54 protein-coding genes and 2 riboswitches (1 of these 56 cut by a window edge) are annotated in these 55,033 nt (G+C 63.4%); of the genes, 28 read left to right on the top strand and 26 right to left on the bottom strand.

Annotated elements, in window-relative coordinates:
- The 6 genes from PVV74_RS20250 to PVV74_RS22930 form a co-directional block, all read left to right on the top strand.
- Nucleotides 1-154, top strand: the 3' portion of a protein-coding gene (locus PVV74_RS20250; protein ID WP_103761989.1) for a (R)-mandelonitrile lyase. 242 nt of this gene lie to the left of the window's left edge; 154 of the gene's 396 nt are visible here — the last part of the coding sequence; its start codon lies off the left edge, out of view; its stop codon occupies nt 152-154.
- A 354-nt stretch (nt 155-508) separates the two neighbouring features.
- Nucleotides 509-1,156, top strand: coding sequence for an aldehyde dehydrogenase iron-sulfur subunit PaoA (gene paoA / locus PVV74_RS20245; protein ID WP_274594444.1), 648 nt, complete (start codon nt 509-511; stop codon nt 1,154-1,156).
- Complete coding sequence (locus PVV74_RS20240; RefSeq protein ID WP_274594443.1) at nt 1,153-2,100, top strand: FAD binding domain-containing protein; 948 nt, start codon at nt 1,153-1,155, stop codon at nt 2,098-2,100. The genes paoA and PVV74_RS20240 overlap by 4 nt, the downstream gene beginning before the upstream one ends.
- 4 nt (nt 2,101-2,104) lie before the next feature.
- Complete coding sequence (locus PVV74_RS20235) at nt 2,105-4,285, top strand: xanthine dehydrogenase family protein molybdopterin-binding subunit (protein ID WP_274594442.1); 2,181 nt, start codon at nt 2,105-2,107, stop codon at nt 4,283-4,285.
- A 384-nt stretch (nt 4,286-4,669) separates the two neighbouring features.
- The gene (locus tag PVV74_RS20230) at nt 4,670-5,038 is read left to right on the top strand and encodes a class I SAM-dependent methyltransferase (protein ID WP_274594441.1); all 369 of its coding nucleotides are present in this window, start codon (nt 4,670-4,672) and stop codon (nt 5,036-5,038) included.
- Between the two features lie 180 nt (nt 5,039-5,218).
- Nucleotides 5,219-5,578 (top strand): IS3 family transposase, encoded by a 360-nt coding sequence (locus PVV74_RS22930; protein ID WP_443217237.1) that lies wholly within the window; start codon nt 5,219-5,221, stop codon nt 5,576-5,578.
- A gap of 193 nt (nt 5,579-5,771) precedes the next feature.
- On the opposite strand, the gene PVV74_RS20220 is transcribed toward PVV74_RS22930, so the two are convergent.
- Together PVV74_RS20220 and PVV74_RS20215 are read right to left on the bottom strand one after the other, a co-directional pair.
- Nucleotides 5,772-6,692: a response regulator gene (locus tag PVV74_RS20220; RefSeq protein ID WP_274594440.1), complete on the bottom strand. Its 921-nt coding sequence runs from the start codon at nt 6,690-6,692 to the stop codon at nt 5,772-5,774.
- On the bottom strand, nt 6,682-10,029 hold the full coding sequence (locus PVV74_RS20215) for a hybrid sensor histidine kinase/response regulator (RefSeq protein WP_274594439.1): 3,348 nt from the start codon (nt 10,027-10,029) through the stop codon (nt 6,682-6,684). The genes PVV74_RS20220 and PVV74_RS20215 overlap by 11 nt, the downstream gene beginning before the upstream one ends.
- 269 nt (nt 10,030-10,298) lie before the next feature.
- Between PVV74_RS20215 and urtA the strand changes: the two genes are divergently transcribed.
- The 9 genes from urtA to PVV74_RS20170 all read left to right on the top strand — a co-directional run bounded on the left by urtA (nt 10,299) and on the right by PVV74_RS20170 (nt 20,092).
- Nucleotides 10,299-11,570, top strand: a complete 1,272-nt coding sequence (gene urtA, locus PVV74_RS20210) for an urea ABC transporter substrate-binding protein (RefSeq protein ID WP_274594438.1) — start codon at nt 10,299-10,301, stop codon at nt 11,568-11,570.
- Nucleotides 11,571-11,727: 157 nt separating this feature from the next.
- Nucleotides 11,728-12,636, top strand: coding sequence for an urea ABC transporter permease subunit UrtB (urtB, locus tag PVV74_RS20205; RefSeq protein WP_245890407.1), 909 nt, complete (start codon nt 11,728-11,730; stop codon nt 12,634-12,636).
- Between the two features lie 13 nt (nt 12,637-12,649).
- Nucleotides 12,650-13,804: an urea ABC transporter permease subunit UrtC gene (gene urtC, locus PVV74_RS20200; RefSeq protein ID WP_274594437.1), complete on the top strand. Its 1,155-nt coding sequence runs from the start codon at nt 12,650-12,652 to the stop codon at nt 13,802-13,804.
- 8 nt (nt 13,805-13,812) lie between these two features.
- A complete protein-coding gene (gene urtD / locus PVV74_RS20195) occupies nt 13,813-14,565 on the top strand; it encodes an urea ABC transporter ATP-binding protein UrtD (RefSeq protein ID WP_274594436.1) in 753 nt (250 codons plus the stop codon).
- Nucleotides 14,566-14,576: 11 nt separating this feature from the next.
- Nucleotides 14,577-15,266: an urea ABC transporter ATP-binding subunit UrtE gene (gene urtE / locus PVV74_RS20190; protein ID WP_274594435.1), complete on the top strand. Its 690-nt coding sequence runs from the start codon at nt 14,577-14,579 to the stop codon at nt 15,264-15,266.
- A gap of 22 nt (nt 15,267-15,288) precedes the next feature.
- Nucleotides 15,289-16,518 (top strand): formamidase, encoded by a 1,230-nt coding sequence (gene fmdA / locus PVV74_RS20185; RefSeq protein ID WP_103762000.1) that lies wholly within the window; start codon nt 15,289-15,291, stop codon nt 16,516-16,518.
- Between the two features lie 60 nt (nt 16,519-16,578).
- On the top strand, nt 16,579-16,914 hold the full coding sequence (locus PVV74_RS20180; RefSeq protein ID WP_274594434.1) for an FmdB family zinc ribbon protein: 336 nt from the start codon (nt 16,579-16,581) through the stop codon (nt 16,912-16,914).
- Between the two features lie 754 nt (nt 16,915-17,668).
- Nucleotides 17,669-18,313 (top strand): GNAT family N-acetyltransferase, encoded by a 645-nt coding sequence (locus PVV74_RS20175; RefSeq protein WP_103762002.1) that lies wholly within the window; start codon nt 17,669-17,671, stop codon nt 18,311-18,313.
- A gap of 60 nt (nt 18,314-18,373) precedes the next feature.
- Nucleotides 18,374-20,092 (top strand): tetratricopeptide repeat protein, encoded by a 1,719-nt coding sequence (locus PVV74_RS20170; RefSeq protein WP_274594433.1) that lies wholly within the window; start codon nt 18,374-18,376, stop codon nt 20,090-20,092.
- A 36-nt stretch (nt 20,093-20,128) separates the two neighbouring features.
- Here the strand turns inward: PVV74_RS20170 and PVV74_RS20165 are convergent, their stop codons facing one another.
- The 4 genes from PVV74_RS20165 to PVV74_RS20150 all read right to left on the bottom strand — a co-directional run bounded on the left by PVV74_RS20165 (nt 20,129) and on the right by PVV74_RS20150 (nt 24,644).
- Entirely contained in the window at nt 20,129-20,701 is a 573-nt protein-coding gene (locus PVV74_RS20165) for a hypothetical protein (protein WP_103762003.1), read from the bottom strand.
- Between the two features lie 73 nt (nt 20,702-20,774).
- Nucleotides 20,775-22,076: a hypothetical protein gene (locus PVV74_RS20160; protein WP_274594432.1), complete on the bottom strand. Its 1,302-nt coding sequence runs from the start codon at nt 22,074-22,076 to the stop codon at nt 20,775-20,777.
- A 43-nt stretch (nt 22,077-22,119) separates the two neighbouring features.
- Nucleotides 22,120-23,448, bottom strand: a complete 1,329-nt coding sequence (locus PVV74_RS20155) for a TfuA-like protein (RefSeq protein WP_274594431.1) — start codon at nt 23,446-23,448, stop codon at nt 22,120-22,122.
- Nucleotides 23,445-24,644 carry a YcaO-like family protein gene (locus PVV74_RS20150; protein ID WP_274594430.1) on the bottom strand — a complete coding sequence of 400 codons (1,200 nt, stop codon included), beginning with the start codon at nt 24,642-24,644 and terminating at the stop codon, nt 23,445-23,447. Before PVV74_RS20150 ends, PVV74_RS20155 begins: the two co-directional genes overlap by 4 nt.
- A 202-nt stretch (nt 24,645-24,846) precedes the next feature.
- Here PVV74_RS20150 and PVV74_RS20145 point away from each other — a divergent pair, with 202 nt between their 5' ends.
- The 3 genes from PVV74_RS20145 to PVV74_RS20135 are packed head-to-tail and all read left to right on the top strand — an operon-like array spanning nt 24,847 to nt 26,669.
- A complete protein-coding gene (locus PVV74_RS20145; protein ID WP_274594429.1) occupies nt 24,847-25,554 on the top strand; it encodes a cyclic nucleotide-binding domain-containing protein in 708 nt (235 codons plus the stop codon).
- Complete coding sequence (locus tag PVV74_RS20140) at nt 25,551-25,925, top strand: DUF3307 domain-containing protein (RefSeq protein ID WP_274594428.1); 375 nt, start codon at nt 25,551-25,553, stop codon at nt 25,923-25,925. Before PVV74_RS20145 ends, PVV74_RS20140 begins: the two co-directional genes overlap by 4 nt.
- A 42-nt stretch (nt 25,926-25,967) precedes the next feature.
- Nucleotides 25,968-26,669 (top strand): Crp/Fnr family transcriptional regulator, encoded by a 702-nt coding sequence (locus PVV74_RS20135; protein ID WP_274594427.1) that lies wholly within the window; start codon nt 25,968-25,970, stop codon nt 26,667-26,669.
- A gap of 1,758 nt (nt 26,670-28,427) precedes the next feature.
- Here PVV74_RS20135 and cobF read toward each other — a convergent pair.
- The 6 genes from cobF to cbiE all read right to left on the bottom strand — a co-directional run bounded on the left by cobF (nt 28,428) and on the right by cbiE (nt 33,593).
- Nucleotides 28,428-29,165 carry a precorrin-6A synthase (deacetylating) gene (gene cobF, locus PVV74_RS20130; RefSeq protein WP_274594426.1) on the bottom strand — a complete coding sequence of 246 codons (738 nt, stop codon included), beginning with the start codon at nt 29,163-29,165 and terminating at the stop codon, nt 28,428-28,430.
- Nucleotides 29,166-29,232: 67 nt separating this feature from the next.
- Nucleotides 29,233-29,952, bottom strand: coding sequence for a uroporphyrinogen-III C-methyltransferase (gene cobA, locus PVV74_RS20125; protein WP_274594425.1), 720 nt, complete (start codon nt 29,950-29,952; stop codon nt 29,233-29,235).
- Nucleotides 29,952-31,259: a cobyrinate a,c-diamide synthase gene (locus PVV74_RS20120; RefSeq protein ID WP_274594424.1), complete on the bottom strand. Its 1,308-nt coding sequence runs from the start codon at nt 31,257-31,259 to the stop codon at nt 29,952-29,954. Before PVV74_RS20120 ends, cobA begins: the two co-directional genes overlap by 1 nt.
- Nucleotides 31,256-32,059: a precorrin-4 C(11)-methyltransferase gene (cobM, locus tag PVV74_RS20115; RefSeq protein ID WP_274594423.1), complete on the bottom strand. Its 804-nt coding sequence runs from the start codon at nt 32,057-32,059 to the stop codon at nt 31,256-31,258. Before cobM ends, PVV74_RS20120 begins: the two co-directional genes overlap by 4 nt.
- Complete coding sequence (locus PVV74_RS20110) at nt 32,056-32,412, bottom strand: cobalamin biosynthesis protein (protein ID WP_274594422.1); 357 nt, start codon at nt 32,410-32,412, stop codon at nt 32,056-32,058. Before PVV74_RS20110 ends, cobM begins: the two co-directional genes overlap by 4 nt.
- Complete coding sequence (gene cbiE, locus PVV74_RS20105; RefSeq protein ID WP_274594421.1) at nt 32,409-33,593, bottom strand: precorrin-6y C5,15-methyltransferase (decarboxylating) subunit CbiE; 1,185 nt, start codon at nt 33,591-33,593, stop codon at nt 32,409-32,411. Before cbiE ends, PVV74_RS20110 begins: the two co-directional genes overlap by 4 nt.
- Between cbiE and PVV74_RS20100 the strand changes: the two genes are divergently transcribed.
- The gene (locus PVV74_RS20100; RefSeq protein WP_274594420.1) at nt 33,592-34,341 is read left to right on the top strand and encodes a cobalt-precorrin-6A reductase; all 750 of its coding nucleotides are present in this window, start codon (nt 33,592-33,594) and stop codon (nt 34,339-34,341) included. The two genes, cbiE and PVV74_RS20100, sit on opposite strands and share 2 nt — an antisense overlap.
- On the opposite strand, the gene cobJ is transcribed toward PVV74_RS20100, so the two are convergent.
- From cobJ to PVV74_RS20065, 7 genes are read right to left on the bottom strand one after another with little or no spacing between them, the layout of a single operon-like run.
- Nucleotides 34,314-35,066: a precorrin-3B C(17)-methyltransferase gene (cobJ, locus tag PVV74_RS20095; RefSeq protein WP_274594419.1), complete on the bottom strand. Its 753-nt coding sequence runs from the start codon at nt 35,064-35,066 to the stop codon at nt 34,314-34,316. The genes PVV74_RS20100 and cobJ overlap by 28 nt on opposite strands.
- Complete coding sequence (locus tag PVV74_RS20090; RefSeq protein ID WP_274594418.1) at nt 35,063-35,794, bottom strand: precorrin-2 C(20)-methyltransferase; 732 nt, start codon at nt 35,792-35,794, stop codon at nt 35,063-35,065. The genes cobJ and PVV74_RS20090 overlap by 4 nt, the downstream gene beginning before the upstream one ends.
- Nucleotides 35,791-36,420 carry a precorrin-8X methylmutase gene (locus tag PVV74_RS20085; protein ID WP_274594417.1) on the bottom strand — a complete coding sequence of 210 codons (630 nt, stop codon included), beginning with the start codon at nt 36,418-36,420 and terminating at the stop codon, nt 35,791-35,793. The genes PVV74_RS20090 and PVV74_RS20085 overlap by 4 nt, the downstream gene beginning before the upstream one ends.
- Entirely contained in the window at nt 36,420-37,550 is a 1,131-nt protein-coding gene (locus tag PVV74_RS20080; protein ID WP_274594416.1) for a cobalamin biosynthesis protein CobG, read from the bottom strand. The genes PVV74_RS20085 and PVV74_RS20080 overlap by 1 nt, the downstream gene beginning before the upstream one ends.
- The gene (cobN, locus tag PVV74_RS20075) at nt 37,547-40,822 is read right to left on the bottom strand and encodes a cobaltochelatase subunit CobN (protein ID WP_274594415.1); all 3,276 of its coding nucleotides are present in this window, start codon (nt 40,820-40,822) and stop codon (nt 37,547-37,549) included. The genes PVV74_RS20080 and cobN overlap by 4 nt, the downstream gene beginning before the upstream one ends.
- A gap of 3 nt (nt 40,823-40,825) precedes the next feature.
- On the bottom strand, nt 40,826-41,878 hold the full coding sequence (gene cobW / locus PVV74_RS20070) for a cobalamin biosynthesis protein CobW (RefSeq protein WP_274594414.1): 1,053 nt from the start codon (nt 41,876-41,878) through the stop codon (nt 40,826-40,828).
- On the bottom strand, nt 41,875-42,252 hold the full coding sequence (locus PVV74_RS20065; RefSeq protein WP_274594413.1) for a DUF1636 domain-containing protein: 378 nt from the start codon (nt 42,250-42,252) through the stop codon (nt 41,875-41,877). The genes cobW and PVV74_RS20065 overlap by 4 nt, the downstream gene beginning before the upstream one ends.
- A gap of 77 nt (nt 42,253-42,329) precedes the next feature.
- Nucleotides 42,330-42,529, bottom strand: a riboswitch (cobalamin riboswitch).
- 33 nt (nt 42,530-42,562) lie between these two features.
- On the opposite strand from PVV74_RS20065, the gene cobO reads away from it, so the two are divergent.
- Nucleotides 42,563-43,186: a cob(I)yrinic acid a,c-diamide adenosyltransferase gene (cobO, locus tag PVV74_RS20060; protein WP_274594412.1), complete on the top strand. Its 624-nt coding sequence runs from the start codon at nt 42,563-42,565 to the stop codon at nt 43,184-43,186.
- A 64-nt stretch (nt 43,187-43,250) separates the two neighbouring features.
- Nucleotides 43,251-44,696 carry a cobyric acid synthase gene (locus PVV74_RS20055; protein ID WP_274594411.1) on the top strand — a complete coding sequence of 482 codons (1,446 nt, stop codon included), beginning with the start codon at nt 43,251-43,253 and terminating at the stop codon, nt 44,694-44,696.
- A gap of 2 nt (nt 44,697-44,698) precedes the next feature.
- Here the strand turns inward: PVV74_RS20055 and cobD are convergent, their stop codons facing one another.
- From cobD to PVV74_RS20035, 4 genes are read right to left on the bottom strand one after another with little or no spacing between them, the layout of a single operon-like run.
- The gene (gene cobD / locus PVV74_RS20050; protein ID WP_274594410.1) at nt 44,699-45,673 is read right to left on the bottom strand and encodes a threonine-phosphate decarboxylase CobD; all 975 of its coding nucleotides are present in this window, start codon (nt 45,671-45,673) and stop codon (nt 44,699-44,701) included.
- A 7-nt stretch (nt 45,674-45,680) separates the two neighbouring features.
- On the bottom strand, nt 45,681-46,616 hold the full coding sequence (gene cbiB, locus PVV74_RS20045) for an adenosylcobinamide-phosphate synthase CbiB (RefSeq protein ID WP_274594409.1): 936 nt from the start codon (nt 46,614-46,616) through the stop codon (nt 45,681-45,683).
- Nucleotides 46,613-47,386, bottom strand: a complete 774-nt coding sequence (locus tag PVV74_RS20040; protein WP_274594408.1) for a hypothetical protein — start codon at nt 47,384-47,386, stop codon at nt 46,613-46,615. Before PVV74_RS20040 ends, cbiB begins: the two co-directional genes overlap by 4 nt.
- Nucleotides 47,383-47,961: a histidine phosphatase family protein gene (locus PVV74_RS20035; RefSeq protein WP_274594407.1), complete on the bottom strand. Its 579-nt coding sequence runs from the start codon at nt 47,959-47,961 to the stop codon at nt 47,383-47,385. Before PVV74_RS20035 ends, PVV74_RS20040 begins: the two co-directional genes overlap by 4 nt.
- A 53-nt stretch (nt 47,962-48,014) precedes the next feature.
- On the opposite strand from PVV74_RS20035, the gene cobU reads away from it, so the two are divergent.
- The 3 genes from cobU to PVV74_RS20020 are packed head-to-tail and all read left to right on the top strand — an operon-like array spanning nt 48,015 to nt 50,267.
- Nucleotides 48,015-48,545: a bifunctional adenosylcobinamide kinase/adenosylcobinamide-phosphate guanylyltransferase gene (cobU, locus tag PVV74_RS20030; RefSeq protein ID WP_103762030.1), complete on the top strand. Its 531-nt coding sequence runs from the start codon at nt 48,015-48,017 to the stop codon at nt 48,543-48,545.
- Nucleotides 48,529-49,545 (top strand): nicotinate-nucleotide--dimethylbenzimidazole phosphoribosyltransferase, encoded by a 1,017-nt coding sequence (gene cobT / locus PVV74_RS20025; protein WP_274594406.1) that lies wholly within the window; start codon nt 48,529-48,531, stop codon nt 49,543-49,545. The genes cobU and cobT overlap by 17 nt, the downstream gene beginning before the upstream one ends.
- Nucleotides 49,542-50,267, top strand: coding sequence for an adenosylcobinamide-GDP ribazoletransferase (locus PVV74_RS20020; RefSeq protein ID WP_274594405.1), 726 nt, complete (start codon nt 49,542-49,544; stop codon nt 50,265-50,267). The genes cobT and PVV74_RS20020 overlap by 4 nt, the downstream gene beginning before the upstream one ends.
- A gap of 19 nt (nt 50,268-50,286) precedes the next feature.
- On the opposite strand, the gene bluB is transcribed toward PVV74_RS20020, so the two are convergent.
- Nucleotides 50,287-50,961, bottom strand: coding sequence for a 5,6-dimethylbenzimidazole synthase (gene bluB / locus PVV74_RS20015; RefSeq protein WP_274594404.1), 675 nt, complete (start codon nt 50,959-50,961; stop codon nt 50,287-50,289).
- Nucleotides 50,962-51,224: 263 nt separating this feature from the next.
- A riboswitch (cobalamin riboswitch) is annotated at nt 51,225-51,430 on the top strand.
- 36 nt (nt 51,431-51,466) lie between these two features.
- Between bluB and PVV74_RS20010 the strand changes: the two genes are divergently transcribed.
- The 3 genes from PVV74_RS20010 to PVV74_RS20000 all read left to right on the top strand — a co-directional run bounded on the left by PVV74_RS20010 (nt 51,467) and on the right by PVV74_RS20000 (nt 52,921).
- Nucleotides 51,467-51,643 (top strand): CbtB domain-containing protein, encoded by a 177-nt coding sequence (locus tag PVV74_RS20010; protein ID WP_274594403.1) that lies wholly within the window; start codon nt 51,467-51,469, stop codon nt 51,641-51,643.
- A 4-nt stretch (nt 51,644-51,647) separates the two neighbouring features.
- On the top strand, nt 51,648-52,349 hold the full coding sequence (locus PVV74_RS20005; RefSeq protein ID WP_103762034.1) for a CbtA family protein: 702 nt from the start codon (nt 51,648-51,650) through the stop codon (nt 52,347-52,349).
- Between the two features lie 74 nt (nt 52,350-52,423).
- Nucleotides 52,424-52,921 carry a hypothetical protein gene (locus PVV74_RS20000; RefSeq protein ID WP_274594402.1) on the top strand — a complete coding sequence of 166 codons (498 nt, stop codon included), beginning with the start codon at nt 52,424-52,426 and terminating at the stop codon, nt 52,919-52,921.
- Here PVV74_RS20000 and PVV74_RS19995 read toward each other — a convergent pair.
- A complete protein-coding gene (locus tag PVV74_RS19995) occupies nt 52,911-53,204 on the bottom strand; it encodes a DUF1636 family protein (protein ID WP_245890412.1) in 294 nt (97 codons plus the stop codon). The genes PVV74_RS20000 and PVV74_RS19995 overlap by 11 nt on opposite strands.
- A 1,077-nt stretch (nt 53,205-54,281) precedes the next feature.
- Between PVV74_RS19995 and PVV74_RS19990 the strand changes: the two genes are divergently transcribed.
- On the top strand, nt 54,282-54,509 hold the full coding sequence (locus tag PVV74_RS19990) for a hypothetical protein (RefSeq protein ID WP_274594401.1): 228 nt from the start codon (nt 54,282-54,284) through the stop codon (nt 54,507-54,509).
- Nucleotides 54,510-54,520: 11 nt separating this feature from the next.
- Here the strand turns inward: PVV74_RS19990 and PVV74_RS19985 are convergent, their stop codons facing one another.
- On the bottom strand, nt 54,521-54,931 hold the full coding sequence (locus tag PVV74_RS19985; RefSeq protein WP_274594400.1) for an META domain-containing protein: 411 nt from the start codon (nt 54,929-54,931) through the stop codon (nt 54,521-54,523).
- Between the last annotated feature and the right edge of the window lie 102 nt (nt 54,932-55,033).

The raw sequence follows: 55,033 nt of genomic DNA, 5'->3' as shown, positions 1-55,033 counted from the left end.
CCAAGGCGACGTGGTCTGGTTTCCCGCCGGCGAAAAGCACTGGCACGGTGCTGATGCAGATACGGCGATGAGCCACATCGCGATCCAAGAAAGTATCGACGGTACGCCGGTCACGTGGCTGGAGAAGGTTTCGGACGCCGATTACAACGGCTGATCCGGCGTCATATTCCGCCAAGGTTGAAGCCGACGCCGGCGTGCCACGGAACCAGGAGGCGAGACCACGGCCCGCTGGCGCGCGGTGGACACTGTGCGAAAGCCTGCGACCCGCGGACTCGCAAGCCGAAGCCGACGTGCCGCTGCGACGCCGAAGACAAACCCGACCGGAGGGGCGTCACCATCACGGAGGATTGCACCTGCGTGGCAGCGAGACGTGCATGCGCTGCCCCGTGCCGGTCAACTCATGAGCCCGGTTCATCGGTGCTATCGGCTACCGCAGACTGTGCAGCGGCGGCGGAGGCGCTACGTGAACCATTACATGATTGCGAGACAGGTCAGGAAGGAAACTCATATGAGCCCGCCCCCCATCGAATTCGAACTTCGGCGCAGAACGCTGCTGGTTGGCACGGCTGCCGTCGCACTAGGAGCCGGCGTTGGCCGGAGCGTCGGCGCACAGACGGACAACGGAACCGCGCCGGCCGTCCCCGAGACGACGGACATCACCGTCACGGTCAACGGCACGCCGCAGGACATGACCGTCGACAACCGCGTCACGCTGCTTGATGCCCTTCGTGAACATCTGCACCTGACCGGCACCAAGAAGGGCTGTGATCACGGCCAATGCGGCGCGTGCACGTGCACCGTCAACGGATCGCGGATCAACTCGTGCCTGAGCCTTGCAGTCATGCATGACGGTGACGAGGTGGAAACGATCGAGGGTCTCGGCACGCCCGATCAGATGGAGCCGATGCAGGCCGCTTTTGTCGAACACGACGGATTTCAGTGTGGATACTGCACACCGGGCCAGATTTCGTCTGCCCGCAAGGTGATCGAGGAGATCCGCGCAGGCATCCCCAGCCATGTCACCGCCGACCTGACGGCCGAGATCGCCATGACCGACGCCGAGATCCGCGAGCGGATGTCCGGCAATATCTGCCGCTGTGGGGCTTATTCCAACATCCTCGCCGCCATCACTCAAGTCGCGGAGGAGCAGACATGAGAGCGTTTTCCTACGAAAAGCCGGCCGATGTCGCCGCTGCCGCCCGCGCAGCCGAAGCAGACGGCGCGAAATTCATCGCGGGCGGGACCAACCTTCTGGACCTGATGAAGCTGGAGATCGAGACGCCGGCCCACCTGATCGACGTGAACGGTCTTGGACTGGACGAGATCACCGAGACTGAGGAGGGCGGGTTGCGCATCGGCACGCTGGTGTCGAACACCGATCTGCTGGCCGACATGAGGGTCCGGCGTGACTATCCGGTCCTGACGCGGGCACTGGCCGCCGGCGCGTCGGGCCAGTTGCGCAATAAGGCGACAACCGGTGGCAACCTGCTGCAACGCACGCGCTGTCCGTATTTCTATGACACGGCGATGCCCTGCAACAAGCGCGAGCCCGGATCGGGGTGCGGTGCGCTGACCGAGGGCGCGTTTTCGCGCCAGCTGGGGATCATCGGCACGTCGGACTCTTGCATCGCAACCCATCCTTCGGACATGGCGGTTGCGATGCGCGTGCTTGATGCCACGGTCGAAACGGTGACCCCCACGGGCATGACGCGCCGTATTGCGCTGGAGGATCTTCACCTGCTACCGGGCGACAGGCCCGAGGTCGAGACGGCGCTGATGCCGGGTGAGCTGATCACCCATGTTACCCTTCCGGCGCCGGTCGGCGGAACGCAGGCCTATCACAAGGCGCGTGACAGGGCCTCTTATGCCTTTGCGCTGGTGTCCGTCGCGCTGATCCGTCAGCCGGACGGCACGGGCTGCGTCGCGCTGGGCGGGGTCGCGCCGAAACCCTGGCGGTCGGACGCGGCCGATGCCGAGCTGCCGAACGGCGCCCGCGCGGTGATGGCCAACTTGCTGGAAGGCGCGCGCCCGACCGAAGAGAACGCGTTCAAGATCACCCTGGCAGAGCGGACGCTTGCCGCCATGCTGGCAGAGGAGTAACCCCATGCAGTTCACCGAACCCGCAGGACAGAACCTGTTCGACAATGCCCGCATCGTCGGCCGGCCCGCGCACCGCATCGACGGCCCGCTCAAGGTGACCGGCACCGCCCCCTATGCCCACGAACGGCATGACGTGGTGCCGGGCCAGCTCTTTGGGTATCCGGTCGTCGCCGGCATCTCGCACGGGCGCATCACCGCTATGGACGCGGACGCCGCGCGGAACGCCCCCGGTGTCCGGGGTGTCGTGACGACGCTCGAGATCGAGCCGCTGGGTATCTGGGATTACAACGTCGCGCGTCTTTTCGGCGGCGACGTCATCGAGCATTATCACCAGGCGATCGCCGTGGTCGTGGCAGAAACCTTTGAACAGGCGCGCGCCGCGGCCGCGCTAATCGAGGTCGATTACGAGGAGGGCGATCCGGCTGATTACGATCTGGACGCGGCCTTCGAGCGGCTGGAAGGCACGGGCGAGCCGGGCACGATGGTGGGCGACGTGGACGGCGCTTTCCGCGACGCTGCCGCAGTGGTCGACCAGATGTATCATACCCCGTCCGAGAGCCATCAGATGATGGAGCCATTCGCCTCGATCGTCGATTGGTCCGACGGCGAAAACATGACTGTCTGGACCTCGAACCAGATGATCGAGTGGAACCGACAGGCGCTGGCGACCAATTTCGGAATCGAGCCGGACAGCATCCGGGTGGAAAGCCCCTATGTGGGCGGCGGCTTTGGCGGCAAGCTCTGGCTCAGGGCGGACGAGGTGTTGGCGGCGCTCGGGTCACGCGCGGTCGGAGCACCGGTACGACTGGCGATACCCCGGCCAATGATGATGAACAATTCCACGCACCGGTCCGCGACCGTCCAGCGTATCCGGCTGGCCGCCGATGCCGACGGGCGGCTTCAGGGGATCTGGCACGAGGCGGCCTCGCATTCGCTGCCGGGGGGGCGGGGCGAGAATGCCACAGCGCAGACGCCTTTCTTCTACGCTTCACCGGCCCTGCGCGTGCAGCATCATATCGTCGAGATGCCGCTGCCCGAAGCCTCGGACATGCGTGCCCCCGGCGAAGCCTCCGGGTTGATGGCGCTGGAAATCGCCATGGACGAGATGGCCGAGACGCTGGGCATGGACCCGGTGCAGCTGCGCATCATCAACGACACGCAGGTGAACCCGTCGAACCCGGAACAGGATTTCTCGGATCGTCATTTCGTCGAGTGCCTGGAGCGGGGGGCGGAGGCCTTCGGCTGGTCGGAGCGCAATGAGACGCCGGGCGGCCGTCGCGAAGGTCAGTGGCTGATCGGGCACGGTATGGCCGGCGCCTATCGCGGCGCCCCCACGCTGGCCTCGGGCGCGACGGTGCGGCTGTCCGGCGGACAGCTGGTGATCGAGACCGACATGACCGACATCGGTACCGGCTCCTACACCATCCTGGCGCAGACCGCGGCAGAGTGCCTAGGCCTGCCGCTCGACGCGGTGGAGGTCCGGCTGGCCAACAGCGCCTATCCGGTGTCTTCCGGCTCCGGCGGTCAGTTCGGGGCGGCGAGTTCGACCGCTGGTGTCTATGCAGCCTGCATTGGACTGCGCCAGCAGATCGCCGAGCAGCTGGGGGTCGACGCCCCCGAGTTCCGCGAGGGCCGCGTTACTGGCGGCGACACCGACATGGCGTTGGCCGATCTCGAATGCGAGCTTGAGGCAACGGACACGATGGAATGGGGCGAGTTCAAGCAGGACTACGTCCTTGCCACATTCGGTGCGCATTTCGTCGAGGTGGGCGTGCATGTCGGCACCGGCGAGATCCGGCTGCGCCGGATGCTGGCGGTCGCGGATGCCGGGCGTATCCTGAACCCCATTACCGCCCGCAGCCAGGTCATCGGCGGTATGACCATGGGTGTTGGCGCGGCGTTGTCCGAAGAGATGGCGCTGGACATCGGGCGGGGGTTCTTCGCCAATCACGACCTCGCCGGGTACGAGGTCGCGGTCCACGCCGACATTCCCGAACAGGAGGTCATCTTCCTCGACACGCTCGACGCGATCTCGACGCCGCTGAAGGCGAAGGGCGTCGGCGAACTGGGGATCTGTGGCGTGGCTGCAGCCGTAGCCAATGCCGTCTACAACGCCACGGGCATCCGCGTCCGCGACTATCCGGTCACGCTGGACAAGTTCATCGACCAGTTGCCCGAGGTCTGAATTCAGAGGGCGGATCCAGGGTCCGGCCCGTTGCATATCGTGGTGCTGCTCGTGACCTGGCCCCCTGAGAGCATGACACCAAACCACGCCATGGCTCCCGAAGAAATCTTCGGGAGCCATCTACCCTCAAGGTCGACTTGGCAGGAGATTCTTGCCGTTCAAGTGGCGGTCAAATTGACTTTTCTTGCTTTGCGGTCAAAACCGCCCGCATGGTTGAGAAGGATTTCCACATAGTCGTCCGGTCAGCCGTATCCCCTTGGCGGGATGCCAGCATGACGATCACGCGACCTGACCAAGCGGATTGCCAACCTCGGCCTTGCCCTTTTGGAAGAGGGACACTGGTGTAGAAAACGTGCCTCGTATCCCCTTATTTTGGAGATGAACATGGCACAGAACATCTTCGACAATCCCGAATTCTTCACCGGCTACAGCCAGCTTCCCCGGCAGGTGCAAGCGCTGGACGGGGCGCCGGAATGGAACGCCATCCTTGCCATGCTGCCGGACGTAGCAGGCAAGCGCGTGGCCGATCTGGGCTGCAGCTTTGGTTGGGCGTCCCGCTGGTTCCGCAAGAACGGTGTGATCTCGGTTCTGGGGCTCGATCTATCGGAGAACATGACCGGGCCAAATCGCCGTGATGCCAGAGTTGGCCGACGAGGTGGGACGGCCAATGATGTTGATGGTTTCGGCATAAAAGACCTGATCTCGTTGCCTTCCGGTCCTACCGGCCAGGCGGCATGCTGTCGAATGTCGTGAAATGGCTCGTAGCGGTCGTCGAGATGCGAGCCCTGACAGCACTCATCTGGACTTGCCCTCGAAAAGTGGAGAGCATCAACTGAGGAACCAGAAGGCGTACTATGTCCAACGGGAAACGACCGACGCCGGAATTTTGGCGTGAAGCTGTGCGACGGGCGTTGACGAGCGGGCGCACGCGATGTGAAATCGCCGACGATCTCGGCCGACCTCTCAACGCTGACACGCTGGGTGAGGCAAGATCGCGACGCACAGGAGCCTGCTGAAGACCAGCCCGGCTGCCAGCGACTGCGGCAGGCTATGGTTCACCTTGCACATAACCGCACGGCCTTCGCCCTGCCGAATGGCACCTATGGTGACCCACGGATGCATCGGGATCTCGTCGGCGACGGCCATCGGATCGAGCGTCACCGCACGGCTCGGCTGATGCCGGAGGCTGGCCTCGTGGCCCGTCAGAAGCGGCGGTTCAAATGGACCACGGACAGCGAAAACGCCATCGCCAGATACATCGACGGGTTCCATAACCCCGTCAGGCGGCACTAATCGCTCGGCTTCCTGAGCCCCATCGCCCTCGAGCGCAGGGCCCTCGAAGTGCGCTAAACGCTCTCCACAAGACTCGGGCAAGTCCACAAGTCCGATTGAGGCGCTTTCGCTGCAATAGTCTACTAATAAAACATTCCGATTGCTGCCCGCCGATCATCTCAGAGGCACAACTACTCTGGTGCAAAGCAAGCTTTCAAACGCCGTGCAGCGCCCGGTCCGCCAGAACGGCGGCAGAGGTACGGTTGTCCACCCCCATTTTGTGAAAGACCTGCTCGAGATGCTTGTTGACCGTCCGCGCGCTCAGCGACAGGATTTCCGCGATATCGCGGTTGGTCTTGCCGTGCGACAGCCACAACAGGACCTGCGCCTCGCGTGTGGTCAGCGCAAAGGTCCGCGCCAACTGCTCATCATCGCTGATCACCGTCTCGACCTCCTTAAGCCGCACAACGGTCTCGCCCTGGACTTGCCCGAGGTATACAAGGCTCAGACGCCCCTCGACATAGGGCCGCGCATCCGACATAGGCTGCGCCCCCAGCTTTGCCAGCCACGCCTGCACCGGCAGCGATGCGACGCCGTCTTCTGTCAGTGGTGTTTCCGAAAGGCGTTCGACCGCCTGCGGCGTGCCCCAGCTGATCCGCCCGTCAACTGCAAAGCTGACCACCGTCTGCCCGGCATAGTGCAGCGCGGCGCGGGCCGACTGGATCGCGCGGGCGTTCAACACGTGCGTGGTAATTCGCGCCAGCAGTTCCTCGACCACTACTGGCTTGGTGATGTAATCCACACCCCCGGCCCGCAACCCTTTCAGGATATGTTCGCTTTCAGTCATTCCGGTCATGAAGATCACCGGCGCGGGTGTCGCGCCGGGCGCGGACTTCAGCCGCCGAGTTGTTTCGAACCCGTCCAGTTCCGGCATCAATGCGTCCATCAGGATGACATCCGGCTGCACCCTTTGTGCCAGCTTGATGCCTTCCTCGCCCGACCGCGCCACCAGCACGGTCATCCCGTTCTCTTCCAGCGCGCGGGACACGAGCCCCAGCGTTTCGGGTGCGTCGTCGATCACCAGCGCGATGAAACGGCCGGCGGCAACGGTGTCAAGCAAGGCATCAGGCGGCATCTTGCATCATCTCCTTCAGTATCCGGGCGATCCCGGGCAGGTCAAACACCTCCAGGTGGCGGCGCACTCGCGCGACCTGCCCGCTTTCCGGTCCGGTCCCGGCCGTCATCGCATCCAGTTCCCGCGCGATACCCGCGGCATGGCCGATCTCGGCCAGCCGGATCATCCGTGCCAGCGCATCGTCGGGTATTCCGGCCGCCGGCCCAGCCTCTGTTTCGGGAGCTTCGGTCGTAAGCTCCACCTTCAGCAGACCGGCCATCCGCGCCAGGAAATCGCTGAGCGAATAGGGCTTTACGATGAACGCGTCGTAAAGCTGTTCGCGGTCGATCGACTGCCGCGCTTCGAGAGCGTGGCCCGTCACCATCATGATGGGGGTCGAGCGGTACGCAGGCCGGTCGCGCAGTGCCTGCGCCAGTTCCCAGCCAGTCATCCCGGGCATGTCGATATCCAGCACGAAAAGGTCCGGTGTCACGTCCTCCAGCGCCTTCAGTGCATCCTCGCCGCACGGCATCGCCTGTACGAGGAACCCCAAAGGCTTCAGCGTGGCTTCCAGCAGGCGCAGGTGATTCATGTCGTCATCGACCACCATCACCGTCTTGCGCACCCCGACATAGCCCACCGCCATGGCGCGCTCCTGCATGTTCCACGCGGCACTGGGAATGGCGCTCTCACGCAGCGACGGCAGCATCAGGCGCACCGAGAATGTTGTGCCTTCGCCCGGCACACTGTCCACAGTGATCTCACCGCCAAGGATATCCACCAGCAGCCGCGTGATAGTCAGGCCCAGCCCCGATCCGCCCGGAGAGCTGGTCGAGAATCGCTCGAACGGCTTCCAGATTCGTTCGAGGTTTCCTTCTTCGATCCCGGTCCCGGTATCGCTGACCTCGATCCGCGCGACCTCGTTGCGATAATGCAGGCGCAGGGTCACGGTGCCCTGGGGCGTATAGTTGATCGCGTTGGACAGCAGGTTGATGATGATCTGGCGTAGGCGCTTCTCGTCGAACTCGATCCACTCGGGCGGATTTCCCGAGGTCTGGATCCCGAAATCCAGTCCCTTTTCGCGCGCCTGCCGCTTGAAAACCGCCGCGATCTGCCGCAGCAGCTCGGGCAGGTTGATCCGGTCACGGTAGATTTCCAGCCGGCCCGCCTCGATCTTGGAAATGTCCAGCAGGTTCTCGATCAGCGCCGCCAGATGCTCGGACCCGCGCCGGATCGCCAGTACCGCCTCGCGTCGGCCGGCGGGCATGTCGCGGTCCTGTTCCAGCAGCTGCGCATATCCGTAGATCGCGTTCAGCGGGGTGCGCAGCTCGTGGCTGATCCCGGCCATGTAGCGCGTCTTGGCCAGGTTCGCGGCCTCGGCCTTTTCCTTGGCGGCCTGCAACGCCGCGTCAGTTCGGTCGTGCGCCCGGATCTCGCGCAGCAGGCGCTGCGTCTGAAATTCGGCCTCGTCGCGCGCCTTGTGGTGGCTTTCGCGGAACAGGATCAAGGTCCAGACCACGATCCCATTCACCACCAGCAACGTGCAAAAGATAATCGTCAGTACCGCGTCCAGCTGTTCGCTCTGCGCCCGTGCGCGGATCAGAAGCAACAGCCCCGCCACTACCGACGACGGCACCGCCGTGGTCATGAAGAACACCGACAGTCGCGCGGTCAGCAGGTCGATCGCCCGTTGCGGCAACGTCCTGCGCAAGGCGCTCATCCACATCGCGCCCAGCGTGGCATGCGGTTTGCAGCTGTCGCGGCACGAGGCATCCAACGTACAGCACAGCGAACAGATCGGCCCGGCGTAGAACGGGCAGTCGGTCATGTCTTCGCGGTCGAACCGGTATTCGCAGACACAGCAGGTCTGCGCGCCTTCCGGTGTGGTAGGCTGCGGCGCGGTATCGGGGCGCGCGATGTAATACTTGCCACCCGTACCCCACGCGATCAGCGGTGCCACGACAAAGGCCGTGGCCAGCGCGATCAGCGCCGAGAACGGCTGCAAGATCGTCCCCGCCCCGCCCAGCAGCACAAGAATGGAGACCAGAACCGCGGCAAGCATTGCACCTGTGCCCACCGGGTTGATGTCGTAAAGATGCGCGCGCCGGAACTCGATGCCCTTCGGGCTCAGGCCCAGCGGCTTGTTCACAACCAGATCCGCCGTCAGCGCACCGATCCATGCCAGTGCCACGTGCGAATAAAGACCAAGGATCGACTCGATGACGTGAAAGACGCCGAGTTCCATCAGCATCAGGGCGATCGACACGTTGAACACCAGCCAGATCACCCGTCCGGGATGCGAATGGGTAATTCGGGAAAAGAAGTTCGACCAAGCGATGGACCCGGCATAGGCGTTCGTCACGTTGATCTTCAGCTGCGACAGGATCACGAACGCGCCTGTCAGGGCCAGTGCCACGAAGGGCAGGGTGATCACCTGGTCGAATGCCGTGAAATACATCTTTGTCGGGTCGGTGGCGTCACGCGGCGGCACCGCTGCATCGATCGCCAGCACAAGCAGGAATGATCCCGCCAGCATCTTGGCCACGCCCAGAACCGTCCAGCCCGGGCCGGCCGCCAGCAGGGCGAGCCACCACTTGCGGCGCTCGGCAGGGGTCCTTGGTTCGCGCAGGAAGCGCAGGAAATCGACCTGCTCGCCGATCTGCGCGATCAGCGACAGCACCACCCCCATTGCCGCCCCGATCATCATGATCGTCGGCCCGTCGCCGCCGCGCTGGCCGGTGAACTGGGTCCACGTTCCGAGGTCGACGCCGGAATAAGCCAGCAAGGCAAAGGGCAGAATATGCAGCACGACCCAGAACGGCTGGGTCCATGTCTGGAAGGTCGAGATCTTGGAAAAGCCGTTGACAACCAGTGGGATGACTACGATCGCGGACACTAGGTACCCGATCCCCAGGGGCACACCGAAACAGAAATCCAGCGTGAAGGCCAGGATTGCGGCCTCTAGCGCGAAGAAGATGAATGTGAAGGTTGCGTAAATCAGCGAGGTGATGGTCGAGCCGATATAGCCGAACCCCGCGCCGCGTGTCAGCAGGTCGATGTCCACACCGTATCGCGCGCCGTAATAGCTGATCGGCAGGCAGGTCAGGAACAGGATCAACCCGGCCAGCATGATCGCGATGATCGCCGCGTCGAAGCCATAGATTAGTGTCAGCGCCCCGCCTATCGCCTCCAGCGCCAGGAAAGAGATCGAGCCGAGCGCGGTGTTCGCCACGCGCCCATAGCTCCAGCGCCGCGCACGCCGCGCGGTATAGCGCAGGGCGAAGTCCTCCATGGTCTCGTTGGCGACCCAGCGGTTGTATTTTCGCCGTCCGCCCGTGGCGCTGAATGATATGGCCATCACCTATCCAGTTTCCGCAGTTCGAGCCCGGGCGTTCTGATACACACGATGGTTTCCCCGAGCCGGCCCGTTCCTGCCGCAGACAACCCGCGCGTTCGCTCGCGCGTCTTCCCGGTACAGGCCCGATCTTGGGTGCCATACTGCCGGGTAAAAACACCTAACCATATACGTCATTCGACGTATACTGCATCGCAGCAATCCCTGCCAGCTTGTCCTGCAGAGGCACACTCGTCCCGTCTCACCGACTGTTGCACTGACAAGGAGGCACTATGTCTGACAGCAAAAAAACAAACGGAATCAATAACCTCAGCCGCCGCGCCGTGCTCGCGGGCGGGGCGGCGCTTTCGGCGTCTCTGTTCACGCCGAAAATGCTGCGCGCGCAAGATTACCCGACTTCGGAAGTTAACACCACGGGTCTGGCCGTCACCGACGATACCGTGACCTGCGGTATCCTGCACTCGGTCACAGGCACGATGGCGATCTCGGAAACCGGCTCGGTTCAGGCCGAGAAGCTGGCGATCAAGCAGATTAACGCGCAGGGGGGTATCCTGGGCCGCAAGATCGAGTACATCCAGGAAGACGGCGCATCCGATTGGCCTACCTTCGCCGAAAAGGCGCGCAAGCTACTGGTGCAGGACAAGGTCGCTTCGGTCATGGGCTGCTGGACCTCGGCCAGCCGAAAGGCTGTGCTGCCGGTCTTCGAACAGAACAACGGCTTCCTCTACTATCCCACCTTCTACGAAGGCCTCGAGGAAAGCCCGAACGTCATCTACACCGGCCAGGAAGCCACGCAGCAGATCATCGCGGGCCTCAACTGGGTGAACCAGACCAAGGGCGCCAAGTCGTTCTACCTGCTTGGGTCCGACTACATCTGGCCGCGCACCTCGAACAAGATCGCGCGCAAGCATATCGAGAACTTCATGGAGGGCTGCGAGGTCGTGGGCGAAGAGTATTATCCGCTCGGCCACACCCAGTTCAACTCGGTCATCAACAAGATCCGTCTGCGCAAGCCCGACGTGATCTATGCCATCGTCGTGGGCGGCTCGAACGTGGCCTTCTACAAACAGCTCAAGGCCGCGGGCATCGACCCGGCCGAGGAAAGCCCGATCGTCCTGACCATCTCGGTCACCGAGGACGAGATCCGCGGCATCGGCGGCGAGAACATCGACGGCGCCTATGCCTGCATGAAGTATTTCCAGAGCCTCGAGAACGAGAACAACCAGGAATTCGTTTCGGCCTTCAAGGAAATGTGGGGCGAGGACATCGTCATCGGCGATGTGACGCAGGCGGCCTATCTTGGTCCGTGGCTGTGGAAGGCGGCGGTCGAAAAGGCCGGCTCATTTGACGTCGACAAGGTGCGTGAGGCCAGCCCGGGCATCGAGCTTCAGACGGCGCCGGAGGGCTATGTCAAGGTCCACGAAAACCACCATCTGTGGTCCAAGACACGGGTTGGCCGCGCAAAGACGGACGGCCAGTACGATGTGGTTTACGAGACCGCCGACCTCGTCGAGCCCGATCCCTTCCCAGAAGGCTACCAGTAAGCGCTGACCGCGCCCGGCCCGAATGCGTAACCGGGCCGGGCGCGAACTGCGCTCCGCCTGCGCCGCGTGCCCGAAATGCGCGGCGCAGGCATGACCTCCTGCGATCTGCTGCCCACTTCCAGAAACGGAAAGACGTTCCATGTTCTCAGACTATTCCATGAGCGAGCTGACCGCGATCTTTGCCATGCAGGGATTTGCCGGTCTCATCCTGTTTTCGGTCTTCGTCCTCATGGCGCTCGGCCTTGCGATCATCTTCGGCCAGATGGGCGTCATCAACATGGCGCATGGCGAATTTATGATCCTCGGTGCCTACGTGACGTACCTGATGTCGAACCTTTTTGCCGATTACATGCCGGCGCTGTTCAGCATCTATTTCTTCATCGCAATGATCTTCGCGTTCATCGCGTCCGGCGCGCTGGGAATGCTCGTGGAATGGGCGCTCATACGTCATCTTTACAAACGCCCGCTCGACACGCTGCTGGCGACATGGGGTCTCAGCCTGATCCTACAACAGCTTTATCGCACCGTCTTCGGCGCGCGCGAGGTGGGCGTCACGATCCCCGACTGGATGATGGGCTCACTGCCGCTCACCGACCTGATCGAAGTGCCCATTAACGGAATTTTCGTGATGGTGCTCGCGGTCGGCATATCGGTCGGCGTCTACGTCATGCTCTACCGCTCGGGCTGGGGCAAGCAGGTGCGCGCGATCAACAACAATCGTCAGATGGCCGATGCCGTGGGCATCAACACCGCCTGGACAGACCGCATGACCTTTGCCATCGGCTGCGGCGTGGCGGGGGTGGCAGGCTCGGCCTTCACCATGATCGGCTCTACCGGGCCGACGGCGGGACAGCTTTATATCGTCGACACCTTCCTCGTGGTCGTATTCGGCGGTGCGGGCAGCCTTCTGGGCACCATCGCCAGCGCCTTCTCGATCAGCCAGGCACAGTCGATCATGGAGTTCTTCATCTCCGGTTCGATGGCCAAGGTCCTCACTCTCCTGACCGTGGTCGGCATCCTGATGCTGCGCCCGCAGGGTCTCTTCTCCCTGAAACTGCGCAAGTAAGCCGGAGGCACCAATGCAACCCATGCCGATCAAACACCCCTTCCTGACCCGGCGCGACATTGTCGGCTATGCGATCCTCGCAGCGGTCATCTTCGTCGCCTTCCCGCTGCTGCTGGAACCCTTCCGCCTCAACCTCTTCGGCAAGTACCTGACCTATGCCTTCGTCGCGGTCGGTCTCGTACTGTGCTGGGGCGTAGGGGGTATCCTCAGCCTGGGGCAGGGTATCTTCTTCGGGCTGGGCGGCTACTGCATGGCCATGTTCCTCAAACTCGAGGCGTCCACGCCGGAAAACACCTCGATCCAGTCGACGCCGGGCATCCCCGATTTCATGGACTGGAACCAGCTGACCGCGCTGCCGTGGTGGTGGGAGCCGTTCAACTCGCTTTTCTTCACCGTCATCGCGGTGGTAATCGTGCCGGTGGCCTTTGCCTTCATTATCGGGGTGGCCATGTTCCGCCGCCGCGTGGGGGGCGTCTACTTTGCCATCATCACCCAGGCCATCGCGGCAATCCTGACGATCCTGATCATCGGCCAGCAGGGCTTTACCGGCGGCGTCAACGGCATCACCGACCTGCGCACCTTCAACGGCTGGGATATCCGCACCAACGACGCCAAGACGCTGCTTTACTTCGTCAACGGCGCGTTGCTCTTTGCGGTGCTGCTGATCGCGCAGTTCGTCCGCAAGTCCAAGCTGGGCCGCCTTCTGATCGCCATGCGCGACCAGGAAGATCGTGTTCGGTTCTCGGGTTATGACGTGGCCAACTTCAAAATCTTCGTCTTCTGCCTCGGGGCAGGTTTCGCCGCCATCGGCGGAGCGATGTTCACGCTGCAGGTGGGCTTCATGTCCCCGACCTTCGTGGGCATCGTGCCCTCGATCGAGATGGTGATCTACGCCGCCGTCGGCGGTCGGCTTTCGATCATCGGTGCGGTCTACGGCACGCTTCTGGTGAATTACGCCAAGACCACATTTTCCGAAAGCTTCCCGGAACTCTGGCTTTTCGGTCTGGGCGCGCTCTTCATCGCGGTTGTGATGGCCTTCCCGAACGGCCTCGCCGGTCTCTGGGCTGATCATGTCGAACCGCGGCTGAAATCGCTCTGGCCGCGCGGTGATGCAAATCACCCCGCATCCACGACCCCGGCCACGGCCGAAGAAACCCCGGCGGAATGAGGTAGGACATGCTGGATTACGATAACCAGAACTTCGTGCTGATGGTCGAGGACCTCACGGTGTCCTTTGATGGGTTCAAGGCGGTCAACGACCTCAGTTTCTATGTCGAACCCAACGAATGCCGCGTGATCATCGGCCCGAACGGGGCGGGCAAGACCACCGTGCTCGATCTCATCTGCGGGCGCACCCGCGCCACATCGGGCTCGGTCGCCTTCAAGGGCAAGGACCTGCTGAAGATGCGCGAGGACCAGATCGTGCATGCCGGGGTAGGACGCAAGTTCCAGACGCCGTCGGTCTACGAGGACCTGACTGTCTTTGCCAATCTCGAGCTCAGCTATCCCAAGGGCCACGGTGTCTTCGGCGCGCTGTTCTTCAAGCGCGACCAGGCCGTACGCGACCGGATCGCAGAAATCGCCGAGATGATCTTTCTGAGCGATCAGCTGACGCAGAAGGCCGCCTTTCTAAGCCACGGCCAGAAGCAGTGGCTGGAGATCGGGATGCTGCTGATCCAAGATCCGGAGCTTTTGATGCTGGACGAACCCGTTGCGGGCATGTCGGTGGCCGAGCGTCGCAAGACCGCGGAACTCCTGAACCGGATCATCGCCGACCGCTCTGTCATCGTGATCGAGCACGACATGGGCTTCGTCGCTGACATCGCCACCCGCGTGACCGTCCTGCATCAGGGCAAGGTCTTGTCAGAAGGCTCGATGGAACATGTGCAGGCCGACCCCAAGGTCGTCGAAGTCTACCTCGGACATTGAAAGGACCTCCGATGTTGAACGTCAAGGAATTGCGATCCGCCTACGGGCAAAGCGAGGTGCTGCACGGGCTGGACCTTAATGTGAAGCCCGGAGAGATCGTCGCCATCATGGGCCGCAACGGCATGGGCAAGACCACGCTGATGAAAACGCTGATGGGCATCATGCCATCAACATCCGGCGCCGTCAGTGTCGAGGGCGCCGAGGTGACGAACCTCAAGCCGCACCAGCGCGTCAAGAACGGCATCGCCTACGTACCACAGGGCCGGATGATCTTTTCGTCGATGACCGTGAAGGAGAACGTCGAGACGGGCCTTACGTCCACCGGGGAGAAATCCGTGCCAGAGGACATCTACGAACTCTTTCCGGTGCTGTTGGAAATGAAGTCGCGCCGAGGCGGCAACCTTTCGGGCGGCCAGCAACAGCAACTCGCCATCGCCCGGGCGCTCGCGTCCAAGCCCAAGGTGCTGCTGCTCGATGAACCGACCGAGGGCATCCAGCCATCGATCATCCGCGAAATGGCCCGCACCCTGCGCCGCATTCGCGACGAAAAGGGGCTGTCCATCATTGTCTCCGAACAGGTCCTGACCTTCGCGCTCGACGTGGCGGACCGGGTCGTCGTTCTGGAAAACGGCACCTTCGTCCATGACAGCCCGCGCGAGGGCATCGACGAGGCGAAAGTCTCGAAATTCCTATCCGTCTGACCAAAACTGAAGAGAGGACAACATGGCAGATACGCTTATCTCGGTCGATCTTTCCGATAGCCCGCACACCAACGAGGCGGTACACAACCGCTGGCACCCGGACATCCCGATCGCCGTCTGGGTCGAGCCGGGGGACGATTTCAAAATCGAGACCTACGACTGGACCGGCGGCCAGATCAAGAATGATGACGATGCCGCCGACGTGCGCGACGTGGAACTGGAACAGGTCCACTACCTCTCCGGTCCCATCGGCGTGAAGGGCGCCGAGCCGGGCGACCTGCTGAAGGTTCACATCCTCGATATCGGGGCCAAGGAAGAGATGAACTGGGGCTTCAACGGATTCTTTTCGAAACAGAATGGCGGCGGCTTCCTGACCGATCACTTCCCCGAGGCGCAGAAATCCATCTGGGATTTCCACGGCATGTTCACCTCGTCGCGTCACGTGCCGGGGGTCAAGTATGCGGGCCTCATCCACCCCGGCCTGATCGGCTGTCTGCCCGACCGCAAGATGCTGGACATGTGGAACACCCGTGAAAAGGCACTGGTGGACACCGATCCCGACCGCGTACCGCCCCTTGCCGCTCTGCCCGACACCCAGTCGGCGCATATGGGCAAGCTGATCGGCGACGAGAAGATGAAAGCGGCCGGCGAGGCCGCCCGCACTGTTCCGCCGCGCGAACATGGCGGCAACTGCGACATCAAGGATCTTTCCCGCGGCTCGACCTGCTACTTCCCGGTCTATGTCGACGGCGCGGGCCTTTCGATGGGCGACCTGCACTTTAGCCAGGGCGACGGCGAGATCACTTTTTGCGGCGCCATCGAGATGGCCGGCTGGCTGCATATCCAGGTCGAACTGGTCAAGGGCGGGATGGAGAAGTACGGGATCAAGAACCCGATCTTCAAACCCTCGCCGATCACGCCGAAATACGACGACTACCTGATCTTCGAGGGCATCTCCGTCGATGAAAGCGGCGAGCAACATTACCTCGACGTGCACGTCGCCTATCGCCAGGCGTGTCTCAATGCGATCGAGTACCTTAAGAAGTTCGGCTATACCGGTGCGCAGGCCTACGCGATTCTCGGCACAGCGCCGGTGCAGGGGCATATCTCGGGTGTGGTGGATATTCCCAACGCCTGTGCCACTCTCTGGCTGCCGAACGAGATCTTCGATTTCGACATCATGCCGGGTTCCGACGGACCGACCAAGCATCTCGATGGCTCGGTCGACATCCCGCTGGCTCCAGATCTCTGAGACCCGATTGCCAGACGGGCCACTGATGTGGCCCGTCAATCCAGTTATGCGGAGATTTCAATGCCTTACTATGACTACAGCTGCCCTGAATGCGGACCCTTCACCGATTTCGCCGCGATGGCGGATTTCGACAAACCTTGCGTCTGCCCCACCTGCGCGGCATCCTCGCCCCGCGTTTTGTTGCGCGCCCCAGCCTTTGCCAACATGGACGGAAGTAAGCGTGCCGCCATGGCCACCAACGAACGCAGCCAGCATGTGCCCAAATCCACTAGGTCACATGGACCCGGCTGTTCGTGCTGCTCTGCAAGCTCAAAAAAGCTGCCCAGTCGCACACTCCACCGCGCGGACGGTTCCAAGAGTTTCCCTTCCTCCCGCCCTTGGATGATAAGTCATTGACCTGAGCAGCCTGATCTGACTGGTGCGGTTTGATTGTTAGTGCACGGTCAGCCTTGGGTCCATTGGAACGATGGTTTCTGGCGCTGGTGCCTCTGTCCCGGATGCTCGCAGCATACACCCTGTTCCGAAAATCACGACCCAGCATCGGCACTGGGATGATAATACCGTTTACAAGCCCGCTGGAACGCCGCAACAAAGAGATCAAGCGGCGCACCAAACGTTGTCGGGATCTTCCCCGACCGAGAGGCCGTCATCCGGCAGATCAACGGTCCATGAACCGGGGGCTAGGTATGCATCCGTGAGTGGTGCTCCCAGTTCCTCGGGCCGCATCTTGCAGCGCGTATCAATAAATCCTTCTAATCCAGCAAATAAATCTTTGAAATATAGATGCTTTTACAATCACTTTATACTTTATAAAATAATCCCTGGTGAAATACAACGTATGATAGAGTTTCGTGGCAGAGGACAATGCCTACTGTGGCGCGGGGGGCTTTGTGCCGCTTCGCCGCATTCCTGACAGGTGAAAATATTAGCTTTTGCAGCCATCCCTAAGAACAGCAAAAAACCGTATGTAGCTTGCCCTATAGTCAACCTTTCCCTCGTTTGAAAACGATACGTGCGCTTCCTATTCACGCTCGGGACGAGCAACTAAGCCCAGTGCTAAAGATGCCAGTGTTCAGCAAAGCAGAATATCCGATTGCCCAAACTTTGTGCTACGCTGTTTTATACAAGCTCCATTCAACGGTTTTGACACATGCCTGACAATACTTCCAAATCATTTTCATTGAGACCATTGGAAAAGCCCGACCTGACGTGCATCACACGATGGTTTCAGGAAGTGGGAGATTTGGCGCTCTTTGATCGACATTCGCGCGTCCCCTACGATCTGGCGACGAGTGAGAGGCTGTGGAACATGTCTGACACCCCGCAAAACGCGTACGACAATTGCTGGTTCGCGATCACGTCCAAACCCACCGGCGTTGCCGGCATCGTAGGCCTTGAGCGCATTTCGCCCGTCAACCGCGATGCGGTCATCGCACTTTATGTCGACCACGCGATCCGGCGGCAGGGAATTGGCATTCGGGCATCAGCGCTGATACTGGATTTCGCATTTCGGCAACTGGGATTGAACCGGGTGACGTCCTTCTATCGCAAGGACAACGCGGGCAGCCGCGATCTGACCAGTCAGGCCGGCTTCGAAGTGGAGGGAACGATGCGGCAAGCGTGGTTTTCCGACGGGAAGTTCCATGACATGATCGTCGTCGGTCTTCTGGCGGAGCACTGGAACACTCGACGAGACGCGCTGGCAGAAGAACTCGGAGAAACAACAGTGATCGCGTTTGGCGATGGGAAGAGTTCGGGTTCTAAATGGCCACCGCACAGGTCGGTAACGCACTGAATGAAAGCCGGATAGTTGAACGCACGCGAACCAACTTTCAGACAGCGGCTCGGGGCTGTCTTGTTTGCCGATGTCGTCGGGTATTCCCGGCTCATGGGGCGGAACGAGATTGACACCTACAAGGCCTTGCGCGCCCTTCTGGAACGTCTCGAGGCGGCGTGTGTCGAAAACGGCGGACAATTCGTCGACGTCAAGGGCGACGGCATCCTCGCCCGGTTCGACACGGCGACCGATGCCGTGCTTTTCGGCGTGGAACTGCAACGTATCACCGAGAGCAGCAATGCCGACTTGCCCCTGGCGCAAAGGATCAGCTTTCGCGTCGGAATCCATCTTGGTGAGTTCCTGCTCGACGACCGTGGCATTCATGGCGACATCGTCAACATCGCAGCCCGACTGCAAGAACTCGCCGAACCCGGCCGTGTCTTCGTCAGTTCCAGCGTGTATGAGCAGGTGCGCAACAAGCTGCGCCTGGGCTACGAGTTTCTTGGCCCGCAAATGCTTAAGAACATCGAGCAGCCCGTCCCCATCTTCTGCATCCGAACCGAAGTCGAGGGCGCAACCATGGCGGCCACGGTTCGGCCTTCGGCGCCCTCGATGGAGTACAGTCGGCCCGACACACCTTCGATCGCCGTTCTTCCCTTCGATATCCGCGGCGGCGACGAGTCCGAAAGCTGGTTGGCGGAGGGACTGACCGAGGACATCATTCTCGCGCTTTCCAAATTCAAGAACCTGTTCGTCATCAATCGGAACACAAGCTTCGCGTTCAGGGCGCAGGATCTGCCCCCAAGCAAAACTGCCACGAAACTGGGGGTGCGCTATGTCGTGCGCGGCAGCGTTCAGCGCGCGAAGACGAAGCTGCGCATCAAGGTCGAACTGATAGACACCGACTCGTCTCGGACGATCTGGGGCCAAACCTACGACCGGGATCAGGAGGACATCTTCGAGATTCAGGACGAGATGACCGCGTCAATCGTCGGGGCGGCCGCTGTTCTGGTCGAGGCAGAGGAACGCCGGCGCTTCAGTGCTTCGATCCCGTCCGACCTTGCGGCCTACGGCTTCGTGCTGCGGGCACAGCAGCTGATCTTCAAGTACACGCGGCGTGACAACGAGCATGCGCGAATGCTCTACGAACAGGCTTTGTCACTGGACGGGAAATATGCCCGTGCCTCCGCGGCCCTGTCGCGGACCCTGAACATCGACTGGCGCTACTCCTGGAACGCGGACGGAGATCAGGCGCTCGACACCGCTCTTTCCTATGCCCGTCGGGCCGCCGACCTCGATCCCACCGATGCGCGTGCATTCGGAGAACTCGGATTCGTTCACCTTTACCGCAAGGAACACGATGCGGCGCTCGGGGCTTATGATCGTGCGCTCAAGCTCAATCCCAACGATGCCGATTTGCTGTCGGACTATGCAGATGCCTTGGCGCATTCAGGCCAGAACGAAGAGGCGATCCAGCACCTGCAGCGCGCCATGCGATTGAACCCGTTCTTCCCGGACCAGTACCTTTGGCATCTTGGCGGGGCTTACTACAATCTAAAGCAATATGACGCGGTGATCGAAACCGTCAGCAAGATGAACAACCCGACAGAAGGTCAACGGATGCTGGCGGCAAGCTACGCGCAGCTGGGCCAAATCGAGTTGGCAAGCAAGATTGCCGAGAAACACCGTACCGTGCATCCGAACTTTTCGATCAAGCATTGGGAGCAGATAATTCCCGACCGCCTGCCAGAAGACACGCAGCATTTCCTCGAAGGATTGAAAAAGGCCGGGTTCTGATTGCTGGACCCCGCTGCGCAAAGGTCGCGTTTGCGTTCAGTCGCCGGAGCCGCGCGCCTTTGCCCCGCTGACCTTGGCACCGCTCACTTTCGCGCCACTGACCTTGGCGCCACTGACTTTTGCACCGCTGACCTTCGCGCCGCTTACGCCCGCTCCGTCACCGGCGAAGTAAGCTTCCAACAGTATCTGTTCGAACATGCCGGTCGACACATCCATGCGCATGGTCTGATCGGCCTTGTCATAGCTCCAGACCCGGATATCGTTCGCGATTTGAAAGTCGGCCGCGGCGACCCCGCTTTTGGAGGGGTCGTTGGGCGCGCGTGACCCAAGGTTGCCGGGAAGGTCCCCGTCGGTGGCACTTTGACCTTTTCCGTGAACGAGAAAGATCACGGGTTCCGGCAGGTCGAAATACGTGCCTTCGTGGGCGAAACCGTAGATCTTGGCGAAAGCGGGTGACTGCTCGCTTTCCTTGTCATCGGCCAAGGCGAACTGGTCATCCAGATGCTTGTTGCCGCCAAGCGTCCTGGACGCTCTGCGTTGATACACCAGATCATCAAGAATTCTGCCAAACAACAGCACTTCTGAAAAGCTCAATAAAGACTCCGACATGATGCCCTCTTTTTAAAATGGATTAACGACAAGGTGCCACAAACAACAAAGAACGCAAAACGTATTTAGACTATTACAGGTGCGGCACTCGTGTGCGCACGGAAACCGCATGGCTGTCGCCATCGGGGTCGGCCAGTCTCGGACCCACCTGCGTAAGGCCGATATCGCGCATACGGAAATTACCCTCGATGATCCGTTGGTACGCCCCGCCGGATATGTCGCGATCGACGGCCAGCAGCGCCTCTTCGACATGCGAATAGCTCAGCCCGTCCGCTTCCAGTATATCCCATGCGTCAGCCAGGTAAGAGCCCATCAGGTCCCGCGCTTCCAAGAGCGCAATCCGAAATCCTTCGGGGTTTTGCGCGTAGCGATCATCGAACATGTCCTGCATGACGTCGCTGTACTCGGGCGAACCTTCGAGCCGATCCGACAGGTCTTCGATCTCCGGCGTAATCAGCCCGGTTTCCAGAAGCCGTTCGTGAAACAAGTCGATCAGGATGTCGAACAGGGCCCCGGTCAGCGGTTCCGACAAAGCGTGCTCGCTCGTCCAGCCAGCCGAGAAATTCGACAACAGTTTGTCATTGGCCGCCATGCGGATCTGCGCTGTCTGCGCCGTTTCAGCAAACCGGTTGAGCCGATTGTAAGTGTAAAGGTTTCCCCGGGTTTCCTCCAGCAGAGCCTCGACTACCGATCCGAAATGCAACGAGGCCAGAAGCGCGACCATGTCCGCGGCGGATTCGTGAAAACCGTAATATTCGCCCGACGCGTCTCCTTCAGTGGGCAGGCCGATCACGCTGTAGATCAGCGCGTGCCCGATTTCATGGGCGACAACATCGAAGTTCAGGCTGTAGGGCCTGTACTCACCTTTATGCTCGGTGGTCCCGCCGGTCTCCAGAAAACCCCAGCCGATATGCGCATTGTCGAGGCCGGGCAGCAGCGACAGTTCCAGCTTGTCGTAGTCGGACTCGAAATGCCACGGGATCCGGCGCCCGAAATACCCTTCCCAGACATCCATCGTGAAATGCGCCGAGCCGAATAGATGCGCCGCCTCGAATTCCGGGTCATCGGGCGCGATGTGGATGAAGTTGCCGAACTCATCGGGGATGGCCGGCGCGTTGCGCTGCCCGTTCCAGGGCGGAAGGTACATGCCCGGCCCGACGGGCCCGGGCACGATGGCGCCATAGGATATGGTCTTGCCTATGGGGTCGACCACATACATGCGCGGCCCTGACGGACCAGGACCGATCGTACCGGGCGGGGCCGAGATCTCGACCAGTTCCAGTTCCGCCGCGTCCTCCCCGAACGGAGATTGCGGAAACAGAAGAAAGCGCGTGCCCGGCGCTTCGTCCTCTGCCGCGTAATCTGGAAACTGCATCAGATCCTCCGTTGCGTTTCGGCCCCCATGCCTCGAGCCAGAATCAGCCCTGGCTCCCGGCCCACAGCGCGTCGTCTTCATCCAAGTTATACAGGAACTCGCGTGCGATCAGAGCGATAAGTTCATCGCGCCCGTCCAGCCCAAGCGACCGGGCGAATGCGTGCGGGTCGTCGGGTACGGGGCGGCCCAGGCGGGTTTCGAAAAAACAGACCAGAAGGCGCAGCCGGTCCGGCGATGCCTGCGCGCCATTTTCGGCAATGATCCGGGCCTTGGCCTCGGCCCGCGCCTTCAACTCGGTATAGGCCCCGGACCAGCGCAACTCGGACATGATATGCCCATCCAACCCCGGTGACCGCGCGGCAAATGTGTCTTCGATCAGCGCAGCCTCCGCCAGCAGCGCCTCATAGCTGGTCTCGTCTAGGTCGTTCGCCTCCAGCCAGTCCAGAACAGCGTCACGACGCGACAGGTTGTTCAAGCGGCGATGCCGGTCCATCACAGCGCGCAGCGTTTCGCGATCCGCCCGGGCACCGCGGCGCTCCGCATCCTCTATGGCAAGACCGCGCAACATGGCCTTGTTGCGTGTGGTCTCATACCTCTCCGGGTCCAGCCGCAACTCGTCCAGCACGGCCTTCGACGCAGCGGCTCCGGCATCGGTTTCGCCCTCGATGCGCCGGACCAAGCCTTGCCAGGCCAACGTCCGCTCGACCCTATGGGCCTGGTCAGTTTGGATGTCATTCTCGAGGAACGCAGCCATGCGGACCAGCATGGCCCGGGCGTCTTCGCCTTTCGCGTCGACCTTGCCCGAAGGCAGCCAGGGGAATAACGCGGCAAGGCTCGGCTCATGCAGAAGTCGGGCGGAAATCTCATCCCAGGTTCGGCTCTTGTAGTGCAGCGATTTTGCCGTCGCGTTCAAGAGTTCGGCCGCCTCGGGCGTCAGGACCTTGGCGGCAACGGCGCGTTCCGCCGTGGCGCGGACGGATACCATCGGCTCGCTCAGGGCCATGAACCCAAGCTCGGCCGGCCCGTGCTGGACCGCCACGTCGTCATCGTCGGCAATCTCACCTTTCAGGTAGGCCTCGAATATCGCACCGACGCCGATCATGCCGAAATCGTGCAGTTCGGCGGCCCGCAGGGCCCCTATACTGGCGCTTCCGAAAACTGGAATGCCCTGCTCCATCGCCCAAAGGATTTCCTTGTGCCAGACCGACGGCACCCCTTCGAAATAGCCGTCGATAATGCCGATGGCCGGTGGGCACCGACGCGCCACGCGATAAACGTCGCCCTGTGCCACGGGCGGCAGAACCTCGGCGTCCAGTGCCGCGAGAATGGCCTCGGCGTCTATCGTCGGGCCTGCAAAAATCACTGGCTTCATGCGGCACCGGCCTGCACGGCGCGCGCCCGTGGGCCCGGTATAAAATCCGGGTCGTCATGCGGTGCCTCCAGCCCCGGAATGACCGCGCGGATCACCGAAATCCCGAATTCCGGACGGGACAGGTCGACCGTCACCACTTGGTCTATCCCGGCGGAGGACAGACGCGCCAACAACAATGCAAGGTCGTCCTCGAAGGTTTCCGTTGTCACATTCGGACCGTCCAGGAAACTGCGTGCTGGCGGCGCGTTGGCGATCAGGTGACGCACGTAGCGCCCTCTGGCCGCCACGGCCTCGGTCGTGAATTCCGAAGGGTCCAGATCGTCACGCGCCCCGGAAATATAGGTCAGCCGGGTCTGCGCCGCCTCTGTCACCGCGCGCAGAAGGGCGATGGCGCGGTCCGGGTGGCAGCCATCGCCGATTCCGATATGGCCATGGCTGTCGCCTGCCTCGCAAATCATGCAGCGAAAGCTGGGCACGCCGACATCCGACGTCGTGTCCCACAGCCCGACATCCAAGCCAGCACCGACCAATCGGTTGAGTGCATCCCGGCACCTTGGGTCGTCAACCGATGCTGGGTCGATCCGCGTGTCGCCGGACGCGTGATGCCACAAGGTTGTCGCGTCCCGCTCGATCAGTTCACAGATCGCATGGCAGGTCGCCTCGGTGGTGTCATTGCCGGACGCAAGCCCGTTCGTCGTGCGCGGAAACGCGCCGTGACCGCCATGCGGCGGCTCGGTATAGTCGGTATCGACCATCTCCAGCGGCACCCAACAGGCGGCATCCCGACCAAGGTCCCGCCCTTCGACCCACAAGATCCGCCGATGCGGGTCAAAGCTGGCGCCAGTGACTTTAGGCAGGCGAGAAACGTCCGCAACAGCCACCTCGGCCTGCAATTCGGCGAAAGATTCGCGGCGGATCGGCCGCACGATCCTTTCCGCATGCCAACTCTCGATGGCTTCCATGACACCCGAAACCTGCGCCGCCTCCAGCGACAGCCCTTTGCCCAGCGACACGGCGACCGAGCGGGAGTTCGGCCGCGTCACCATCACCGTGGGCAATCCGATACGATCCAGACCCGTTAGGTTGGCGATGCGTGTGATCCCCATGCGGGACAAGTGAGGCCTGACACGCTCCATCGTTTGGGCCGGATCGCACAGGCGATGCGTATCAAGCAGATATTCTTTTCTCGACGACATGCGAATGACGGTGCTTTCAGCAGTTTGAACAATTTTAAGAAAGCAATTGCATCAACAATCCAGTTCTCGTTTCAAGAGTGCGTCATCATCCCTCGCCGGTCAATGTGACTGATGATGATCGCCCAAGGGCACCCGTTCTTCGCCAGACTTCGAAAAAGTGGTATACCGGATGCAAACCAGAGCCACCTGACGGAGCCAGCGGATGCTGTATGGTATCCCCGAAGACGTTTACCATTGGATCGGATATTGCGGTGTCGCGCTTTATCTGGGGGCGTATGCCTTATTGCAAACCGGAGTGATCCGCGGACACGGCTATCCGTACGTCATCCTGAATTTCCTCGCGGCGTCGTTTGTCCTTGTCGGTTTGACCGTCGCCTTCAACCTGTCTTCCGCGATCATTCAGATTTTCTGGATCATCATCAGCCTTGTCGGCCTGACGCGCATGTTGCTTCTGGATCGCATGGCCCGGTTGAACGAGGAGGAAAGCGCCTTGGTCGCGAGGATCTTTCCCGACTTTTCCAGGACAGCCGCGCGCAACTTCTTTGATCACGGCATCTGGCTCGACGCCGAACCGGGCATCAGGATCACGCAGGAAAACGAACCCGTCACGCACCTGACTTACCTCGCTAAAGGTTCGGCTGACGTGTTTTCTTCGTCTGAAAAGATCGGTACGGTTGTCGGCGGGCTCGTCGGCGAAATGAACGTCGTGCAAAAGGGGCCTGCCTCCGCGACCGTGCGCACGGCAGAGCCAAGCCGTCTCTTCATGATATCGTCTGAATCCCTCTCGGAACTGGCAAAGTCCGACATCGAATTCCGGCGCGCGCTGGAAAGCGGCATGCACCTGGATACCCGCAGCAAGCTGGTTGCGGCCAACAAGGCCCTGACACGACAGAAGGCAGCGGCAGAGTGACCGAGAGCGGGATCCTGATCTTTCTCGTCCTCGTACAGGTCAAACACTATTTCGCGGACTTTCGATGGCAGACGGGTGAAATGCTCGCCCACAAGGGGAAGTTTATGCACCCCGCGGGACTGGCGCATGCGGGTCTTCACGGTTTGCTCAGTTTGCCCGTCATGGCGCTTGCGGGTCTTGGCGGGCCGGGTCTGATCGTCGCGCTGGGATTGGCCGAGGTTTTCGTGCATCACGTCATCGACTGGCAGAAGGCCAACCTGCAGACAGAAAAGGCCGACCTTGGCGAGGCCGGGTTCTGGCGGCTGGTCGGCCTGGATCAGGCAGCGCATCAGCTGACCTATGTGGCGATTCTTGCGGTCGGTTTACTATAATTGGTTTCACTGGTTTGCAAACGCGCGCTAACGGAGCATTCGATGAACATCGCGGACAAACAGAAGCGCAAATACCTCAGCTCCTGCCCGCTTTTCTCGGACCTGAAGAAAGACGTGGCCCAACGGATAGCGGGGCGGGCCCGCGGCGTGTTTCTTCCGCGCGGGCAGGTTCTGTTTCACGAGGGCGATCCGTCTGACGGTCTTTATGTCCTGTGTACTGGGCTGGTTCGGGTCAGTATCGTCAATACGGACGGTGACGTGCTGACCCTCGCGGTGCCGGAACACGGCGCGCCCCTGGGCGAGATGACTTTGGTAAGCCCAGATCCGCGGTCGGCAACGGTGACCGCGCTGGAGGATTCCAGCCTGCTTCACCTTGAAACGGGCACGATGGTCGCGCTTCTGGCCGAAGAACCGGCACTTGCTGCGCATTTGATCCAATTTTTGTCGCAGCGGTTGCGCGAGTCGAACGAGACGCTTCAGAATTTCGCATTCGAGAATCTGTCACAGCGGCTGCTTCAGAAGCTTGCGGAACTCGGATTGAAACACGGCACGCTCAACGAAGAAGTGCTGGACCTTGGCCGGAAGTTTTCTCAAAGCGCGTTGGCCGAGATGCTGGGTGTCACGCGGGAGGCGATCAACAAGCAGCTGAAGCTTTTGCAGGACCAGAGCAAGATCACGATGCGGAAGGGCATCATTCAGATCGCGTCACCTGCGGATATCGTCAAGAAAAAACTCGGTCACTGACGCCTCATTGCCTATCCTGAACTCCAGACAGGTCTGAGAATTTTCCGGAGCGCAACACCTTCGGTTTACGCAACAAAATTGTTTCAAACGTGCCCATGGAGATAAAATCGAAAACATGTGAACCCGTTCACAGTAGGAAGCGTGAGTTTGGTTAATACTGATTAACAGGAGGACAGAACTCGCCTCTGGGAATTCTGGTAGCAGCCTTGGGTATAAGCCAGCTGCGATCCAGGCTAGGGCGGTCAAGGCCGTCTGGGCAAACCAGGGGAAAGGCAGTGAGTGGTCTGTGAGAACTGTTCTCTCGGGTTGGCAAGATACTAGCCGGCCGAGTTCTAGATAGGAAACATCTATTTCAATAACCAAATCTCCCGGGACGGGCTGGCAGCTGTGTCAAAGCAGTATTCGGCTCGGACCCGGGTTTTTGCTTTCAATCCTCGAAGCGGCTCTGAGATGAAGAACGACCTCCAGAACGGCCACATCCTTCGCGTTACCGCGCCCGCGGACGGCATCGCCTCGGAACGCGCCTGCTATTTGAGAGCTGCGCGCTCCAAGGCGCGACGCCCAAAGTGGCCGACATTTCCTCCGCCGCACTGGTAGGCTTAACGCCGCCGTTGACATGTTTGCCGCACTTGCCGGGGTCGTATATGCCGCGAAATCGATCCCTTCATTGGCGAAGAGATTTAAGCACGTCCGGAAACTTTCCTCTGATTTTTTGCCTGCGTCCCAGGCTGATTATCTCTGTGTCAGTGCTGCCAGAGAGGCTGCGCCCAATTCGCGACAAGTCAGGTTTGGTCGCGCCCGAAATGGACCTGTCGGGTATTTTTGCCGCTCCTTTGACCACTATCGTGTCGCAAAGGAGAACACATATGGCGTCACGACCGACCGAGGAATTCCGTACCGAAGCAGTGCGCGTGGCTTCAACCAGCGGCTTGCCGCGCAAGCAGATGGCAGCCGATTTCGGTATCGTCTTCTAGACGTTGAACCGCTGGATCCAGCAGGATCATCGCACTCCCGAGTAACCAGCCGTCCAGTCTGATCTTGAGCGCGAGATCGCCCAGCTGGGGAAAGAAAACCGCATGCTTCGGGAGAAGAGGGACGTGGTAAAAAAGGCCACCCAGTTCTTTGCGGAGCGAAGCAAATGAGGTTCGCTTTCATCCATTGCCCGGCAGGCGAATCGTGGAACAAATCTGCCGAGAAGGGCAAAGAACACCGACATGTTGCCGTCGAACGGCTGTGCCAGATCATGGATGTCAGCCCGCGAGGGTATCGGGCCTTCTGTCGGGTGACAGATGGGGGCGACGGAGAATGAGATAGCCTCTGAAGTCCGGCGAATGGTGGCCCACTTTGTGCCTGGGTCCTTCCCAGCCCCTGTCTGCACGCGGGTAATTCGCACCCTGGTTGGGGAGCTTTTGTTCTGACCCTAGCGTGTTGAGATTTGGGTTCTTGTTGTTTTTCAGCAAGGCCGCCCAAAAATAGTTTTCAAATTACAGACCTTGGACTTCAGGTAGCGGCAAAGGCCCGCGTCATGACCCAGAGGTTGGAAGGGAGCCTTTCTTTCAAGAGAGCGGAACTTGAAAATAGAAACACAGTTCAGCAGAATTCGTTGCTTCGCCGCCGTCAACACAGCTACCGCCTCGTCTAGGGTCGGAACAGGCGGTAAAAGGGATTACTAATTGTGGCGGCGGCATTACCTGACCGCGCAATCGTGTCACTCGCCAGGCTTTTCGAGATGACCAGATTTGACATGTCCGGTCTCGTTCAAATGCGACGCAACAGGTAGCTGTCCATTATCCAACCATTTGCGGCGCGTGCTTCTCCGCGTTTATCCACGATCTTCTGTCCGACATCGACCAGAGCTCCTTCGATAAGGATCTCTTTCTCGGAGCCGAGATAAGCGCCCCACCAGATATGAAGGCCGATCGGGTCGATGTGCTGAAATGAGCACAGTCCATCCAGCATCACGACTGCTGTGGTTTCATTTTTAGGCAGGCCGGTCTCGCGGAGTTGTCTCCCTGTCGTGATGCGCACGGGGCCGTCGACGGTGTTGAGCGGGATGGCATGGGCCGCGGTCAGCGCCTGAATGGCGGTGATGCCGGGCACGACGCGGATCGCCGGTTTCGGAGAGAGACGCTCGGCGATCCGAATGGTGCTGTCGTAGAGCGAGGGATCGCCCCAGACGAGCAGGGCCACCGGACCGTTGACGGATTGTCCGCTGAGGGCCGCGATCCAGCGTCGGGCGATCTCGTCATGCCATGCGGTGACGCGTTCGATGTATGGCAGGTCGGGGTCGCGTACCGGGTATTCGAACGGCACGATGCGGGCCGTGCTGCCGGACGCGGTGATGATGGCGCGTCTGAGATGGGCCAGATCTTCTTTGTCGTCGCCTTTCGTCGGCAGCAGGATGACGGCGGCGTTCCGCAGCGCATCTGCCCCTTCGAGGGTGACATGCGCGGGGTTGCCCGTTCCGATCCCGATGAGCCAGAGATTGTCGATCATGGGCGGGGTCCGGTCTGTTCCCGCCGCGCTGCGGGAAGGGCGCGGGAATGTGGGGCGCGTCTTTGCATCATGTGTCTGCCAGAGATCCGTAAAGGATGAGGGCGGGATGGTCGCTGCTCTCTTGCGCCAGCAGGTCGGACAGGGTTGCGACGGTGTGGCGGCTGATCTTCTGTTCGGGGCGGCTGACGGCTTCGGCCAGGATCGCGGGGGTCGCGGGCGGAAGGCCAGCATCGATCAGGCGCGCGGCCAGTTGCGGAAAGGTGCGCTTGCCCATGAAGACGACGGTGGTCGCGGCCGGATCGGCGAGGGCGGCCATGTTGACGTCCTCGGGCAGGGCGCCGGTGACGTCGTGGCCGGTGATGTATTGTACGCGCCGTGCCGTCAGGCGACGGGTCAGCGGAATGCCGGCGGCTGCCGCGGCGGCATTCGCCGAGGGCACGCCGGGGATGATCTCGTAATGGATGCCCTCTGCCTTGAGCGCGACGATTTCTTCCTCCAGCCGGCCGAACACGCCGCTGTCGCCGGATTTCAGACGCACGACCCGCTGATCCAGGCGGGCGTAATCCACCAGCAGGCGGCTGACATGGTCCTGCTTTGGCGAGTTGCGCCCGGCCCGCTTGCCCACGCCCACAAGGTCGGCCCCGCGCCGTGCGTGGGCCAGGATCGGTCCCGAGGACAGGTCGTCGAACAGAACGGCGTCGGCGCGCTTGAGCCGGTCGACGGCCTTGAGCGTCAGCAGGTCCGGATCGCCCGGACCCGAGGACACGAAGGACACGAAGCCGGTCATTACGTCTCGTCCCCGGTGATGAGGTGAAAGAACGTGCCGGAGACGTGATCTCGGGTCGAGCCGGTTTCCGGCACCGGGTTGCCATCGGCATCCGCCACCTGCGCCAGCGGTGCGTCGGGCTGGTCGAGGATGGTGGAATAGTGAAACTCATGCCCGCGCAGGGTTGCACCTGCATCGAACCCTGGCATCGGGGCCGAGAGCGTCGCACGGCGGTATCCAAGGTGGAACTTGCGCTTTTCATAGGAGGTGACGAGGCCCAACAGCCCGGCCATTTCGTGGCGCGTGCCGTCCTTGTCGATCAGCGCCTGGCCGAGCGCCATGTATCCGCCGCATTCGCCGTGGACCGGCTTTGCCTCGGCGTGTTTGCGCAAGGCGGCGCGGAACCGCGTGGCGGCGGCCAGTTTGCCAGCGTGCAGTTCGGGATAGCCGCCGGGCAGCCAGACGAGATCGGCATCGGGGTCGGGCGCTTCATCGGCGAGGGGAGATAAGGGCAGGATCTGGGCCCCGGCGGCGTGCCAGCCTTCCAGCAAGTGCGGATAGGTAAAGCTGAAGGCGGCGTCGCGGGCGATGGCGATGCGTTGCGCCGGGGGGCGGGGCAGCGCGGCGGGCGCGGGCAGAGGCGCGCCGCGGGCGGCGCATTTGATCGCATCCAGATCGACATTCTCGCGCAGGAAGTCGGCATAGCCGGCGATGGCGGCGTCGAGGTCAGGGTGTTCGACCGCCTGGATCAGCCCCAAGTGGCGTTCGGGCAGGGTCAGGTCGCCGCGCCGGGGCAGGACGCCCAGCACGGGCAACCCGGCGCGGTCCATCCCCAGCCGGGTCAGCCGTTCGTGGCGGGGCGAGGCGCAGCGATTCAGGATGACGCCGGCAAAGGGCAGGTCGGGCATGTACTGCCGGAACCCGAGAGCTGTGGCGGCGGCGGATTGCGCCTGGCCGCCCACGTCGAGCACCAGCACCACTGGCCAGCCCATGGCCTGCGCCGTTTCCGCACTTGAGCCGAAGCCTTGCTGGCCGCGCGTGGCGACGCCGTCGTAGAGCCCCATCGAGCCTTCGGCCACGCAGATGTCCGCGCCTGCGGCCTGCCCGGCGATGGCCTGCCAAAGGCCTTTGCCCATGGCCCAGCCGTCGAGGTTGAAGCTGTCGCGCCCGCAGGCGGCCTTGTGAAACGCGGGGTCGATATAGTCGGGGCCGGACTTGAACGGTTGCACCTTGAGCCCGGCATCGGCCAGCGCCCGCAGGAGGCCCAGCATCACGGTTGTCTTGCCGGTGCCAGACGATGGCGCGGATATCAGTAGGCCAGTGCTCATGACGTGTCCTCGCTTTCCGGGGTCCAGCCGGACCAGGGACTGTCGGCGCTTTGCGGCCGATAGCGGCGGTCGTAATCCATGGCATAAAGGCAGGACTCGTCGAAGCCTTCTCCTGCCAGCGCGGGGCCTACCAGGATCAGCGCGGTTCGGGTAATGTCCTCGCCCAGGCGGGAGGCGATATCGCCGAGCGTGCCGCGTATGATCTGCTGATCCGGCCAGGAGGCCCGGTAGACCACGGCGACCGGACAGTCGGCGCCGTAGGCCGGGATGAGATCGGCGATGACGGTGTCGAGGTTCTGGATCGACAGGTGAATGGCCAGCGTCGCGCCGGTGGCGGCGAAATTGGCCAGCGTCTCGCCCGCGGGCATCGAGGAAGCGCGACCGGGCGTGCGGGTCAGCACAACGGATTGCGCGATGCCGGGCAAGGTCAGTTCCGCGCCAAGGGCTGCGGCGGCGGCGGAGAAGGCCGGCACGCCCGGTGTGACAGACACGGGGATGTCGAGCGCCCGAAGCCGGCGCATCTGTTCGCCCATCGCCGACCAGACGGAAAGATCGCCGGAATGCAGGCGGGCCACATCGTGGCCGGCCCGGTGCGCGGTCTGTATTTCCGCGATGATCCGGTCGAGATCGAGCGGCGCCGTGTTGATGATTCGCGCACCGTCGGGGCAATGCGACAGCACTGCTTCGGGCACGAGAGAGCCTGCGTAGAGGCAGACCGGGCAGGAGGCGATGATGTCGCGGCCGCGCAGCGTGAGAAGATCGGGCGCGCCGGGACCGGCGCCGATGAAGTGAACGGTCATGGGGTCTTTCCTTGGGCCAGGGCACAGGTGGCCATGCGGTCGGTTGAAACGGAGCGGGGGGCCAGCAGCGTCGCGCCGGGACCTGCGGCGGCAAGGGCCGCGGCTTCGGCGACAGAGCCGGTGCCGCGTGCGCGCAGGGACGCCGCGGAGGTGCTCTGCGTGGCTTGCTGCGCCAGATCTTCGGGCGGTATCGCGTGCAGGGGCAGGCCAAGTTCACGGGCGAAGGGCGCCAGTTGATCGGCCTTGTCCTGCGCGGTGGCCAGCGCATCGGGCGCGCCGCCGGTCCGGGCCAGCGCGTCGCGGAACGATGCGCGCGTGGCGCGCGTGGTGAAACCCATCCCGGCGACGATCATGGAAAGCTCCATTGCGTGATCGGATAGGCTTGCGCCCAGCCGCGTTTGCGTCCCATGGGTTGGGCTTGTGCCACTTCGAAGCGGTGCAGCTCGCCGCCGCGGCGGGCATGGGCGTCGGCCAGAAGCGCCTCGGATTCCAGGGTGACCGCGTTGGCGACGATGCGCACGCCTTCCAAGGCCTCGACATAGGCCAGAAGCGGAGCCGACAGACCGCCGCCAATGAAGGTGGCGTCGGGTTTCTGCAGGTATTTCAGAGCGGCGGGGGCCGAGCCTTCGACCACATGCAGGCGGTCGACGCCGAGCGCGCGGGCATTGGCGTTGATCAGCGCGATACGGTCGGCGCGGGGCTCGACGACGCTGGCCGTGAGGGACGCGTCACACAGCAGCCATTCGATCCCGATTGTGCCAGAGCCGCCGCCGATGTCCCAAAGGTGCTCGCCCGGCCGGGGGGCCAGCGCAGAGAGGGTCAGCGCCCGCACGTGGCGCTTGGTCATGACGCCGTCGGTTTCAAAGAGCGTGTCGGGCAGGCCGCTGGCGAGGGGCAGGACGGGGCCGTCGCCCGCGACCTCGACCGCGGCGCAGACCGGGTGGCCGAAGTTGCCGGACAAGGCGTCGGCGGTGGCGTGCATCGTCCGTTCACGAGGTCCGCCCAGTGCTTCCATCACGGTCACCGCCGATGCGCCGAACCCGGTGTCTTGCAGATAGGCCGCAAGCTCTGTCACCGTGTCGCCGTCGCGCAGCAGGACGATCAGGCGCACGCCCGGGGCCAGGTGCGGGCGCAGGCGGATCAGCGGTGCAGCGTGCAGGCCGGTGCAGATCGTGCGGTCGAGCGGCCAGCCGAGGCGATTGGCCGCCAGCGAAAACGTCGACCTACCCGGATAGGCGTGCCACTCGTGTCGGTCCAGATGCCCGGTGATCGTCGTGCCCGCGCCGAACCAGAACGGGTCACCGGACGCCAGGACGACGCAGGGCGTGCCGCGCAGGGCCAGCAGGTCTTCGACCCCCTTGGAAAAAGGCACGGGCCAGGGGATCGTGCGCGCGGATGTCTCGATCAGCGACAGGTGCCGCTGTGGCCCCATGACGATTTCCGCGGTGTCCAACGCGGATCGGCTTGCGGCGCACAGGCCGTCCGGGCCATCTTCACCCAGACCAATGATCGTAAGCCACGGAGCCTCAGACATGACACCGACCGTTCTGCTGCTGGGTGGCACGACCGAAGCCATACTTGTGGGGCAGGCACTGGCCGCGCGGGGCGTGCGTACGACGATCAGCCTTGCGGGACGGGTCAAGACCCCCGCGGAGCAGCCGCTGCCGTTGCGCATTGGCGGGTTTGGCGGTGTGGATGGGTTCGTTGCCCACCTCAAGGCCGAAGGCGTGACCCATGTGATCGACGCGACCCATCCCTTTGCCGCGCAGATGAGCGCCAACGCGGTTGCCGCCTGTGATGCGTTGGACCTGCCCTTGCTGGCGCTGACCCGGGCGCCGTGGCAGGCCGGGGGGCAGGATCGCTGGACCCATGTGCCGGATGTAGAGGGCGCGGTGGCCGCGCTGGCCGGTCCGGCGCGTCGCGTTTTCCTGGCGCTGGGCCGGATGAACCTGCCCGCCTTTGCCGCGCAGCCGCAGCACGACTACCTGTTGCGGCTGGTCGATACGCCGGATCGGGTGCCGTTGCCCAAGGCCCAAGTCGTCGTAGATCGCGGCCCGTTCGAGGTAGAGGGAGATCTGGCATTGATGCGGGCGCACGGCACCGAACTGGTCGTGTCCAAGAACGCGGGCGGCACTGGGGCGCAGGCCAAGATCTTCGCCGCGCGCCAACTTGGCCTTCCGGTGGTCATGATCGACCGGCCCACCATCCCGGCCCGTGCTGAAACGCATAGCGTCGAAGAGGCGCTGGACTGGCTTCATGGCGCCACCGCGCGCGGCGTGTAGACGAGGGGCGCGCCGCGCCGTTCGATGAGCCGGGTGGTAGAGTTGCCGACAAGGACGACCGTGCGCATATCGGCCATTTCGGGTGTGCACTGTGACAAGGGTACGATCTGCAACGTTTCCTCGGGGGTGCTGACGGCGCGGGCGAAGATCACCGGGCGATCGTCGCCACAGGCGTCGTTCAGGATGTCCAGTGTTTTGGCAAAGCCTTCGGGCCGGGATTTCGACCGTGGATTGTAGAAGGCCATAGCGAAATCAGCCTCTGCCGCGAGACGCAGCCGCTTTTCGATCAGCGCCCATGGCTTGAGGTTGTCGCTGAGGTTAATGGCGCAGAAATCGTGTCCGAGGGGTGCCCCGGCGCGCGCGGCGGCGGCCAGCATGGCGGTGATGCCGGGAAGGACGCGGATGTCGAGCTCGCGCCATTCGGGCGGCCCCGCCTCGACCGCCTCGAACACTGCCGAGGCCATTGCAAAGACGCCTGGATCGCCCGAGGACACGACGACCACGCGCTTGCCCGCGCCGGCCATGTCCAGCGCCTGGCGAGCGCGGTCCAGCTCGACGCGGTTGTCGGAGGGGTGCAGCGTCAGTCCCGGACGTTCGGCTACGCGGGCGACGTAGGGAATGTAGCCGACCACATCCGTGGCCTGGGCAAGTGCTGCGGTAACCTCGGGCGTCACCAGGTCGTCCGCGCCGGGGCCGAGGCCTGCTATGACAACGCTTCCCGTCATGGGCGTCGACCCTGCCCGTGCACGAGGATGATCGAGAAATAGGGCGTGATCTTGTCCTCGGCCTCGGACAGGCGTTGCACCGTCTGGTTGGGCATCGAGGCGTATTCCACCAGCCATGCCGCGTCGTACCGGCCTGCGCGGCGCAGCGCGCGGCGGATCTTTTCGATGTTGCGGCCGATCTTCATGATCACCAGCGCGTCGGCCCGCGTCATGTGTTCGGCCAGCATATCCTCGGGCAGGGTGCCCATCAGGGTCGAAAGCACGTCGTCGCCCCAGGTGATCGGCGCGTCGGTGGCCGTCCATGCGGCGGACATGCCGGTGATGGCGGGCACGACCTGCACCGGGCAGTGGTCGCAAAGGCGTGAATGCAGGTGCATGAAAGAGCCGTAGAAGAACGGATCGCCTTCGCAGACGATCACCACTTCCTCGCCCGCGTCGGACAGGGCGCGCAGGCGGTCTGTGCAGGTCTGGTAGAATGCCGACAGCATTTCGTTGTAGCGCGGATCGGTCAGCGGAATTTCGGTGGTTACGGGGTATTCCATGGCGATCTCGGTGACGTTCGCACGCAGCATCCCGTCGACGATGCGCCGGGCCTGTCCTTGCCGTCCTGCCTTGCGGAAAAACGCGACGTGCCGTGCGCCGCGCAGCAGGCGGTCGGCCTTGACCGACAGAAGCTCGGGGTCGCCGGGGCCGAGCCCCACGCCCCAGATCGTGCCCGGCGTGCTCATTCCGCACGGCTTGCGATGGCGTTGATGGCGGCGACGGTGATGGCGCTGCCGCCCAGGCGGCCCTCGACGATGCAGCAGGGCACGGGCTGATCGGCCCAGAGCGCATCCTTCGATTCGCGCGCGCCGACAAAGCCGACGGGACAGCCGATGATGGCTGCCGGGCGCGGGCAGGCCGGATCTTCGAGCATGTTGAGTAGGTGATAAAGAGCGGTGGGCGCGTTGCCGATGGCCACGAGCGCCCCGGCCAGTTTCGGGCGCCACAGTTCCAGCGCGGCGGCGGAGCGCGTGTTGCCCATCTCGCGCGCACGCTCGACGATGCCGTCGGCGTGAAGGGTGCAGATCACCTCGTTGTCGGCGGGAAGACGGCTGCGCGTGACGCCTTCGGAGACCATGCGCGCATCGCAGAAGATCGGCGCGCCGTTTTCAAGCGCGGCGCGGGCGGTTCTGGCGAAGCCGGGGGAGAAGCGCACATGCTCTTCCAGCCGGACCATGCCGGCGGCGTGGATCATGCGGACGGCGATGGGTTCTTCATCGCGGTCGAACCGCGACAGCGCGGCTTCGGCCCGTATGGTGGCGAAGCTTTCGCGGTAGATGGCCGCGCCGTCCTTTTCGTATTCGTATGGCATCAAATGGTCTCGTTCAGGTCTTCGGGGCCGAGGCTCCGTGCGCAGGGTGTGTCCCACGGCGCTCCGTTGCGGACAAGGTCGAAACGTCCGTCGCGCCCGGTCAGGGTGGTGTCTGCGGCGCGAGGAAGGGCGCAGCCCTTGGCGCAGCCGGAGACGTGCAAGGTGCCGGAAACGTGGGGGGCGAGATGGCGGGCGATATCCATGGTGGCCACGGTCGCCTGCGGGCAGAAGGGCGCACCGGGGCAGGCGTGGGCGGACATGAGCGGATTGCCGGGTTCGGTGACGAAGGGCGTGTCACCGGGCGTGCCGCCCAACAGCAGGAATAGACGGTTCAGCATCAGGCGGATGTGCGATGTGCCGCTGGTTTCCAGCAGAGTTCGCAGGTCTTCGGCGGCCAGTTTTCCGAAAGGTGCGCCGAGGATGAAACCTTCGGATACTGAGCCCGGGATGCAGGAGGCGCTCTGAGGTCGCGGTTTTGTCTGGGTCCAGGCTTGCGGAAGGGGGTGCTTGGCGAGGTGCCGCGCCATGCGGCCCGCCGCGTGGCCGCCGGTGTCGGTGAACCATCGAGCCAGGTCCATAAGGGCGGATGTGGCCGAGGCCTCTGTCACGGGGCGGGCCTTGAGCCCGCCGTCGGCGCGCAGGAGAAGCGCGCCGGAGGTGTCCAGTTCGAACCGGAAATCCGCCGAGCCGTCGCCAAGGCAGGCGTCGGGGCCGGTGTCGATGGCAAAGCCCATCTTTTGAGGCAGATCGGGCAGGTCCGGAATGATGGCGAGGACCCTGTCATAGAGCCGGTCGGTCAGCCCGCCCGCATCGCGCCGAGCCGGGACGAGGATGTTGCGATGCCCCTCGATGGCGGGGTCGGCATCAATTAGGCCGAGCGCGTCGAGCGCGGCGAGCAGGGCGGAATGGTCGGCCTCGGCGACGCCGCGCAATTGCAGGTTGGCGCGCGAGGTGAGGTCGATCACGCCGTTGCCGTAACGCTGCGACAACTCGCACAAGGCCAGCACCTGCGCCTTGGTCAGTTCAGCCCGAAAGGGGCGCACGCGCACGACCAGCCCGTCGCCCGACAACATCGGGCGGTGCGCGCCGGGGCACCAGCCCTTGACGATTGGGTGTGTCGCGCCGCTCATGTGCTGTCCTCCAGCCCGGCCCGGATCGCGTTGCGACGGGTTTGCCAAAGCCTAGCCTCAAGCAACGCGCGGAACCTGTCTTGCATGGCGGCATGGGCCTCGGGGTTGGCCTCTCGCAGAAAAGCGTCGGTGTCCGGGTCGCCCAGGGTCGCATCGTGGTAGGCGTCGAAGAGATGCGGACCGACGACCTGAGCCAGATGGGCGAAGGCGCCCATGTGGTCGAGCGTGGCGGCGATTTCGGCGGCGCCTCGGAACCCGTGCCGCTTCATGCCCGCGATCCAGCCGGGGTTGGTGGCGCGGGCATGGATGACGCGGGCGATCTCCTCGGGCAGGGTGCGGGCGCGGGGGCGCGCGGGATCGGTGTTGTCGAGATGGTAAAGCGCGGCCCGCCCGCCGGTCACCGATTGCGCGGCGGCGAACCCGGCCTCGTGCGTGGCATAGTCGGCAGCGAGCAAAAGGTCGGTTTCGGGCAGATCCTGAAGGTGAACGAAGCTGTCGGCGTTTTCGACTCGGGCGCGTATACCGGCCTCGTCGCGGGTGGCGTGGTCGCCGTCAAGCGCCCATGCGGAGGCGGAGAGCCAGGCCTTGCCCGCTTGGGTGCGGGCCTCTGCGGTATAAGTTTCGGGCGCTGTGCCCATGCCGAGGCCGAAGCTGCCGGGGGCGGGGCCATAGACGCGCGCGCCCGAGGCGTGACCGGCATAGGGGTTCCAGTCGGGGGCTTCGTCGCGCTGTTCCAGCGCACGTACCGCTTGTGAGTAGAGGCCCGAGAGCGTCGGAAATACGTCTCGGAACAGACCCGAGACGCGCAACGTGACGTCAATGCGGGGGCGGTCGAGTTCGGCGATGGGCAGGACCTCAAGCCCCGAGACCCGTTCCGAGCCCGTGTCCCAGACCGGCTTGACACCCAGCAGGTGCAGGGCCATGGCAAATTCTTCGCCCGCCGTGCGCATGGTGGCTGAACCCCAAAGATCGACAATCAGGCCGCGGGGCCAGTCGCCTTCTTCCTGAAGATGACGCCGGATCAGTTCCTCAGCCAGCTTGACGCCTTGTGTGTGTGCGGCTCGCGTGGGAACCGATCGGGGATCGGTGGTGAAGAGGTTGCGCCCGGTGGGCAGAACGTCGTCGCGGCCGCGATAGGGCGAGCCGGAGGGGCCAGCCGGGATGCGCCGCCCGTCGAGCGCGTCGAGGAGGGACTGCCGCTCGGCCTGGGCGCTGCAAACCATCGGTTCCGCGTCGGTATCCGGTTGGCCCCAGATGTGCAGGCCGTCGCCGAACATGCTTTCCTTTATGTCGCAGACAAAGCGGTCGATGCGGGTGATCGCCTCGGCGGTCGATGTGGCGCGGTCGAGGCCCAGATCGTCCTCGACACCCAGGGCCTGCGCCTCGGCGCGGATATCGGCCTGCAGGCGGTCGCGGCGGCGGGGGTCGAGCCCGTCGGCGGTCGAAAATTCGTCCAGCAGCGATTCCAGCGTCGACAGGCGGTCGGGTGCTGCGCTGGCCTGCATCGGTGGGGGCACGTGGCCCAGGGTCACGGCGCCGATGCGGCGCTTGGCCTGCGCGGCCTCGCCGGGGTCGTTGACGATGAAAGGGTAGACGACGGGCATCGCGCCGGTCAGTGCCTCGGGCCAGCAGGCGGGCGACAGGGCGACGGCTTTGCCCGGCAGCCATTCCAGTGTACCATGCGCGCCGATGTGAACGAGCGCGTCGGCCTGGGTTTGCAGCCAGAGGTAGAAGGCGACATACGCGTGGCGCGGCACGCGGGACAGGTCGTGGTAATCATCGTCGCGGGTCTTGGGCGTTCCGCGTTCGGGTTGCAGCGCGACGATGGCGTTGCCGAGGCGCAGAGCGGCGAAACGGAACTCCCCGCCCACTGCATCGGCGTCGTCTTCGGGCCGGCCCCACGCCAAGTACAGGTCCTCGCGCAGAGGCGCGGGTAGGCGCGCCAGCAGCGTCTTGTACTCCGATAACGCCAGGCGCATGTCGCGCGCCAGCAGGCGGTCTTCCAATGCCGCCGGAGTCTCGTCCACCGAATAGCCTGCCTCGCGCAGGTCCGACAGGATGGCGCGGGCCGAGGCGGGGGCGTCGAGGCCCACGGCGTGGCCCATCTGCCAGTCCTTGCCGGGATAGGTGGAGAGGATGATCGCTGGCCGGCGCGTGGCGGCGGGTGTTGCCGCGAGGTCGAGCCAGCCTTGCACGCGGGCCACGAGTGCGGTGGTCAGGTCCGGTTCGGCCCGGTGTGCGAAGCGGGAGAATTCCAGGTCGGGATCGCGCACGCCCGGTTCCTTGAACGAGATCGTGCCGCCGGTCAGCCGCCCGTCGACCTCGGGCAGGACGATGTACATGGCAAGGTCGGCGGGCGAAAGACCGCGCTCGGACCCGTCCCAGGCGTCGCGGGTGGAGGTGGCCAGCGCTGCCTGGAAGACCGGCACGTTGCCGGCGTCGAGCGGCGAGGTGCCGTCGTCGCCCTTGCCGGAAAATGCGGTGGCGTTGACGATGGCGTGGGGCGCGTAAGCCTGCACCTGTCGGCGCAGCCAGCCCGCCGCCTCGGGGGCTTTGAGCGACGGGGTGAAGAGGGCGCGGACATGATGGCCCCGTGCCTGGAAGGCCCGCATCAGCGCCTCGATCGGTGCGAGGTCGGCGGCCACCACGTAGGAGCGGTAGAAGACGATCAGGATGCGGGTCTGCGTGACGGGCAGGTCGGCGAGAGGGCAGCAGGCGCCATGCTCGGGCGTCCAGGCGCCGACCATGGGCAGCACCTTGGCCCCGCGCACCGGCGCGGCGTAAAGGCCGGCGGCGAGCGCCAGTTGTTGCAGGGCGGCCTGTGCCGCGACGCTGCCGCCGTTGTCGCAAAGCTCTGCAAGGCGCCGCAGGGTCGAGACGGGCAGGGTGGAATAGGCGTCAAGCCGGGGGTCGGGCCGGCCGTCGGCAGGCAGGACGGCGAGCGCGATGCCTTTTTCCTGCGCCAGGGCCAGCACCTGCTGTAGCCCGTATTCCCAGTAGGGCACGCCGCCGATCAGCCGGATCAGGATGCCCTTGGCGCCGGTCAGCGTCTGTTCGACATAGGTGTCGACCGACAGCGGATGCCGCAGGGCGGTGAGGTTTGCCAGACGCAGGTCGGGCAGGCTGTCGCGCCGCCGGTGCCAGCCTTCCGCGAAGGCGCCAAGGTCGCTGTCGGAAAACGACAAGACCACCAGGTCCGCCGGGCTTTGTCCCAGGTCGGTCGGGGTGTCGGTTTCTTCCAGACCGTGGCTTTCGCGGAAGACGACGTGCATCGGTTACTCGGCCGCCTCGGCCGGAGCCAGTACGGCGCGGATCGCGTCGATATTCACGTCGTCATGCTCGGCGATGACCACGAGGCGCCCGCGGCGGGCCTCGTCCGGTTTCCACGGGCGGTCATATTGATGGCGCACGCGCGCGCCCACCGCCTGCACCAGAAGGCGCATCGGCTTGCCGGCGACGCTGGCATAGCCCTTGACGCGCAGGATGTTCTGGTTGTTGGCGAGGTCCTCGATGCGGGGCACCAGATCGGAAGGATCACCCAGTTCCGGGATGTCGACGACGATGGATTCGAAATCGTCATGCTCGTGGTCGTCGTGATCGTCGTGGTGGCTGGGCCGGGCGTCCATGTCATCCTCGGCGGCGGCTTCGAGCCCGAGGATCACGCGGGGATCGACGACGCCCTCGGCGACCTCGACCACGGGCAGGGGGCGGGGGGCTTCGGCGGCGATGACCTCTTTCGCCTTGGCCACGCCGTCGGGGCCGGCAAGGTCGGGCTTGGTCAGCAGGATGATGTCGGCGCAGGAGATCTGGTCCTCGAACACCTCCGACAGAGGGGTTTCGTGGTCGATGCTGTCATCGGCGAGGCGCTGGGCATCGACCCGGGCCACATCGGGGGCGAAGCGGCCTGCCGCGACGGCCTCGGCATCGGCCAGCGCGATGACGCCGTCGACGGTGATCTTGGAGCGGATATCGGGCCAGTCAAACGCCTTGAGCAGAGGCTTGGGCAAAGCCAGGCCGCTGGTTTCGATCAGGATGTGATCGGGGCGCGGATCGAGCGCCATCAGCGCCTCGATCGTTGGGATGAAATCGTCGGCCACGGTGCAGCAGATGCACCCATTGGCCAGTTCCATGATATTTTCCGCCGGGCAATCGGGAATGGCGCAGCTTTTCAAAATGTCTCCGTCGACGCCTACATCGCCGAACTCGTTGACGACCACGGCCAGACGGCGGCCGCCGGGGTTCTGCATCAGGTGGCGCACCAGCGTTGTCTTGCCGGAGCCCAGAAAGCCCGTAATGACGGTGACGGGAAGTTTTGCAAAATCGGTCATTGGTCAGCCTTTGCAGTCAGGGGTGGGATGCGCGCAACGCAGTTGCGCTTGAAATGTTCGGGGCGTTGGCGCCACGGGATCAGCCCGTCCTCGGTCTGCTGATAGAGGACCGCGCCTTCCAGCAGCATGTCGGGATGCGACGTTTCATCGAGATTTCCGTACAGATACGTCCAGCGTTCGCCGCCGCGCATGGCGGCGGTGCAGCCTGCGTCGCAGTTTTGCAGGCATTCGACGGGGGTCACGGTGACGCCGTCGGGCAGCGCACGCGCCGTCACCTCGTCATAGAGGCGCTGGCCGGGGCGGCGCTCGTCCTCTGGAGTTTCCTGCCCCTTGCGGCACTTGATGCAGATCAGCAGTTCTATGCGCGCGCTCATGTGTCCTCCACTGTCGGGGGTGCGCGCGGGGGTGGCGGGTGGCCACCCATCCGAGCCCGGCACACCCCGTCCGGTTCGTCTGTTCCTTCTTGTTGGCAGGTCTCCCGGCTTGCGGTTTCGGGCCCTTCGGCCCACGGTTTCCGGCCTTCCCGGCATTGCGCCAGTGGCGGTGGAAACCTTCCCGGTTCACGGTCGCGGGGGCGGCTGTGCCTGGCGCGATGCGCTGCACATTCCCTTTTCACCTGTTTACACAGGCACCAACACGGTGCGACATGCTGCGAAAACCCACCTTGTGTCAAGGAGACGTCCCATGTCCGACCCGTCCGAAGCGGAAAAGACTGCCCGCCACAACGAGAAGATGAAGAAGATAAAGGCCGCGCGGGACCGGATGATGGCGGACAAGACCGAGGAGAAAGGCTTGATCATGGTCCATACCGGACCGGGCAAGGGCAAGTCGTCTTCGGGATTCGGGATGATTCTGCGCTGCATCGCGCATGGGATGCCGTGCGCGGTGGTGCAGTTCATCAAGGGCAACTGGGTGACCGGAGAGGCCGAGATGCTGCGCAACCGCTTTTCGGACGAATGCCGGTTCTTCATTTCGGGCGAAGGGTTCACCTGGGAGACGCAGGACCGGGAACGCGATATCGCCGCCGCGCAGAACGGCTGGACCATCGCCAAGGAGCAGATTCGCGATCCCGAGATGAAGTTCGTGCTGCTGGACGAGATCAACATCGCGTTGCGCTATGACTATATCGACATCGACGAGGTCGTGGACTTTTTGCTGCACGAGAAACCGGCGATGACGCATGTCTGCCTGACGGGGCGCAATGCCAAGCCCGAACTGATCGAGGCGGCCGACTTGGTGACCGAGATGAGCCTGGTGAAGCATCCGTTCCGGGATGGGATCAAAGCCCAGAAGGGTGTCGAGTTCTGATGCGTCCTATCGTGGTCCTCGGGGATAGTCGCCCGAGACCAATACCTGGTATCGAGGTCCGCCCATGCCTGCAATAATGATTCAGGGCACGGGGTCCAATGTCGGCAAGTCGATGCTGGTGGCCGGCCTGTGCCGGGCCGCGCGGCATCGAGGCTTGAGTGTGGCGCCGTTCAAGCCGCAGAACATGTCGAACAACGCCGCAGTGACGGCGGACGGTGGCGAGATCGGCCGTGCGCAGGCGTTGCAGGCGATGGCCTGTGGGGTGACGTTGCACACCGATATGAATCCGGTTCTGCTGAAGCCTGAAACGGATGTCGGGGCGCAGGTGATCGTGCAAGGCAAGCGTCTGACCACGGCAAAGGCGCTGGAGTATTCCAAGTTGAAACCGACGCTGATGTCGGCCGTTCAGGACAGTTTTGCCAGACTGAGGGCACAGCATGATCTTGTGATTGTCGAGGGGGCAGGCTCGCCCGCCGAGATCAACCTGCGGAAGGGCGACATTGCGAATATGGGCTTTGCCGAGGCGGCGGATGTGCCCGTGGTCCTGTGTGGCGATATCGATCGCGGCGGTGTCATTGCGCAGATCGTCGGCACGCAGGCGGTTCTGCCGAAGGCGGATGCCGCGCGTATCGGTGGCTTTCTGGTCAACAAGTTCCGCGGCGATCCGACGCTTTTCGAGGATGGATACCGGGAAATCGAAGCGCGCACCGGTTGGCGCGGCTATGGCGTGGCGCCGTGGTTTCCCGAGGCGTGGCGGTTGCCGGCGGAGGACGCGCTGGATATCGCCGACAGCCCGGTTCAGGGCGCGTTTCACATCGTCTGCCTGCAATTGTCACGGATCGCGAATTTCGACGACCTGGACCCGCTGACGCAGGAGCCGGGCGTGCGCGTGACCATGTTGGAACCGGGGCAGGTGTTGCCGCTTGATTCGGATCTGGTGATCATTCCGGGCTCGAAATCGACACGCGGTGATCTGGACTTTCTCCGCCGGCAGGGGTGGGACGTCGACCTTTTGGCGCATCACCGGCGGGGCGGCAGGGTGCTGGGCATCTGCGGCGGTTACCAGATGCTTGGCCGTAACGTCTCGGATCCGGAAGGAATCGAGGGGCCGCCGGGGGACTCGCCGGGACTCGGATTGCTGGATATCGAGACGGTCATGGGGGGCGACAAGAGCGTGACCCAGGTTGACGCGCACCACGTGGGGCTGGATCTTCCATTTGCCGGGTACGAGATTCATATCGGCCGCAGTGACGGGTCGGACCGCGCGAGACCGTTCGCCAGGGTGGATGGCGTGGCCGAGGGGGCGGTGTCTGCCGATGGTCGCGTGGCGGGCAGCTATCTGCACGGGATGTTCGGCGATGACAGGTTCCGAGCGACTTGGCTTAACTCGAACGGGGCCGATGCCTCGGATCTGGGATATCAGGTCATGGTGGAGCGCACGCTGGATGAACTGGCGGCGCATCTTGAGACGCATCTGGATGTTGCGGGTCTTTTGGCGCTTGCAAGATGAGGTCAGGCGGCTCCGATCGCCTCGTCCAGCTGCTGCCAGCGGGTTTGCGGTGGCAGTCCGAGGCGTAGCCAACGGTCTGAATAGGGGAAGATGCGGGACCACACGCTGTGCATTGCGAGAGCCTCTTGTACCTTATGCGCATCGGGCACCTCGTAGGTGCGAAAGAGCGGGGTACCTCCGACCAGCGTCCAGCTGGCGCGGGAGGCGAAGGAATCCAGCCGCGCGGCGTCTTGGATCAGCCTTTCGACCGTGCGCGCCTGCCACCCGGTGTCGGCCAGCGCCGCGCAGGCTATTTCGATGGCGGGACCCGAGACGGGCCATGGGCCTGCCAGATCGCTAAGACGGTCGGCGACCGCCCCCGAGGCGAGGGCGAAACCGAGCCGCAGGCCCGCGAGACCGTAGAACTTTCCGAAGGACCGCAGGACGACGCAATTGACAGGACAGTCTATGGAGCCGATGGAAAGGTGCGGCTCTGGATCGACAAAGCTTTCGTCGACAATAAGCAGCCCCACATCGGAGGCGAGGTCGAGTAATGCCTCGGGCGCGGTGCGACGGCCGTCGGGATTGTTGGGGTTGACCACTACCGCAAGGTCCGAGCCCCGCAGGGCGTTTACCGACGCGACCTCTTCGACCTGCCAGCCGCAGGCCCTGAGGGCGGCGGCGTGTTCGTTGTAGGTGGGTGCCAGGACGGTGGCGCGGCCTGGCTTGGCCAGCCTCGGCACCAGTTGGATGGCGCCCTGTGCGCCGTTCATCGGGATGACGCGCAGGGACGTGGCGTAGGCGCTGGCCGCCGCGTCGCGCAACCGCGCCAGGTCGGATTTGCGCGGCAGAACTGCCCAGGCGTCGCCGGAGATCGGCGGCACAGGGTAGGGTTCGGGATTGATGCCCGTCGACAAATCGAGCCAGTCGGCGGGGGCGCCGCCCAGCCTTGCAATAGCGGCGTCCAAGTTGCCGCCGTGATCTCGGACTTCCGTCATGATGCCCTTAGAGCAGCGCAAGACCGGCCAGCGCAAGGGCGCAAAGTGCCATCGCGCGCCGGTAGAGCGACAAGGCGCGCAACAGATCTTCGGGGGTCGGATCGGGGGCAGTGCCGTTCAACCAGGGCTCGTCGTTGGCGCGCCCGTCATAGATGCGGGGGCCGGACAGGCGGACGTTCAGGGCACCGGCCATCGCGGACTCGGGCCAGCCCGCATTCGGGGACCGGTGCCCGGGCGCGTCCTGCTGCATCACGTGAAGCGTGTGAAAGAACGCCCCCGAGACCAGTGCGAAGAAGATGCCGGTCAGGCGGGCGGGGAGCCAGTTGACGCAATCATCCAGCCGGGCGGCGGCTTTGCCGAAGGCCTCGAACCGGTCGTTGCGGTGGCCGATCATGGAATCCATGGTGTTGATGGCCTTGTAGGCGGCGATGCCGGGCAGGCCCAGGATCACGCCCCAGAATAAAGGAGCGATGATGCCGTCGGAGGTGTTCTCGGCAAGGCTTTCGGTGGCTGCCCGCGCGATGGCCGGCGGATCGAGTTGGGACGGGTCGCGCCCGACGATCATACTGACGGCATGACGGGCAACTGGCGTATCCCCGGCGGCCAGCGGGCGCGCCACGGCGGCAACATGCGCGTGCATGGAACGCATGGCGACCAGCGGCCAGGCCAGCCCTGCGCCGATCATTGCGCCGACCCACCCGTGGGGCAGGACAGCCTGAACGAGCAGGGCGGGCAGGCCAGCGAGAAAGGTGATGCCCGTGACCGTCACTGCGCCGGCGATCAGACACCGGCGGCGGGAGCCGGTGTTTAGCCGGCGCTCGGCCATGGTAATGGCCTGGCCAAGCCAGGTGACGGGGTGGCCGATACGGGCGTAGAGCCTGTCGGGCCAGCCAAAGGCAAGGTCCAGCGCCAGAGCGCCCAGCATCATCAGTGCGAAACTCATGCGCGGCCCGTCTCGAAGTTGAAAACGGATGTGAGGCCCGTTTCTTGCAACGCGGCTGCGCCTCCTCGCGGGATGGTTCCCGGTGCAAAGATCAACCCGCGAGCGGATCCAGTATGGGCGCGCACTGTGCCCAATGCGCAGAGATCCCTTGCGAGATCGGCCATCGGATCGCATGGGCCACGACGCGCTGTGCAGCGACGCGCGGACTCCGAGGCGATGGCAGCAACGCGGGGAAGGTCGCGTGCCAAGGTCGCATCGGCCCATTCATCGGCCAGGTCCGACACGTCGTCGAATACATCGTCCTGTGCGTCGGTACAGAGGGGCGCGCCCCACAGACCGCCAAGGATCGTGGCACGGGGCGGGGCGGACATCGCTCTGATCACCTCACCCGAACGGGACGCCCAGAGGTGCTGATCGGGCGCGTCGAACATTAGCGGATCGGTGGCGCCCTCGATGGCGATGCAAGCCTTGGCCAACTGTTCGGGTGTGCCGCCATACCCTGCTGCTCTGGCGGCCGCCACCAGCGTTGCCGTCGATCCGCCTGCCCCGATGCCAAGCGCGAAATTGCGGCTTGCGCCGGGAAGGGCATCCAGCCCCAGGTCGCTTGCAAAGCGGGCGAGTTGATCCGCGTTGAAAGGCAAGGCCTCCTCGGACGGGGCCGTGACGCGCATCGCGGAACAGGCCAGGGTGATCAGGGCGACGGGCCCCGAAGGCCCGAGCCGGCCCTGAATCCATTCACCGAAATGACCGCAGACCGTGACATGAGTCATGTGCGGTTGACCTCGATCACCGAAAGCGGGCCATCGGGGCCACACCGCAGCCGCGTTACCGACAGGTGCGCCACCTCGAATGCCAGCCCGCCGGAGCCGTGTCCGGTCACGAAGCCGAGCGCGGCGCGGATCACGCCGGCATGAACGACCAGCGCCACCGGGCCGTGCGCCGCGGCGTGGCGCCCATGCTCGATCAGGGCGGGGGACACGCGCGCGCAGAGGTCGTCGAAACTTTCGCCGCCGGGTGATCGGTGGGCTGCCAGGGTCGCGCTGTCCAAAACGCCGATGTCGGGTAGCGCGTCAAGCGCCATGCCGTCATGCGTGCCGAAGTCCTGCTCCCAAAGTCGTGTATCCTGTTCGTATGTGCCGAAAATCGCGTCGGCTGTCTGGAGGCAGCGTCGTGCCGGACTGCTGATGACCCGCGAGATGGAGGTCAGCCGATCTTTGAGTTGGGCGACCGCCTTGGTGTCGAGGGCAGCCTCGACATCGGTGCGGCCATAGAGGCGTCCCGGAACGGCCACTTGGGCGTGACGGATCAGGATAAGCTCTGGCCGGATGGGCGCAACGGGTTCCAAGACGTCGCCTTTCAGCTTTCTTTTTTCCTCGAAAAGTGCTTTCCCACGCTGCAATGAAAAAGTCGATACTCATCACCGGGGGGGCACGTTCCGGCAAGTCCGCACTGGCAGAACGGATGGCTTTGCAGCCCGCCGGCCGGGCGATCTATATCGCCACGGCGCGTCTGCACGCAGGCGACGACGAGATGGCCGAGCGCGTGGCGAAACACAAGGCGCGGCGCGGTGCGGCGTGGCAGGATGTTCATGCGCCGACCGACCTGGCCGGAGCATTGCAAGACACCGATGGTACACTGCCTCGGCTCGTCGATTGCCTGACGCTGTGGTTGACCAACCTCATCCTGGAAGACAGCGATTGGTGGGGCGAGACCGGCAGGTTGGTCAAGACGCTGGAGCGCCAGGCCGCGCCGGTCGTTTTTGTTACCAACGAGGTGGGGCAGGGGATCGTCCCGGAGAACAAGCTGGCCCGGCTGTTCCGCGATGCCGCGGGGCAGGTGAACCAATCCGTGGCGCAGGCCTGTGAAGAGGTTTGGCTGACCGTGGCGGGCTACCCGATGAAGGTGAAGCCGAATGACCATTCTTTCTGACGTCTCGTCGCTGGACGAGGTTGCGGGCCTCGCCGGTAGTTTGCCCCTATCCGACGATAAGGCGGCCGAGGCGGCGCTGGCGCGCCAGAACAGCCTGACCAAACCGCCGGGCGCGCTGGGGCGGCTGGAGGAACTGGCTATCTTCATGGCGGGTTGGCAAGGCAGGGAACGGCCCTCCATCGCCAGCGCGCAGTCCCTGATCTTTGCGGGAAATCACGGTGTCTGCGCGCAGGGGGTCAATCCGTTTCCACAGGATGTGACGGCGCAGATGGTGGCGAATTTCGAGAACGGCGGCGCCGCGATCAATCAATTGTGCCGCGCGAACGAGGCCAATCTGTCGGTGATTGCGATGGAGCTGGACCGGCCGACTTCGGATATCACCGCCGCGCCGGCCATGTCGGACGCTGATACACTGGACGCCCTGCGCCGCGGGGCCGCGGCCGTCGATCCCGGCGTCAGCGTCTTGACCCTCGGCGAGATGGGTATCGGCAATTCGACCATCGCCGCCGCGATGGCCAAGGGCGCATTCGGCGGAGACGCGGCGCTTTGGGTCGGGAAGGGAACGGGGTCAGATGACGCAGGGGTCGCGCGCAAGATCGACGTGGTGTCACGCGCCTGCACGCTTCACGCGGATGCCGTTGGGCTGGACATTCTTGCCCGGCTCGGCGGGAGGGAGCAGGCGGCGATCTGCGGCGCCGTGCTGGAGGCGCGGGCGCGGCGTATTCCGGTCATCCTCGACGGGTTCATCTGCACGGCCGCGACCGTGCCGCTTTTTGCTGCCGACCGGCGGTTTCTCGACCATTGCCTTGTCGGTCATGTCAGCCGTGAGCCGGGCCATGCGCGGCTTCTGTCGGAACTGGGGATGCGGCCGATCCTGTCGCTGGACATGGCGCTGGGCGAAGGGTCGGGCGCGGCGATTGCGCTGGGCGTGTTGCGCGCGGCGCTGGCCTGTCACAACGGGATGGCGACATTTGCCGAGGCGGGGGTGTCGGGTCAATGAGCCTGCGTGCGCGCATTGCCGAGCTTCAACTGGCGGTGATGCTGCTGACCCGGCTTCCAGCCGGGCGGATCGGTGACGACCCACCGACGATGCTGGCCGCGCGGTGGGCCTTCGTGCCGGTGGGGTCCGTTGTCGGCGCTCTGACGTGGATGATTTTCAGTCTGGCGGAGGCGATTGGCGCGCCGGATCAAATTTCGGCTCTCCTGGCGTTGGGCGCAATGGCGCTGGTCACTGGAGCGCTGCATTTCGATGGGCTTGCGGATTTTGCCGACGGCCATGGTGGCGGACGTGACAAGGCGCACGCGCTGGAGATCATGCGCGACAGCCGCATCGGCAGCTACGGCGTGGTTGCGGTGGGGGTGGTCGCGGCGCTGTGGGCGGTGTCCGTAGCCGCCGCCGATCCCGGCTTTTGGGCGTTCGTCGGCGCAGCGATGCTGAGCCGGGGGGGCATGGTCGCGGTCCAGGAGAGTCTTACCCCGGCCCGCGCGGATGGTCTGGGGAAAAGCGCGGCGGGCCGCAGCAGGGCCGCGCGGGGCGTTCTCGCGGCTTTGGCGGCTGTGGCGCTGGTGATTTCGCCTTGGACGCTGCTGGCCTGCGCGATGGTGACAGTTGCCATCGGCTGGCTGGCATGGCGAAAAATCGGCGGACAGACCGGCGATGTTCTGGGGGCCGTGCAAATGGTCTCGGAAACCGCGATCTGGGTCACAGTGGCGTGCCTTTGACGGCCTTTTTGCCGGGCTGTCAGTCCTGCCAGCCCTCGTACATGATAAGGTCATCGAGCGATATCCGCTGCCGCCACCCCTTGGCTGCCAGTTCGGGTTGGTCGTAGAGCTGATCGACATATCCCACGCAGAGATAGGCCACCAGCTCGACATGTTCGGGGATGCCGAGCAGAGCGGCGATTTCGCGGTGATCGAAGATGCTGACCCATCCCACGCCGATCCCCTCGGCGCGGGCGGCGAGCCATAGGTTCTGCACCGCGCAGACTGTCGAATAAAGGTCCATGTCACGGTTGTGCGTGCGCCCGAGGATCACCTTTCCGCCGCGGGTACGATCGCAGGTGACCACGATATTGAGCGGCGCTTTGGTGATCCCTTCGAGCTTCAGCGACCTGTAGGCGGACTGACGATCATCGGGGAACATGGCGGCGGCTTCTTCGTTGGCGCGGTTGAAGATGCTGTGCACCTGGGTTCTGAGTTCGGCGTCACGCAACAGAATGAAGTTCCACGGCTGCATGAAGCCGACGGAGGGCGCGGCGTGGGCCGCTTCGAGGATTCGGCGCAGCGCGTCTTCGTCGATCGGGTCTGGTAGGAACTCGTTCCGCACGTCGCGGCGCGCCTCGATGATGTCGTAGAGACATTGCCTTTCGTGCGAGGAAAAGACACGCGCCGGACTTGGCTTGAGTTGATCCGCCATGGAGGGGCTCCGGGATGGATGCGGCGAGTTTCAGGCGACCCTATCGGAGGGCGATGCCGTGTGAGACGCGTCGGCAAGCGGCATTGCTTTGATGTCCGGCGCGGCGGTTGTCGTGTCTATGTCAGAGTGGGGCGGGACTTTGCAAGCCTGACACAGAGTACGTTTCCAAGCCGGCCAGGGACGTTCGCTTTGCGGTTCAGTCGCTGGGTTCGAGATTCGCCTATCGTTTTGCGTTGTATTGTTGACAGGTCGCGGTGCTTGCTAGACTAACGAGAGTGATCAGTTCCATTTCCGCAAGAAATGGAGAACAGGGAACGCGGTGCGCCTGAAAACATTCGGCAATTCCGTGGCTGTCCCCGCAACTGTAGGCGGCGAATCAGGCTGAATACGTCACTGGAGCAATCCGGGAAGGCCAGCCAGACGATGAAGACCCGCAAGCCAGGAGACCTGCTGATCGCGACTGAAACCACAAGGCCTTCGGGTGTGAAGGCAAAGAGGTACTACTATGATTGTAAAGACTGCATCCACCGCACGGGCAACATCGGCCTCCGGGCTCGTTTCGGTGATCGCCATCGCCGCGCTGGGCCTTGGCGTGATCTTCGTGGCAGGCCACGTTCAGGCCGCGGCGCTGCACGACGCGGCGCATGACGTGCGTCACGCCACCGGCTTCCCCTGCCACTGAACCGATGTTCACGCGTCTGCTGACCAGCGCCTTGTTCGCTGGCGCTGCCGCAGGGTTGATTATCGCCCTGGTGCAGCTTTTTTTCGTTCAACCGGTCCTTCTTCATGCCGAGCTTTATGAAGGTGGCGACCTGGTGCATTTCGGGACCGAATCGACCGCTTCAGCCACGCCAGAGCTGCCGGGCTTCGATGCCGTGCGGGATGGTTTGAGTATCATTTTCACGATGCTGATCTATTCCGGTTACGCGATGATCCTGGTGGCGCTGATGTCGCTGGCTGAAAGCCGTGGTGCGGCAATCGACGCTCGCACGGGCCTGATCTGGGGCGTTGCCGGGTTTGTCGCGGTACACCTTGCACCGGGCTTTACCCTCGCGCCGGAAGTTCCGGGCGTGGCTGCGGCGGATGTCTACGAGCGCCAGATCTGGTGGTTTGCAACCGTGCTGACGGCCGCGATCGCCATGTGGCTGATCGCGTTCAGCCGGAACTGGGCCGGATGGGGTGCAGCCGTTGTGCTCTTACTGGCGCCGCATGTCATCGGTGCGCCCGAGCCTGAAGTCTTTACCGGACCGGTTCCGACCGAGATCGGCGCCTTGTTCGCGTCGCGCGCTCTTGGAACCGGACTGGCCGCCTGGGTCATGCTGGGGGCCTTCGCGGGCTTCTTTTGGTCGCGCGAAAGTGAAACGACCGGCCAGGCTCAGACCGTCTGACACTGGCACATCATTGCTCGGGCGCGTGCCTTGCGCGCCCGTTCTCTTTATCGAACATGACGTTGGATTCGCCCATGGACCGTTCCATTCCAATGCTTCTTATCGGCCTCGTTTTCGGCGGGGGACTTGGATTCACGGTGGCTGCGGCGAACGGCGTCACCTTTGACGGGCATGATCATGGCGATCCGGCTCCTCATGGCGGTCCTGAGCAGCACGCCGGCGCGGCCATGCACGATCATGGCGCCATGTTGTCGGTCCCGGCAGGCGCCGATGCGCCGAAGCTGGAGATCGAGGTGACGCCTGATCCGTCCGCCGGCTGGAACCTGCATATCATGACCGAGAACTTTCGGCTCTCGCCGGAGAATGCCAGCCGCGCCCATGTTCCGGGCGAAGGACATGCCCATGTCTATGCCAACGGCGTCAAGCTGGCTCGCGTCTATGGCCCCTGGATGCATCTGGACACCCTGCCCGAAGGCGAGGTGGAACTTGAGGTGGTATTGAACAGTAACGATCACCGGCCACTGGCCGTGGGCGGTGCTCCGGTTGCGCAGAGCGTCATGCTCAGCAACTGAGCGCCGGGACGCGGCCGACCAGACAAAACCGAAGTCTACCGCATGGCTGCGCGTCCTCGATCCAGCCGTCGGGGGCGGCAAGATAGGCGTGCAAGGTTGCGACGATATCTTCTGCATCCGCCGCCGGATCTACCCCGTTGAAGAAATATATGGCCCGGCCCGGCCCCTGCATAGCCATGGAAACCGGACTGGCACAGCCATTCATGCACCCGCGTTCGACGATACTCACCGCGTCTGCCAGCCCTGTGGCCGTCAATTCCTCGCGCAGAGGTCCAAAGTCCAAAGGACCGCAGTTCTGACAGAAATGGACAGTGGCGGAGGGGTTCATTCGGTGTCTCGCGTTGCGTCGTCACGTTGAGGCATACAGATCCTGCGCCTCTGGTCAATTCGGGCAGGATTTTGAGGCGTGGCCCGGACCGCTCAGCGTCTCGGGCTTTCCAGTTGGGCATCTGCCTCCCTGCGGTCAAACGCAACCGCACAGGCGTTCAGCAGGGCGCTGTCGCTGTGCCAAGGGCGATTGGCGGATCGCGTATCGACGACCGTCACCGTTTGAAGTCAGCGCCAAGGGGACGGTTTAAGCTGGTTTGATAAGGGAACGTTTCGAGAACCTGAGTTGAGGCAACGTGTCGGCATGCTAGCTGAAACGCTGCATCGGGCTTTCCAGCCAACCCGATCTCTCTCGGGATTGCCCTTCTAGGCATGTTGTATCCTGATGATGCAAATAGATGGAGCGGCAAAAGAACCGATGAAGGGGTGTGTAGATGGGGTATCTGGCTGCTGACCCGTGGCATCGGGCGGCATGGCCGTGGCACCACCGCCCGATCACTTGATACACGCAGGAAATAGACAAAACGCGGTGCATCCGAATTTGTCGCTCGGCCTTTCGTCGATACCGATCCAGAGAATTTCCTGCCGATAATCCGATCGTTGGGTGTCGAAGCTATCATGTTCGTCGCCTCGTCAGCGAAGGTCTGACCCGCACTGTGGACGTTGTCGAGTCGACTAATAAAAGCCCGATAAGATGAAAGTGCTGAAGCGCGTAGCGCGCATTATGTACATGTCTAGACGGGCGTATTGCCGACCTTCGCTGCACGATTGCGGAAAGTCTGCTTATTGGATCCAACGAAGGTTGATGTCTTTTTTCTCCGCAAGGGGAAATCTGCATTTCTGGGTTTGAAAGGCGTTTGTACAAATGGCACCGTAAACATTATCTCCCTCAACAGGACACACACCCGTGCGACACACCATTCTTCGAGTTGCTATTACAGGCTTCATTTTGCTTGCGGCGCACCCGGCTTCTGCGAATTCTCTATTGCGACAGATCGATCGAACAGGGCTGACGCAGCAGGATCTCAACATCATGGTCCGAACCGGTGGAGAGCTTTATGTCAGCCGGAAAGCGCTGCCAGGGGACGATACGATCTGGTCGAACCCTGAGACGGGAGCTTATGGATCGGTTGAAATCGCGTCTGTCTCCGGCAATTGTGTCGGACTGAACTACAAGTTCAGGACACGTCGGCAGGCCCGCATCCAGACAGTGCAGACGCAACGGTGTCTGACCGATGGCCGCTGGATCCTTGCGCCTTAATACAGCAGGTTTCAAGGCAGATAGACGGCTTCCAGTTCCGCGAGGCTCCTGCCCTTGTCATCCATGAAGCGTAGGCTGCGCCCGCCGATCAGATGCGTGGTTGCCGCTCCCAGAACAGCGCCCAAGCGCGCTTCCCACATGGCAAGGTCGTCAGGGCAGGCCATCATCGTGCTGGCCGGTTGACCGAAGGATAGTGTGCTTTCGGAGACGGAGACGCTGCCGCGCATCATGTTGCAGCCGACCGACGCATTGAACGTCTTCTCGTCCGGGCGGATCACGAGAAAGGGCTCGCGCTCTGGCGGCGACCAATCCAGACTTTCGCCTTCCAGAGAAGCAATCCGCCAGACTGTACCATCCAGGGTCGGAGATTTCGTTGCTCGGGCGCAAGTTTCACCCGGCCACGTTGCTCCAAGCTCCGTCACTGATCCTCCCCCAATGAAGTGGTCCTCCGCTATGTTTAGGAAAACGGAGGAACCACATGGCAATCAAGCGACCGAAGCCCGAAGAAATTATCACGAAGTTAC

Origin of the sequence: Roseovarius sp. SK2, assembly GCF_028807495.1 — a bacterium.
In the GTDB taxonomy this organism is placed as follows: Bacteria; Pseudomonadota; Alphaproteobacteria; order Rhodobacterales; family Rhodobacteraceae; genus Roseovarius; species Roseovarius confluentis.
Note: the sequence above shows the minus strand (reverse complement) of the source record. Positions and strands in the feature narration are given on the sequence as shown.

What these genes read in the sequence shown, in the direction of transcription:
- paoA (WP_274594444.1), top strand. Translation starts at nt 509, where the DNA reads ATGAGCCCGCCCCCCATCGAATTCGAACTTCGGCGCAGAACGCTGCTG.
- PVV74_RS20240 (WP_274594443.1), top strand. Translation starts at nt 1,153, where the DNA reads ATGAGAGCGTTTTCCTACGAAAAGCCGGCCGATGTCGCCGCTGCCGCC.
- PVV74_RS20235 (WP_274594442.1), top strand. Translation starts at nt 2,105, where the DNA reads ATGCAGTTCACCGAACCCGCAGGACAGAACCTGTTCGACAATGCCCGC.
- PVV74_RS20230 (WP_274594441.1), top strand. Translation starts at nt 4,670, where the DNA reads ATGGCACAGAACATCTTCGACAATCCCGAATTCTTCACCGGCTACAGC.
- PVV74_RS20220 (WP_274594440.1), bottom strand. Translation starts at nt 6,692, where the DNA reads ATGCCGCCTGATGCCTTGCTTGACACCGTTGCCGCCGGCCGTTTCATC.
- PVV74_RS20215 (WP_274594439.1), bottom strand. Translation starts at nt 10,029, where the DNA reads ATGGCCATATCATTCAGCGCCACGGGCGGACGGCGAAAATACAACCGC.
- urtA (WP_274594438.1), top strand. Translation starts at nt 10,299, where the DNA reads ATGTCTGACAGCAAAAAAACAAACGGAATCAATAACCTCAGCCGCCGC.
- urtB (WP_245890407.1), top strand. Translation starts at nt 11,728, where the DNA reads ATGAGCGAGCTGACCGCGATCTTTGCCATGCAGGGATTTGCCGGTCTC.
- urtC (WP_274594437.1), top strand. Translation starts at nt 12,650, where the DNA reads ATGCAACCCATGCCGATCAAACACCCCTTCCTGACCCGGCGCGACATT.
- urtD (WP_274594436.1), top strand. Translation starts at nt 13,813, where the DNA reads ATGCTGGATTACGATAACCAGAACTTCGTGCTGATGGTCGAGGACCTC.
- urtE (WP_274594435.1), top strand. Translation starts at nt 14,577, where the DNA reads ATGTTGAACGTCAAGGAATTGCGATCCGCCTACGGGCAAAGCGAGGTG.
- fmdA (WP_103762000.1), top strand. Translation starts at nt 15,289, where the DNA reads ATGGCAGATACGCTTATCTCGGTCGATCTTTCCGATAGCCCGCACACC.
- PVV74_RS20180 (WP_274594434.1), top strand. Translation starts at nt 16,579, where the DNA reads ATGCCTTACTATGACTACAGCTGCCCTGAATGCGGACCCTTCACCGAT.
- PVV74_RS20175 (WP_103762002.1), top strand. Translation starts at nt 17,669, where the DNA reads ATGCCTGACAATACTTCCAAATCATTTTCATTGAGACCATTGGAAAAG.
- PVV74_RS20165 (WP_103762003.1), bottom strand. Translation starts at nt 20,701, where the DNA reads ATGTCGGAGTCTTTATTGAGCTTTTCAGAAGTGCTGTTGTTTGGCAGA.
- PVV74_RS20160 (WP_274594432.1), bottom strand. Translation starts at nt 22,076, where the DNA reads ATGCAGTTTCCAGATTACGCGGCAGAGGACGAAGCGCCGGGCACGCGC.
- PVV74_RS20155 (WP_274594431.1), bottom strand. Translation starts at nt 23,448, where the DNA reads ATGAAGCCAGTGATTTTTGCAGGCCCGACGATAGACGCCGAGGCCATT.
- PVV74_RS20150 (WP_274594430.1), bottom strand. Translation starts at nt 24,644, where the DNA reads ATGTCGTCGAGAAAAGAATATCTGCTTGATACGCATCGCCTGTGCGAT.
- PVV74_RS20145 (WP_274594429.1), top strand. Translation starts at nt 24,847, where the DNA reads ATGCTGTATGGTATCCCCGAAGACGTTTACCATTGGATCGGATATTGC.
- PVV74_RS20135 (WP_274594427.1), top strand. Translation starts at nt 25,968, where the DNA reads ATGAACATCGCGGACAAACAGAAGCGCAAATACCTCAGCTCCTGCCCG.
- cobF (WP_274594426.1), bottom strand. Translation starts at nt 29,165, where the DNA reads ATGATCGACAATCTCTGGCTCATCGGGATCGGAACGGGCAACCCCGCG.
- cobA (WP_274594425.1), bottom strand. Translation starts at nt 29,952, where the DNA reads ATGACCGGCTTCGTGTCCTTCGTGTCCTCGGGTCCGGGCGATCCGGAC.
- PVV74_RS20120 (WP_274594424.1), bottom strand. Translation starts at nt 31,259, where the DNA reads ATGAGCACTGGCCTACTGATATCCGCGCCATCGTCTGGCACCGGCAAG.
- cobM (WP_274594423.1), bottom strand. Translation starts at nt 32,059, where the DNA reads ATGACCGTTCACTTCATCGGCGCCGGTCCCGGCGCGCCCGATCTTCTC.
- PVV74_RS20110 (WP_274594422.1), bottom strand. Translation starts at nt 32,412, where the DNA reads ATGATCGTCGCCGGGATGGGTTTCACCACGCGCGCCACGCGCGCATCG.
- PVV74_RS20100 (WP_274594420.1), top strand. Translation starts at nt 33,592, where the DNA reads ATGACACCGACCGTTCTGCTGCTGGGTGGCACGACCGAAGCCATACTT.
- cbiE (WP_274594421.1), bottom strand. Translation starts at nt 33,593, where the DNA reads ATGTCTGAGGCTCCGTGGCTTACGATCATTGGTCTGGGTGAAGATGGC.
- cobJ (WP_274594419.1), bottom strand. Translation starts at nt 35,066, where the DNA reads ATGACGGGAAGCGTTGTCATAGCAGGCCTCGGCCCCGGCGCGGACGAC.
- PVV74_RS20090 (WP_274594418.1), bottom strand. Translation starts at nt 35,794, where the DNA reads ATGAGCACGCCGGGCACGATCTGGGGCGTGGGGCTCGGCCCCGGCGAC.
- PVV74_RS20085 (WP_274594417.1), bottom strand. Translation starts at nt 36,420, where the DNA reads ATGCCATACGAATACGAAAAGGACGGCGCGGCCATCTACCGCGAAAGC.
- PVV74_RS20080 (WP_274594416.1), bottom strand. Translation starts at nt 37,550, where the DNA reads ATGAGCGGCGCGACACACCCAATCGTCAAGGGCTGGTGCCCCGGCGCG.
- cobN (WP_274594415.1), bottom strand. Translation starts at nt 40,822, where the DNA reads ATGCACGTCGTCTTCCGCGAAAGCCACGGTCTGGAAGAAACCGACACC.
- cobW (WP_274594414.1), bottom strand. Translation starts at nt 41,878, where the DNA reads ATGACCGATTTTGCAAAACTTCCCGTCACCGTCATTACGGGCTTTCTG.
- PVV74_RS20065 (WP_274594413.1), bottom strand. Translation starts at nt 42,252, where the DNA reads ATGAGCGCGCGCATAGAACTGCTGATCTGCATCAAGTGCCGCAAGGGG.
- cobO (WP_274594412.1), top strand. Translation starts at nt 42,563, where the DNA reads ATGTCCGACCCGTCCGAAGCGGAAAAGACTGCCCGCCACAACGAGAAG.
- PVV74_RS20055 (WP_274594411.1), top strand. Translation starts at nt 43,251, where the DNA reads ATGCCTGCAATAATGATTCAGGGCACGGGGTCCAATGTCGGCAAGTCG.
- cobD (WP_274594410.1), bottom strand. Translation starts at nt 45,673, where the DNA reads ATGACGGAAGTCCGAGATCACGGCGGCAACTTGGACGCCGCTATTGCA.
- cbiB (WP_274594409.1), bottom strand. Translation starts at nt 46,616, where the DNA reads ATGAGTTTCGCACTGATGATGCTGGGCGCTCTGGCGCTGGACCTTGCC.
- PVV74_RS20040 (WP_274594408.1), bottom strand. Translation starts at nt 47,386, where the DNA reads ATGACTCATGTCACGGTCTGCGGTCATTTCGGTGAATGGATTCAGGGC.
- cobU (WP_103762030.1), top strand. Translation starts at nt 48,015, where the DNA reads ATGAAAAAGTCGATACTCATCACCGGGGGGGCACGTTCCGGCAAGTCC.
- cobT (WP_274594406.1), top strand. Translation starts at nt 48,529, where the DNA reads ATGACCATTCTTTCTGACGTCTCGTCGCTGGACGAGGTTGCGGGCCTC.
- PVV74_RS20020 (WP_274594405.1), top strand. Translation starts at nt 49,542, where the DNA reads ATGAGCCTGCGTGCGCGCATTGCCGAGCTTCAACTGGCGGTGATGCTG.
- bluB (WP_274594404.1), bottom strand. Translation starts at nt 50,961, where the DNA reads ATGGCGGATCAACTCAAGCCAAGTCCGGCGCGTGTCTTTTCCTCGCAC.
- PVV74_RS20010 (WP_274594403.1), top strand. Translation starts at nt 51,467, where the DNA reads ATGATTGTAAAGACTGCATCCACCGCACGGGCAACATCGGCCTCCGGG.
- PVV74_RS20005 (WP_103762034.1), top strand. Translation starts at nt 51,648, where the DNA reads ATGTTCACGCGTCTGCTGACCAGCGCCTTGTTCGCTGGCGCTGCCGCA.
- PVV74_RS20000 (WP_274594402.1), top strand. Translation starts at nt 52,424, where the DNA reads ATGGACCGTTCCATTCCAATGCTTCTTATCGGCCTCGTTTTCGGCGGG.
- PVV74_RS19990 (WP_274594401.1), top strand. Translation starts at nt 54,282, where the DNA reads ATGGTCCGAACCGGTGGAGAGCTTTATGTCAGCCGGAAAGCGCTGCCA.